This window comes from Promicromonospora soli (genome assembly GCF_014653785.1).
Classification (GTDB): domain Bacteria; phylum Actinomycetota; class Actinomycetes; order Actinomycetales; family Cellulomonadaceae; genus Promicromonospora; species Promicromonospora soli.
This window is the reverse complement of sequence record NZ_BNAS01000001.1, coordinates 999,546-1,057,216: the sequence shown is the minus strand read 5'-3', so window position 1 is coordinate 1,057,216 and position 57,671 is coordinate 999,546. Positions and strand designations below refer to the sequence as shown.

The 57,671-nt window shown below is 72.5% G+C and carries 48 protein-coding genes and 1 pseudogene (2 of these 49 cut by a window edge); 28 read left to right on the top strand and 21 right to left on the bottom strand.

Annotated features, from left to right (window positions below; translation table 11 throughout):
• Positions 1–91, bottom strand: partial view of a hypothetical protein gene (locus IE250_RS04785; protein WP_189668071.1) — the start only. It extends 317 nt beyond the left edge of the window; 91 of the gene's 408 nt are visible here — the first part of the coding sequence; its start codon is at positions 89–91; its stop codon lies off the left edge, out of view.
• Between the two features lie 199 nt (positions 92–290).
• On the bottom strand, positions 291–563 hold the full coding sequence (locus tag IE250_RS04780; protein ID WP_189668070.1) for a hypothetical protein: 273 nt from the start codon (positions 561–563) through the stop codon (positions 291–293).
• Between the two features lie 304 nt (positions 564–867).
• On the opposite strand from IE250_RS04780, the gene IE250_RS04775 reads away from it, so the two are divergent.
• Genes IE250_RS04775 through IE250_RS04760 form a run of 4 tightly spaced genes read left to right on the top strand, consistent with a single transcriptional unit; the run spans position 868 to position 5,596 of the window.
• Positions 868–2,166 carry an ABC transporter substrate-binding protein gene (locus IE250_RS04775; protein WP_189668069.1) on the top strand — a complete coding sequence of 433 codons (1,299 nt, stop codon included), beginning with the start codon at positions 868–870 and terminating at the stop codon, positions 2,164–2,166.
• A gap of 5 nt (positions 2,167–2,171) precedes the next feature.
• Positions 2,172–3,116 carry a carbohydrate ABC transporter permease gene (locus IE250_RS04770; RefSeq protein WP_189668068.1) on the top strand — a complete coding sequence of 315 codons (945 nt, stop codon included), beginning with the start codon at positions 2,172–2,174 and terminating at the stop codon, positions 3,114–3,116.
• Positions 3,113–3,952 (top strand): carbohydrate ABC transporter permease, encoded by an 840-nt coding sequence (locus IE250_RS04765; protein WP_229872127.1) that lies wholly within the window; start codon positions 3,113–3,115, stop codon positions 3,950–3,952. Before IE250_RS04770 ends, IE250_RS04765 begins: the two co-directional genes overlap by 4 nt.
• A gap of 6 nt (positions 3,953–3,958) precedes the next feature.
• The gene (locus tag IE250_RS04760; RefSeq protein ID WP_189668067.1) at positions 3,959–5,596 is read left to right on the top strand and encodes a hypothetical protein; all 1,638 of its coding nucleotides are present in this window, start codon (positions 3,959–3,961) and stop codon (positions 5,594–5,596) included.
• Positions 5,597–5,599: 3 nt separating this feature from the next.
• Here IE250_RS04760 and IE250_RS04755 read toward each other — a convergent pair whose 3' ends face one another.
• The gene (locus tag IE250_RS04755) at positions 5,600–6,367 is read right to left on the bottom strand and encodes an IclR family transcriptional regulator (protein ID WP_189668066.1); all 768 of its coding nucleotides are present in this window, start codon (positions 6,365–6,367) and stop codon (positions 5,600–5,602) included.
• Positions 6,368–6,456: 89 nt separating this feature from the next.
• Here IE250_RS04755 and hutH point away from each other — a divergent pair, with 89 nt between their 5' ends.
• The 5 genes from hutH (at position 6,457) to hutI (ending at position 13,906) form a co-directional block, all read left to right on the top strand.
• Positions 6,457–8,106 (top strand): histidine ammonia-lyase, encoded by a 1,650-nt coding sequence (gene hutH / locus IE250_RS04750; protein WP_229872126.1) that lies wholly within the window; start codon positions 6,457–6,459, stop codon positions 8,104–8,106.
• Between the two features lie 46 nt (positions 8,107–8,152).
• A complete protein-coding gene (hutU, locus tag IE250_RS04745) occupies positions 8,153–9,829 on the top strand; it encodes a urocanate hydratase (protein ID WP_189668065.1) in 1,677 nt (558 codons plus the stop codon).
• 65 nt (positions 9,830–9,894) lie between these two features.
• Positions 9,895–11,226 (top strand): allantoate amidohydrolase, encoded by a 1,332-nt coding sequence (locus IE250_RS04740; RefSeq protein WP_444544350.1) that lies wholly within the window; start codon positions 9,895–9,897, stop codon positions 11,224–11,226.
• Positions 11,223–12,707, top strand: a complete 1,485-nt coding sequence (locus tag IE250_RS04735; RefSeq protein WP_189668064.1) for a formimidoylglutamate deiminase — start codon at positions 11,223–11,225, stop codon at positions 12,705–12,707. The genes IE250_RS04740 and IE250_RS04735 overlap by 4 nt, the downstream gene beginning before the upstream one ends.
• Entirely contained in the window at positions 12,704–13,906 is a 1,203-nt protein-coding gene (gene hutI, locus IE250_RS04730; RefSeq protein WP_189668063.1) for an imidazolonepropionase, read from the top strand. The genes IE250_RS04735 and hutI overlap by 4 nt, the downstream gene beginning before the upstream one ends.
• 30 nt (positions 13,907–13,936) lie before the next feature.
• On the opposite strand, the gene IE250_RS04725 is transcribed toward hutI, so the two are convergent.
• Positions 13,937–14,935, bottom strand: a complete 999-nt coding sequence (locus IE250_RS04725; protein WP_189668062.1) for a LacI family DNA-binding transcriptional regulator — start codon at positions 14,933–14,935, stop codon at positions 13,937–13,939.
• A 209-nt stretch (positions 14,936–15,144) separates the two neighbouring features.
• Between IE250_RS04725 and IE250_RS04720 the strand changes: the two genes are divergently transcribed.
• The 3 genes from IE250_RS04720 to IE250_RS04710 all read left to right on the top strand — a co-directional run bounded on the left by IE250_RS04720 (position 15,145) and on the right by IE250_RS04710 (position 18,782).
• On the top strand, positions 15,145–16,776 hold the full coding sequence (locus tag IE250_RS04720; RefSeq protein ID WP_229872125.1) for an ABC transporter substrate-binding protein: 1,632 nt from the start codon (positions 15,145–15,147) through the stop codon (positions 16,774–16,776).
• A gap of 72 nt (positions 16,777–16,848) precedes the next feature.
• On the top strand, positions 16,849–17,850 hold the full coding sequence (locus tag IE250_RS04715) for an ABC transporter permease (RefSeq protein ID WP_189668060.1): 1,002 nt from the start codon (positions 16,849–16,851) through the stop codon (positions 17,848–17,850).
• An 11-nt stretch (positions 17,851–17,861) separates the two neighbouring features.
• On the top strand, positions 17,862–18,782 hold the full coding sequence (locus tag IE250_RS04710; RefSeq protein WP_189668337.1) for a carbohydrate ABC transporter permease: 921 nt from the start codon (positions 17,862–17,864) through the stop codon (positions 18,780–18,782).
• A 371-nt stretch (positions 18,783–19,153) separates the two neighbouring features.
• Here the strand turns inward: IE250_RS04710 and IE250_RS04705 are convergent, their stop codons facing one another.
• Both IE250_RS04705 and IE250_RS04700 read right to left on the bottom strand, forming a co-directional pair.
• Positions 19,154–20,977, bottom strand: a complete 1,824-nt coding sequence (locus IE250_RS04705) for a glycoside hydrolase family 35 protein (protein ID WP_189668059.1) — start codon at positions 20,975–20,977, stop codon at positions 19,154–19,156.
• A 129-nt stretch (positions 20,978–21,106) separates the two neighbouring features.
• Complete coding sequence (locus IE250_RS04700; RefSeq protein WP_189668058.1) at positions 21,107–21,253, bottom strand: hypothetical protein; 147 nt, start codon at positions 21,251–21,253, stop codon at positions 21,107–21,109.
• A gap of 228 nt (positions 21,254–21,481) precedes the next feature.
• On the opposite strand from IE250_RS04700, the gene IE250_RS04695 reads away from it, so the two are divergent.
• The 3 genes and pseudogenes from IE250_RS04695 to IE250_RS24920 form a co-directional block, all read left to right on the top strand.
• On the top strand, positions 21,482–22,555 hold the full coding sequence (locus tag IE250_RS04695) for a LacI family DNA-binding transcriptional regulator (protein WP_189668057.1): 1,074 nt from the start codon (positions 21,482–21,484) through the stop codon (positions 22,553–22,555).
• A 59-nt stretch (positions 22,556–22,614) separates the two neighbouring features.
• Positions 22,615–25,023 (top strand): glycosyl hydrolase family 95 catalytic domain-containing protein, encoded by a 2,409-nt coding sequence (locus IE250_RS04690; protein ID WP_189668056.1) that lies wholly within the window; start codon positions 22,615–22,617, stop codon positions 25,021–25,023.
• Between the two features lie 83 nt (positions 25,024–25,106).
• Positions 25,107–25,820: pseudogene (locus IE250_RS24920) on the top strand (phosphatase PAP2 family protein); the annotation flags it as partial.
• Between the two features lie 21 nt (positions 25,821–25,841).
• Here IE250_RS24920 and IE250_RS04685 read toward each other — a convergent pair.
• The 6 genes from IE250_RS04685 to IE250_RS04660 form a co-directional block, all read right to left on the bottom strand.
• Entirely contained in the window at positions 25,842–26,792 is a 951-nt protein-coding gene (locus IE250_RS04685; protein WP_189668055.1) for a sulfate/molybdate ABC transporter ATP-binding protein, read from the bottom strand.
• The gene (locus IE250_RS04680; protein WP_189668054.1) at positions 26,789–27,637 is read right to left on the bottom strand and encodes a sulfate ABC transporter permease subunit; all 849 of its coding nucleotides are present in this window, start codon (positions 27,635–27,637) and stop codon (positions 26,789–26,791) included. Before IE250_RS04680 ends, IE250_RS04685 begins: the two co-directional genes overlap by 4 nt.
• Positions 27,630–28,469: a sulfate ABC transporter permease subunit CysT gene (gene cysT / locus IE250_RS04675; protein ID WP_229872124.1), complete on the bottom strand. Its 840-nt coding sequence runs from the start codon at positions 28,467–28,469 to the stop codon at positions 27,630–27,632. Before cysT ends, IE250_RS04680 begins: the two co-directional genes overlap by 8 nt.
• A 2-nt stretch (positions 28,470–28,471) precedes the next feature.
• Positions 28,472–29,497 (bottom strand): extracellular solute-binding protein, encoded by a 1,026-nt coding sequence (locus IE250_RS04670; RefSeq protein WP_189668052.1) that lies wholly within the window; start codon positions 29,495–29,497, stop codon positions 28,472–28,474.
• A 91-nt stretch (positions 29,498–29,588) separates the two neighbouring features.
• On the bottom strand, positions 29,589–31,169 hold the full coding sequence (locus IE250_RS04665; protein ID WP_189668051.1) for a glycerol-3-phosphate dehydrogenase/oxidase: 1,581 nt from the start codon (positions 31,167–31,169) through the stop codon (positions 29,589–29,591).
• Between the two features lie 44 nt (positions 31,170–31,213).
• Positions 31,214–31,834, bottom strand: coding sequence for a TetR/AcrR family transcriptional regulator (locus IE250_RS04660; RefSeq protein ID WP_189668050.1), 621 nt, complete (start codon positions 31,832–31,834; stop codon positions 31,214–31,216).
• Positions 31,835–31,922: 88 nt separating this feature from the next.
• Here IE250_RS04660 and IE250_RS04655 point away from each other — a divergent pair, with 88 nt between their 5' ends.
• Positions 31,923–33,542 carry an FAD-binding oxidoreductase gene (locus IE250_RS04655; protein ID WP_229872123.1) on the top strand — a complete coding sequence of 540 codons (1,620 nt, stop codon included), beginning with the start codon at positions 31,923–31,925 and terminating at the stop codon, positions 33,540–33,542.
• Positions 33,543–33,551: 9 nt separating this feature from the next.
• Positions 33,552–34,469 carry a diacylglycerol kinase family protein gene (locus IE250_RS04650; protein ID WP_189668049.1) on the top strand — a complete coding sequence of 306 codons (918 nt, stop codon included), beginning with the start codon at positions 33,552–33,554 and terminating at the stop codon, positions 34,467–34,469.
• Positions 34,470–34,477: 8 nt separating this feature from the next.
• Here IE250_RS04650 and IE250_RS04645 read toward each other — a convergent pair whose 3' ends face one another.
• On the bottom strand, positions 34,478–35,239 hold the full coding sequence (locus tag IE250_RS04645; RefSeq protein WP_189668048.1) for an IclR family transcriptional regulator: 762 nt from the start codon (positions 35,237–35,239) through the stop codon (positions 34,478–34,480).
• Positions 35,240–35,538: 299 nt separating this feature from the next.
• Here IE250_RS04645 and IE250_RS04640 point away from each other — a divergent pair, with 299 nt between their 5' ends.
• The 5 genes from IE250_RS04640 to IE250_RS04620 all read left to right on the top strand — a co-directional run bounded on the left by IE250_RS04640 (position 35,539) and on the right by IE250_RS04620 (position 41,464).
• On the top strand, positions 35,539–36,816 hold the full coding sequence (locus IE250_RS04640; protein ID WP_189668047.1) for a cytochrome P450 family protein: 1,278 nt from the start codon (positions 35,539–35,541) through the stop codon (positions 36,814–36,816).
• A 65-nt stretch (positions 36,817–36,881) separates the two neighbouring features.
• On the top strand, positions 36,882–38,561 hold the full coding sequence (locus IE250_RS04635) for a Re/Si-specific NAD(P)(+) transhydrogenase subunit alpha (RefSeq protein WP_189668046.1): 1,680 nt from the start codon (positions 36,882–36,884) through the stop codon (positions 38,559–38,561).
• Positions 38,558–39,955 (top strand): Re/Si-specific NAD(P)(+) transhydrogenase subunit beta, encoded by a 1,398-nt coding sequence (gene pntB / locus IE250_RS04630; RefSeq protein WP_189668045.1) that lies wholly within the window; start codon positions 38,558–38,560, stop codon positions 39,953–39,955. The genes IE250_RS04635 and pntB overlap by 4 nt, the downstream gene beginning before the upstream one ends.
• Positions 39,956–40,116: 161 nt before the next feature.
• Positions 40,117–40,527: a hypothetical protein gene (locus IE250_RS04625; RefSeq protein WP_189668044.1), complete on the top strand. Its 411-nt coding sequence runs from the start codon at positions 40,117–40,119 to the stop codon at positions 40,525–40,527.
• Between the two features lie 43 nt (positions 40,528–40,570).
• A complete protein-coding gene (locus IE250_RS04620) occupies positions 40,571–41,464 on the top strand; it encodes a ketopantoate reductase family protein (protein ID WP_189668043.1) in 894 nt (297 codons plus the stop codon).
• Between the two features lie 12 nt (positions 41,465–41,476).
• Here IE250_RS04620 and IE250_RS04615 read toward each other — a convergent pair whose 3' ends face one another.
• Positions 41,477–42,907, bottom strand: coding sequence for a hypothetical protein (locus IE250_RS04615; RefSeq protein WP_189668042.1), 1,431 nt, complete (start codon positions 42,905–42,907; stop codon positions 41,477–41,479).
• A gap of 68 nt (positions 42,908–42,975) precedes the next feature.
• Between IE250_RS04615 and IE250_RS04610 the strand changes: the two genes are divergently transcribed.
• Complete coding sequence (locus IE250_RS04610) at positions 42,976–44,280, top strand: glycosyltransferase (protein WP_189668041.1); 1,305 nt, start codon at positions 42,976–42,978, stop codon at positions 44,278–44,280.
• 158 nt (positions 44,281–44,438) lie between these two features.
• On the opposite strand, the gene IE250_RS04605 is transcribed toward IE250_RS04610, so the two are convergent.
• The gene (locus IE250_RS04605) at positions 44,439–45,968 is read right to left on the bottom strand and encodes a hypothetical protein (protein WP_189668040.1); all 1,530 of its coding nucleotides are present in this window, start codon (positions 45,966–45,968) and stop codon (positions 44,439–44,441) included.
• A 187-nt stretch (positions 45,969–46,155) separates the two neighbouring features.
• Here IE250_RS04605 and IE250_RS04600 point away from each other — a divergent pair, with 187 nt between their 5' ends.
• Genes IE250_RS04600 through IE250_RS04590 form a run of 3 tightly spaced genes read left to right on the top strand, consistent with a single transcriptional unit; the run spans position 46,156 to position 50,529 of the window.
• Positions 46,156–47,601: a condensation domain-containing protein gene (locus IE250_RS04600; RefSeq protein WP_189668039.1), complete on the top strand. Its 1,446-nt coding sequence runs from the start codon at positions 46,156–46,158 to the stop codon at positions 47,599–47,601.
• Positions 47,598–49,133, top strand: coding sequence for a hypothetical protein (locus IE250_RS04595; protein ID WP_189668038.1), 1,536 nt, complete (start codon positions 47,598–47,600; stop codon positions 49,131–49,133). The genes IE250_RS04600 and IE250_RS04595 overlap by 4 nt, the downstream gene beginning before the upstream one ends.
• Positions 49,114–50,529: a peptide synthase gene (locus IE250_RS04590; RefSeq protein ID WP_189668037.1), complete on the top strand. Its 1,416-nt coding sequence runs from the start codon at positions 49,114–49,116 to the stop codon at positions 50,527–50,529. Before IE250_RS04595 ends, IE250_RS04590 begins: the two co-directional genes overlap by 20 nt.
• Before the next feature lie 99 nt (positions 50,530–50,628).
• Here IE250_RS04590 and mqo read toward each other — a convergent pair whose 3' ends face one another.
• The 6 genes from mqo to IE250_RS04560 all read right to left on the bottom strand — a co-directional run bounded on the left by mqo (position 50,629) and on the right by IE250_RS04560 (position 55,743).
• Positions 50,629–52,122, bottom strand: coding sequence for a malate dehydrogenase (quinone) (mqo, locus tag IE250_RS04585; protein ID WP_189668036.1), 1,494 nt, complete (start codon positions 52,120–52,122; stop codon positions 50,629–50,631).
• A 103-nt stretch (positions 52,123–52,225) separates the two neighbouring features.
• Positions 52,226–52,897 (bottom strand): maleylpyruvate isomerase N-terminal domain-containing protein, encoded by a 672-nt coding sequence (locus IE250_RS04580; protein ID WP_229872122.1) that lies wholly within the window; start codon positions 52,895–52,897, stop codon positions 52,226–52,228.
• Positions 52,898–52,914: 17 nt separating this feature from the next.
• Complete coding sequence (locus IE250_RS04575; protein WP_189668034.1) at positions 52,915–53,568, bottom strand: pyridoxine/pyridoxamine 5'-phosphate oxidase; 654 nt, start codon at positions 53,566–53,568, stop codon at positions 52,915–52,917.
• The gene (locus IE250_RS04570) at positions 53,565–54,125 is read right to left on the bottom strand and encodes a TetR/AcrR family transcriptional regulator (protein WP_189668033.1); all 561 of its coding nucleotides are present in this window, start codon (positions 54,123–54,125) and stop codon (positions 53,565–53,567) included. Before IE250_RS04570 ends, IE250_RS04575 begins: the two co-directional genes overlap by 4 nt.
• Positions 54,126–54,193: 68 nt before the next feature.
• The gene (locus IE250_RS04565; protein WP_189668032.1) at positions 54,194–54,412 is read right to left on the bottom strand and encodes an SCO4848 family membrane protein; all 219 of its coding nucleotides are present in this window, start codon (positions 54,410–54,412) and stop codon (positions 54,194–54,196) included.
• A gap of 107 nt (positions 54,413–54,519) precedes the next feature.
• A complete protein-coding gene (locus IE250_RS04560) occupies positions 54,520–55,743 on the bottom strand; it encodes a GNAT family N-acetyltransferase (protein ID WP_189668031.1) in 1,224 nt (407 codons plus the stop codon).
• Positions 55,744–55,899: 156 nt separating this feature from the next.
• Here IE250_RS04560 and IE250_RS04555 point away from each other — a divergent pair, with 156 nt between their 5' ends.
• Positions 55,900–57,288 (top strand): MFS transporter, encoded by a 1,389-nt coding sequence (locus IE250_RS04555; RefSeq protein ID WP_189668030.1) that lies wholly within the window; start codon positions 55,900–55,902, stop codon positions 57,286–57,288.
• A gap of 268 nt (positions 57,289–57,556) precedes the next feature.
• A protein-coding gene (locus IE250_RS04550) for a type IV toxin-antitoxin system AbiEi family antitoxin (protein ID WP_189668029.1) crosses the window boundary here: on the top strand, positions 57,557–57,671 show its 5' end (the start). It continues 857 nt past the right edge of the window; 115 of the gene's 972 nt are visible here — the first part of the coding sequence; it begins with the start codon at positions 57,557–57,559; its stop codon lies off the right edge, out of view.

Here is a 57,671-nt window from a genome sequence, read left to right as displayed (position 1 = left end):
CCCCGCCCAGCGTGATCACGGGTAGGCCGTCGATGAGGATGGCGCGGCGAGCCGCGCGGGTCACTTGGTCTGGCTGAGCCTGATTCGTCATGGAACGAATGTAAGGTGTGCCTGACACATGGTCAAGGGTTCTTGACTCAATGGAGGTACGCCCTCTCTTGCTGCGAGGGTCGGGGTACCGGTGTGCCAAACTTCGGACGGTTGTTTCCGATGATCCTCACCCCGCGACCATCGCGGCATTGAGGATCATCGGAAACAACCGTCCGAAGTTCTTGGGCCCTCACCTCTCCCTACGGTCCGCAAACACCGTTGAGCTTGTGACCGAAGGCGGCGGGCGTGTCGATTGCTTCCTGGACCGCGCGCAGCGTGCTGCTCTCCGAGTGGTTCAGTCCGGGGGTCTGACCCGGAGGGTCGGCCACGTCGCCCAGCGGGTGTACTGCATCGGCCGTCGAGCTGGCACAGTCTGCTGATTCGACGATCGGATGAATCGTCGCTGATGCGCTCGGAGCGACGAGGAACGTTGCCGCTGCTGCCAGTGCGCCGATCGCTAGCACTCTCTTCATGGGTAGGCCTCCTTGCCTCAGCGCGAGGTGCAAGCCATGGAGCGGCGTTGATCAACAATCCTCGCGCCCCCTCAACCCATTGAACGGCCTTCCGCCCTTGGCTGCATCGCCAGTATGGGGTGATCTACGGGTCGCGATGCCGCCCGGTCGCCTGCTCCGCAAGACGTAGGACCGCACATCCGGATGTCCGGACAAAGTATTGACCGGTGATCCGGCCCGATGTTAACGTTCCCGCGGTAATCGCATTCCGGGCTTTGCGCGTGCCGACCGGGTTCGGCCACGTCTCAAGGAAGAGGCACCCCCCATGAGCTCAACTTTCACCCGCCGTCAGATTCTCATCGGCGGGCTCTCCGGCGCTGCGGTGATCGGTCTCACCGCCGCCTGCGGTAGCGACTCCGGCGGCTCCGGCGGTTCCGCCGACCCCTCCGAAGTCGGCACCCTGCAGTTCTTCCTCTCCGGCGACGCCAACCAGGGTGGCGGCTTCGCGGCGATGGCCGCGAAGTACGAGAAGGAGACCGGCTTCAAGGTCGAGATCGTCGACATCGCCAACGACGACCTCGGGACGCGGCTGACGAATGCCGCCCAGGCCGACGACCTGCCCGCGCTCGCGCGCGTCGGCTCCGTCGACCCGGTCTGGAAGAACGCGACGAAGGACCTCGCCGAGATCATGACGGCAGCCGGCGTCATGGCGGACCTGTCCACGCAGGACGAGGACGGGCGGGTCTTCTCGCTCCCGACCGACGTCACCGGCGTCGGCCTGTTCATCAACAAGTCGCTGTTCGACGAGGCGGGCGTGGAGTTCCCGGCCAACCTCGACGGCGACGTGTGGTCCTGGGACGACTTCGTGTCCGCAGTCAAGGAGGTGCAGGAAGCCACCGGCGCCTCCTACGGCATGGCGATGGACGCCAGCTCGCACCGGCTCAAGTCGTTCCTGTACGAGTTCGGCTCGACGCTGTGGCAGCCGGACGGCAGCGGCACCTACACCACCAACGACGCGACCAAGACCGCGCTCGAGTACTTCTACGAGATCAACGACGACAGCTTCATGCCGCGCTCGGTCTGGCTGAGCGAGGCCGACGGCAACGCGCTCTTCAAGTCCGGCGACGTCGTGGCCTACTACTCCGGCTCGTGGCAGATCGCAGACTTCGCCGTCAACATCGCCGACTTCGAGTGGGCTTCGGTGCCGACGCCGCGCCAGCCGGTGCAGGCCGTGAACTTCGGCAACGCGGCCTCCATCGTCGTGTTCGACGGAACGGGCCAGGAGCAGGCCGCTCTCGACTTCGTCAACTGGCTGTACACCAAGGAGAACTACACCGAGCTCGCCACCACCTCGGGCTTCCTGCCCGCGGTCAACGGCATCACGGTCGAGTACGCGGACAACGCCGAGGCGTTCGACCTCTACAACGCCGAGATCGCGGCCTCCGACCCGATCGTCACCACGATCAAGCAGATGGAGCTCGGCTTCGAGGTCGCGGGCCTGACCACCGAGGGCGACCCGCTGCGCGACCAGGTGGTCCGCTACCTCAACGACGAGATCGGCGTCGACGAGTGCATCACCACCATCGGTGAGCAGATGACCGAGGCGTTCGGCTCAGCGAGCTGAGACCGATGGCCCAGGAAACGCCTGTCGCTGCGGCGCCCGCACCGGCGCCTGCACCAACAACACAGCGACGACGCCGGCTGCGGCGGCCAGGTCAGACCGCCGCGCCGGTACTGTTCATCTCGGTAGCCGTCGTGCTGTTCGTCGTGTTCTTCCTCGGCCCGGGGTTGCTCGGGCTGTACTACTCGTTCACCGACTACACCGGTGTCGGGGACCCGACGTTCACGGGGCTGACGAACTACGAGAAGCTGTTCGGCGACGAGCAGTTCTACTCCTCGATCGGCCGCACGGTGCTCTACACGGTGTTCGCGGTCCCGGCGCACTACGTGGTGGCGCTCGGCATCTCGTTGTTGCTGGTCTCGGCCGCCACCAGGTTCCGTACGGCCGCCCGGGTCCTCTTCTTCCTGCCCTGGCTCATCTCGCCGATCGTCACCGGTGTCATCTGGCGCTGGATCTTCGGCGAGAACTTCGGGCTGGTCAACTACGTGATCACGGTGCTCAACCTGCCGCGGCAGCAGTGGGAGACCAACGGCGACCTCGCGCTCGCCGTCGTCATCCTGGCCAGCACCTGGTCGGGAACCGCGTTCACGATGCTGCTGTTCATCGCGGCCCTGCGGAACATCCCCAAGTCCTACCTGGAGGCCGCTCAGATCGACGGAGCCTCCGCCGCGCAACGCTTCTTCAGGATCACCCTGCCGCTGCTGCGCCCGACGTCCTTCATGGTGATCCTGCTCGGCACCCTCGGCGCGATGAAGGAGTTCGCCATGGTGCAGGCGCTCAACGGCGGAGGGCCCGGCACCGAGAACATGCTGATCGTCCAGTACATCTACCAGACCGGCTTCGAACGGGCCCAGATCGGCTACGCCAGCGCCGTGTCGATGGTGCTCATGGTGATCCTCATCGTGATCGCCGTCGTCCAGATGCGCTTCGACCGGAGGGAGGATCTGTCGTGACCACAACGCCACGCCCGGCCTTCCGGGGCGTCAACCCCTGGCTGACCCTGCTGCTCGTCGTGATCGCGGCCCTGTTCGCGTTCCCGATGCTGTGGTTCCTGCTCAGCTCGTTCAAGCCGGGCAGCGAGCTGTTCAGCCTGCCGCTGACGCTGTTCCCGGAGAACTGGACGACCTCGGGCTACGTCACGGCCTGGACCCGGTTCGACTTCTGGCGCTACTTCGCCAACACCGGCATCGTCGCGCTCATCACGACGACGCTGACCGTGCTGGTCTCCGCGATGACCGGGTACGCCTTCGCCAAGTACAAGGCGTGGTGGCTACAGGTGTTCTTCGTCTGCATCCTCGTCACGACGATGCTGCCGACCGAGGTCATCATGCCCTCGACGTTCGCGGTGATCCGCGACCTGGGCCTCTACAACACCCTGGCCGGCATCATCGTGCCGTCGATCCTCACCGCGACCGGCGTCTTCATGTTCCGGCAGTACTTCCGCACCGTGCCGGACGAGCTGTTGGAGGCGGCGCGCATCGACGGCGTCGGCGAGATCCGGGCGTTCTTCGAGATCATGCTCCCGATCGCCCGGCCGATCGCGATCGTGCTGGGGATCTTCTCCTTCCAGTGGCGCTGGAACGACTACATCTGGCCGCTGATCGTGCTCAACGACCCCAACAAGTACACGCTGCAGATCGCGCTCAGGTCGATCGTGGGTGCGGACAACATCGACTGGTCCGTGCTGCTGTCGGCGTCGGTGATCTCCTTGATCCCGATGGTGATCCTGTTCATCGTGTTCCAGCGCCAGATCATGAGCGCCGACATGAACTCCGGTCTGAAGGACTGATCTCCCGTGACCTTCGCAGGCCGGATGGCCGATCTTGTCGAGCCCTGGTGGGATCGCGAGCTCGATCCGCTCACGCTCGGCCACCGTGAGCTCATGAGGATGGTCGCGACCGCCGTCGCGCTGAGGATCCTGCGGCCAGGGGCGGTCGCGTCCCGCCGGGTCGACACCGCGCTCACCTTGGCCGAGCGGCTCGCCTCGCTGCAGGAGCCCGGCGGGCTGTTCTCCTCCGACGGGAACCTGCAGTCACCGCCGGACAGTGCCTTCACCCTCAACGACGTCGGCATCACGCTGACGGCGCTGGAGCGTGCCGCCGACCCGGCGCTCGCTCCGCTGGAGCAGCAGCTGCGGGGCATTGCACAGCGAGCCGTCCCCGCGCTGGTCACCGGTGGTGTGCACACGCCCAACCACCGGTGGGAGGTGGGCGCCGCGCTGGTTCGCCTGCGCGCCTTCGACGAGCGGGCGATCGCGCGTGCGCAGCAGTGGCTCGCGGAGGGGGTCGACGCCGATCGCGACGGTCTCTACTCCGAACGCAGCGCCAACTATGCGGCCTTCGTGAGCAACCCGTCGCTGCACGTGCTGGCGGAGGGCCTGCAGCGGCCTGACCTTCTTGAGATCGTGCACGACAACCTGCACAGCCAGCTCGCCCTGACCGACGCCGACGGCGTCGTCGAGACGGTCTTCTCGCGCCGCCAGGACCAGGGCGGGCAGATCCCGCTGGAGGTCTTCCACACCCAGCTGCGGCGCTTCGCCCTGGGTGGCTGCGCCACCTGCACGGCCGGCGCCGCGCGGTCGGAGCCGCGCGACGGAGCGGTGGCGGCGATCGCGCTGCTCGAGGTGCTGACCGAACCGCAGCTCGATGCTCCGCTCCCGGCCCCGCCGATGCCGTCGGCCTCGGAACGGGTCCGTCACTTCGCCGACGTCGGGCTGCTGGTGGCCGAGCGCGGACCGGAGCGCTGGGTCGTCTACGGCGGTTCCGATGTACCGCACGCCGGTCGGGTCGGTTCGGGACTGGCGGGTGACCCGACGTTCCTGAGGTTCCGCTCCGGCGCCGCCGTGGTGCGCTCGCTGCGGCTGTCCCGCGTGTTCTTCGGGCTCGGCCCGTTCCGTGCCGAGGCTCTGCAGGTCGCCGACGACGGCGTCGCCCGTCTTCACGAGCGCGTCACCGCCGGCTACTACCAGCCGATGGCGGAGGGACGGCGCCGTGCGGACGGGCGCTACCGGCTCGTCTCCGATGGACGCTTCAGTGCCTCGATGGCGTTCGACGAACGGGCCCGTGACGACGTCGAGCTGGTGACCGACGTCGTCGTGCACGGGGGCTCGGCCGGCGTCGAGCTGCAGGTCACGACCAGCGGAGCGGCCACGCGGTGGTCGCTGGAGCTCGCGCTGGGGGACGGTGTGCTGGCCGGCGTCGAGCAGGTCTCCACCGACGGCTACCGGATGGCCGGCCATGCTGCTGAGCTGCGCAGCGGCGACGACGCCATCGTCATCGAGACCTCGGTCGATCCCGAGCCCGAGGTGGTCGGCACCTATGAGCCCGGTGAGGCCTACACCTTCCTCGGTGGCACCGACGCCCTGGGCGGCCCCCGCCTCTACCTCACCGGCACGAGCCCCGGCACCTGGACGCTCACCCTCCGCCCCGCCTGACCCTCAGCGCGCCCCCAGCCTCCGGCTGACCTCCCGCGCCGCCCGGGTTGCCTGGTCCGCCAGCCAGACCCGCCCGGCGTCGTCGTACGAATCCGAGCGGAACGTCACCGCTAGCCCCGCAACCGGCCTACCCGTGTGGTCCACCACCGCAGCGGCCACGGACGCGAACCCGGCGGTCACCTCGCCGTCCTCCACGGCGAAGCCCCTCGCCCGCGCCTCCCGCAGGACCGTCCGCAGCTCGCGCAGCGTGCGCGGCCCCGCCTCGGTCAGGTCGGTGAACGAACCCGGCGTCGGGTACAGGGCGCGCACCTGCGCCGGCGGCAGCAGCGCGAGCACCGCCCGCCCGCTGGCGGTGAGATGGCTCGGGAGGTGGACGTCGACGTCGGTCACCAGGGGCGGGCGCCCCGCCGCGCGCTGCTCGACCAGGTACAGGACCTCCCGGCCGTTGAGCACCGCGAGGTGCCCGTTCTCCCCGGCCGTCTCCACCAGGCGGGCGACAACCGGAGCGGCCAGGCGCGTGAGCGGCGCCTGCCGCGTGTACGCGCTGCCCAGGCCGAGGGCGGACAGGCCCAGGCCGTAGCGGCGTTCGTCGGGGAAGTGCCGCACGAACCCCTCGTCGCGCAGCACCGACAGCAGGTGATAGACGGTGGATCGCGGCACCCCGATGCCGTGCGCGATGGCGCCGGCCGGCACGGGCCCCGGCTGCGCTGCCAGAAAAGTGAGCAGACGGGCGGTCGTGCGGGCGGCGGGAACGGCGCTGCTGCCGGCCACTGTTTCCTCCCGGTGAACTGTCTCGTATCCCAGACTCTATCGTCGCTCCATCGCGCGCCACGGGGCCTCCGGCGAGGTTCTATGAGCCCATGAGCACCCTGCACGAAGCGGGAACGACGCCGCCCACCCGCGCGGCCGACGCTGACCTGCCCCAGCACGTCGTCCTCGACGGCACGCCGCTGACCGTCGACCAGGTGGTCGCGGTCGCCCGGTACGGCGCCTCGGTCGAGATCCAGGCGAAGGCCCTGACCCGGATGGCGCAGAGCCGCGCCGTCATCGACGACCTCGCGAACGACACCGTGCCGCACTACGGCGTCTCCACCGGGTTCGGAGCCCTCGCCCGCCGCCACATCCCCGCCGAGATGCGGGCCCAGCTCCAGGTCAGCCTCGTGCGCTCGCACGCCGCCGGATCCGGCCCCGAGGTCGAGACCGAGGTGGTGCGCGCGCTCCAGCTCCTGCGCCTCGCCACGCTGGTCACCGGCCATACCGGCGCCCGCCCCGTGACCGCGCAGACCTACGCGGCGATGCTCAACGCCGGCATCACGCCGGTCGTGCACGAGTACGGGTCGCTCGGGTGCTCCGGAGATCTTGCGCCGCTCGCGCACGTCGCGCTCGCCGCGATGGGGGAGGGGCGGGTGCAGGTGGTGCCCACGGCCTCGACCAGCGAGCGGGTCTCGACAGGCTCGACCAGCGGGGTCGACGCCGCCCGGGCTCTCGCCGACGCCGGGATCGAACCGCTCGTCCTCGCCGAGAAGGAGGGCCTCGCCCTCATCAACGGCACCGACGGCATGCTCGGCATGCTCTGCCTCGCCATCCACGACCTGCGGCGACTCCTCACCACGGCCGACGTCGCCGCGTCGCTCAGCGTCGAGGCCCTGCTCGGTTCGGACGCGCCGTTCGCCGAGGACCTCATCGGCATGCGCCCACACCCGGGCCAGGCCGCGTCGGCGTCGAACATGCGCAGGATCCTGGCGGGCTCGCCTCTCATGGCGAGCCACCGCGAGCTGGACGACGCCGGAAACCCCGCGTGCACCCGCGTCCAGGACGCCTACTCCCTGCGCTGTGCGCCCCAGGTGCACGGCGCCGCGCGCGACACCCTGGAGCACGCGGCGACGGTCGCGGGCCGGGAGCTGGCCTCCGCCATCGACAACCCCGTGGTCACGAGCGACGGGCGCGTGGAGTCCAACGGAAACTTCCACGGGGCGCCCGTCGGCTACGTGCTGGACTTCCTGGCCATCGCCGCCGCCGACCTGGCGAGCATGAGCGAGCGGCGCACCGACCGGTTCCTCGACGTCTCCCGTTCCGAGGGCCTGCCCGCGTTCCTCGCGGCCGACCCGGGCGTGGACTCCGGCCACATGATCGCCCAGTACACGGCCGCCGGGATCGTCTCGGAGATGAAGCGCCTGGCCGCGCCGGCCAGCGTGGACTCGATCCCGAGCTCCGCCATGCAGGAGGATCACGTGTCCATGGGCTGGGCCGGGGCGCGCAAGCTCCGCCGCTCCGTGGACGGGCTCACGCGCGTGCTCGCGATCGAGGTGCTCACCGCCACGCGTGCGCTCGACCTGCGGGAGCAGGCTCCCGCAGCGGGCACGGGCGCGGTGCACGACGCCGTCCGCGCCGTCGTGCCCGGACCCGGACCCGACCGCTACCTCGCCCCGGAGATCGAGCACGTCGTGCAGCTCGTGGCGGGCGGGCGGATCGAGGCGGCTGCCGCTGCCGCCGTCGGACACCTCGACTGAACCCCTGGCTGAACCGCCACCCCTGACCGAACTGGAGAGGCAAACCATGAACCAGCAGTACGACCGGGGTACCCCCGTCGCCGTCCGCGCCGCGCGCGGCACCACCCTGACCGCCCGCAGCTGGCAGACCGAGGCCCCGCTGCGCATGCTCATGAACAACCTCGACCCCGAGGTAGCGGAGCGGCCCGACGACCTGGTCGTCTACGGCGGTACCGGCCGCGCCGCGCGCGACTGGCCGAGCTACCACGCGATCGTGCGCTCGCTGACGGACCTGCGCGACGACGAGACGCTGATGGTGCAGTCGGGCCGCCCGGTGGGCGTGCTGCGGACGCACGAGTGGGCGCCGCGCGTGCTGATCGCCAACTCGAACCTCGTCGGCGACTGGGCCACCTGGCCGGAGTTCCGCCGGCTGGAGCAGCTCGGCCTGACCATGTACGGGCAGATGACGGCCGGGTCGTGGATCTACATCGGGTCGCAGGGGATCCTGCAGGGCACGTACGAGACGCTGGCGGCGGTGGCGGCGAAGAGGTTCGATGGCACGCTGGCGGGCACCATCACCCTGACCGGCGGCTGCGGCGGCATGGGCGGCGCCCAGCCGCTGGCCGTCACGCTCAACGGCGGCGTCTGCCTCGTGGTCGACGTCGACCCGGCCCGCCTGCACCGTCGCGTCGAGACCCGCTATCTCGATGTGGTCGCGGAGTCCCTGGACGCCGGCGTCGAGCTGGCGCTGGCGGCGAAGAAGGAGCGGCGCGCGCTGTCGGTGGGCGTGGCCGGCAACTCGGCCGACGTCGTGCCGGAGCTGCTGCGCCGGGGTGTCGAGATCGACATCGTCACGGACCAGACCTCGGCGCACGACCCGCTGTCGTACCTGCCGTCCGGCGTCGCCCTGGAGGACTGGGCCGCCGAGGCCGAGAAGGACCCGGCGGGGTTCACCGACCGGGCGCGGGAGTCGATGGCCCGGCACGTCGAGGGCATGGTCGGCTTTCTGGACGCGGGCGCCGAGGTGTTCGACTACGGCAACTCGATCCGCGACGAGGCCCGCCTGGGCGGGTACGACCGCGCGTTCGACTTCCCGGGCTTTGTGCCCGCGTACATCCGGCCCTTGTTCGCGGAGGGCAAGGGCCCGTTCCGCTGGGCGGCGCTGTCCGGCGACCCGCGCGACATCGCCGTGACGGACAAGGCAGTGCTCGACCTCTTCCCCGACAACGACCACCTGGGGCGCTGGATCCGCGCGGCCCAGGACCGGGTCGCCTTCCAGGGGCTGCCGGCCCGCATCTGCTGGCTCGGCCACGGCGAGCGCGACGTGGCGGGGCTGCGGTTCAACGAGCTCGTCGCGTCGGGCGAGATCTCCGCACCGCTCGCCATCGGGCGCGACCACCTGGACTCCGGCTCGGTGGCCTCCCCGTACCGGGAGACGGAGTCGATGGCGGACGGTTCGGACGCGATCGCCGACTGGCCGCTCCTGAACGCCCTGATGAACACCGCCTCTGGCGCGACGTGGGTCTCGATCCACCACGGCGGCGGCGTCGGCATGGGGCGGTCCCTGCACTCCGGCCAGGTCTCGGTGGCGGACGGCACGCCGCTGGCCGCCGAGAAGCTCGCGCGGGTGCTCGCCAACGACCCCGCGACGGGCGTGCTGCGGCACGTCGACGCCGGGTACGACGACGCCGTGGCGGCCGCCGAGCGCGGCGGGCTGCGCGTGCCGATGCGGGAGACGCCGTGAGCGGTTCCGGGGCCGCGTCCGTGGCGGTGGGCGCGGCACCGGCGGGCACGACGCCGGTGGGGCGGCTGCTCGGGGCGATCGCCGACGTCGGACGCGCACCGTCCGGCGGGTACGAGCGGTTCGCCTGGACCGCCCACGACCTGAGCCTGCGCGAGTGGTTCGTCGCGGAGGCGGCCGCGCGCGGGCTCTCCGTGGTGACCGACCGCGCCGGGAACCAGTGGGCCTGGTGGGGCGACCCGGACGCCGACGGGCCGGGCGTCGTGACCGGCAGCCATCTCGACTCGGTGCCCGGCGGCGGCGCGTTCGACGGTCCGCTCGGGGTGGCCAGCGCGTTCGCGGCGCTCGACGCGCTGCGGGCCGCGGGTGTGCGCCCGGAACGGCCGCTCGGGATCGTGAACTTCTCCGACGAGGAGGGCGCCCGGTTCGGGCTTGCCTGCCTCGGCTCGCGGGCGGTCACCGGCACCGTGGGCGCCGACCGGCTGCTCGCGCTGCGCGACGGCGCCGGGGACAGCCTCGCGGACGTGCTCGCGCGGGTCGGTCGCGGGATCTCGACAGGCTCGACCAGCGACGGCGCCGGGGGCGTGCGGCTCGAGCACTACGGCCGCGACCCCGAGGCCCTCGCGCGCGTCGGGGTGTTTGTCGAGCTGCACGTGGAGCAGGGCCGCTACCTCGCCGACCTGCCGTCGGACGAGGCGGCGCCGGTCGCGGTCGGCGCCGCGATCTGGCCGCACGGCCGCTGGCGCGTCGACCTCGTGGGCGAGGCCAACCACGCGGGAACGACTCCGCTGGCTCACCGTCACGACCCGATGCTCGACCTCGCGCAGCTCATCACCGACGTCCGCGCGGCCGCCGAGCACGCCGGGGCGCTCGCGACGCTCGCCAAGGTCCAGGTCGAGCCCAACGGCGTCAACGCCATCCCGTCCCGCGTGCGGGCCTGGATCGACGCCCGCGCGGAGACCGAGGCCGCGGTCCGGGCAGTGATCGGCGACTCTTCGAGCGTAGGGGTAGACGCGGGAACGGGCTCCGTGGGGCGACCGGGCCTACGTTCGACGAGCTCCGGCCTGCCCGGGGGCGGCGGAGGGCTTGGCCGGTGGGGGGCTGTCGAGGAGTCCTGGACGCCCGCCACCGTGTTCGACCCGGCACTCGCGGCGCGGCTCGCCGACATCGTCGGGCGGCCGGGCTCCGACCTGCCCGCACCGGTGATCGGGACGGGCGCGGGGCACGACGCCGGCATCTTCACCGCGGCCGGAGTGCCCACCGCGATGCTGTTCGTGCGCAACCCGACGGGGATCTCCCACTCGCCGGCAGAGCTCGCGGAGGAGGCCGACTGCGACGCCGGCGTCCGCGCCCTCACGGCTGTCCTGGCGGACCTGCTCACCGGCGGGGAGGGCCGATGAGCTTCTGGTGTCAGCGGGCTTGGCTGCCCGGTGAAGGCGGGGCGCCGGGCGGCGTCGTGGAGTCGGTACGGATCGAGACCGCCGACGGGCGGATCGTCGGCGTCGAGCCGGGCGCTCCGGCGTCGGGCGGCGACGTGGTGCTGGGCGGCGTGGTGCTGCCCGGGCTCGCCAACGCCCACTCGCACGCGTTCCACCGCGCGCTGCGCGGCCGGACACATGCGGGCGGCGGGTCGTTCTGGACCTGGCGGACAGGGATGTACGCACTGGCCGCGGCCCTGACCCCGGAGCGGTACGAGCGGCTGGCGCGCGCGGTCTTCGCGGAGATGGCGCTCGGCGGGACCACTGCCGTCGGCGAGTTCCACTACGTGCACCACCGCGCCGACGGCACGCCCTACCCGGCGTCCGAGGGCGGCCCGAACGCGATGGCCGAGGCCCTGCGCTCCGCCGCGCGCGACGCCGGGGTGCACCTCACGCTGCTCGACACCTGCTACCTGCACGGCGGCCTCGCCGAAGACACCGCCGGGCACCTGCCGCTCGCGCCGGAGCAGGCCCGCTTCGGGGACGGCACGGTCGAGGCGTGGGCGCGTCGCGTGGACGCACTCCGCGCCGCCTGGGCCGACGACGACCGCGTGCTCGTCGGCGCCGCCGCCCACTCGGTGCGGGCCCTCGCGCCGGGCGAGCTGCGCGACGTCGCCGGCTGGGCGCGGCAGGCCGGCGCGCCGCTGCACGTCCACCTGTCCGAGCAGCCGGGGGAGAACGAGGCGGCGCTCGCGGCCTTCGGCGTCACCCCGACGCGGCTCCTGCACGATGCCGGAGCCCTCGGCCCCGGCACCACCGCGGTCCACGCGGTGCACCTGACCGACGACGACGTCGCGCTGCTCGGCGGCTCGGGCACGGGCGTCTGCCTCTGCCCGACGACGGAGCGCGACCTCGCCGACGGCATCGCCCCCGGGCTCCGGCTGCTGCGGGCGGGCAGTCCGCTGTCGGTCGGTACGGACCAGCACGTGAGCGCCGACGTGCTCGCGGAGGCGCGCGGCATCGAGGAGCACGAGCGGCTCGCCACCGGACGCCGCGGCGCCTTCGATCCCGCGACTCTGGTCCAGATCGCGACGTCGGCCGGGCACACCGCGCTCGGCCGGCCCGACGCCGGCCGGATCGCGGTAGGCGCGCCCGCGGACCTGGTGGCGGTGCGGACGGACACGGCGCGGACGGCCGGGATCGATGTGGGGCAGGCAGTCCTGGTAGCCGGCGCGGCGGACGTGTCCGACGTCGTAGCGGGCGGCGAGGTAGTGGTGCGGGGCGGTGAGCACCGGGCCGGGAACGTTGCGCGGATGCTCACGGAGGCGATCGACGAGCTCTGGTCTGCTGCCACCCCCGGGAGCAAGCCCTTGGTTGTGGGCGCGACCGTTGCGCCTAAAACGGGCATGAAGTCGCAACGATCGCGCCCACAACCACATAACCGTTCAGGGAGCGAAGCATGAGCGTGCTGCTGACGAACATCGGGGAGCTCGTCACGAACGACCCGGAGCACGGCGCCGGGTCAGGGTCGGGCGGGCTCGGCGTCGTGCCGGACGCCGCGATCGTCGTCGAGGCCGGCCGGATCGCCTGGACAGGGCCGGCGTCGTCGGCGCCCGCGGCCGACACCGCGGTCGACCTCGGGGGGCGGTGCGCGCTGCCGGGATTCGTGGACTCGCACTCGCACACCGTGTTCGCGGGCGACCGCGCCGCAGAGTTCGCCGCCCGCATGACCGGTGAGCCGTACACCGGGGGCGGCATCGCGAACACGGTCACCGCCACGCGCGCGGCGTCCGACGAGGCCCTGCGGGCGCGCGGCCAGGCCCTGGTGCGCGAGATGCTCGCGCAGGGCACCACCACCGTCGAGATCAAGAGCGGCTACGGGCAGGACGTCGCCACCGAGGCCCGCACGCTGCGGATCGCGCGGGAGCTGACGCCGGAGACGACGTTCCTCGGCGCCCACACGGTCCCGGCGGAGTACGCCGGCGACCGCGCCGGTTACGTCGACCTCGTGACCGGGCCGATGCTCGCCGCCTGCGCGCCGCACGCCCGCTGGATCGACGTCTTCTGCGAGCCCGCGGCACCCACCGCCTTCGACGAGGACGAGGCCCGGACCGTGCTCGCGGCCGGTGCCCGGGCCGGGCTCGGCGTGCGGGTGCACGGCAACCAGCTCTCGGCGGGCCCCGGCGTGCGGCTCGCGGTCGAGGTCGGGGCGGCGAGCGTGGACCACTGCACCCACCTGTCCGACGCCGACGTGGACGCGCTGGCCGGGTCGTGGGCCGGCGCCGGGCTCGGCACCGTCGCGACGCTGCTTCCCGCCGTCGAGTTCTCCACCCGGTCGCCCTACCCCGACGCGCGACGTCTGCTGGCCGCGGGCGTGCCGGTCGCGCTGGCCACGGACTGCAACCCCGGCTCGGGCTACAGCTCGTCCATGCCGTTCGTGGTGGCGCTCGCGGTACGCGAGATGCGGATGAGTCCGGCCGAGGCCCTCTGGTCGGCGACGGCGGGCGGGGCCGCAGCGCTCCGGCGGGACGACGTCGGCCACCTGCGGGTCGGCGCCCGTGCCGACCTCACCGTGCTCGACGCCCCCAGCCACACCTACCTGGCCTACCGCCCGGGCGTGCCGCTGGTGGCGCAGGTGTGGAAGGACGGCGCGCGGGTCTGAGCCGACCGCCCTGCCCGACGGGGGCGCGGCTCAGGCCCGCGTCGAGCCTCGAACCACGAGACGGACGGGGACCACGACGTGCTCGGGCGGGTCGTCGCCGCCAGCCATCCGCCGGTCGAGCAGGCGGACCGCGCTCCGCGCGACCTCGTCGTGGTTCGGGTCGATCGTGGTGAGGCCGGGGGACAGGTACTTCCCGACGTCCAGGTCGTCGAACCCCACGACCTGGACGTCGTCCGGGACGCCGATCCCACGGTCGGCCAGCGCCGCCAGCGCCCCGAGCGCCACGGTGTCGGTTACCGCGAAGATGCCGTCGACGTGCACGCCCGCATCGAGGAGGCCGCCGAGCACCTCGCGCGACTCGTGTGCCGAGTACGTCGTCAGCGGAACGACGAGCGCGCTGTCTGCGGGCACTCCTGCCTCGCGGTGCGCCGTCTCCCAACCGGCACGTCGCAACGAGGCCATCCCCGAGGTCTCGCCCGGTGCGCCTCCGAGCACGAGAACCCGGCGCGAGCCCCGGGCGAGCATGTGCGCGGTGGCGAGCCGGGCACCCTCCTCGTTCGCGAGCTGGACGTGATCGAAGCGCTGGGGAACCTCCCGCTCACCGAGCAGGACGATCGGGGCCTTGGTCCTGACGCTCTCCAGGCGCTCGCGGTCCAGCCCGGCCACCGAGAGGAGCACGCCGTCGTACATCTGCAGGCGTGCGACGCTCAGCGACTCGATCTCGCTCCGGGGACTCGCGCCGGTGCGCTCGAGGACGAGGCGGCGCCCGCCTTCCTCCACCAGGGGCGCGATCCGGTCCGCGACGTCGCCGTAGTAGTCGTGGAAGCCCGGAACGATCAGGGCGACCGTGTCGGTACGGCCCGACCGCAGGTGTCTCGCGGTGAGGTTGACCTCGTAGCCGAGCTTCTCGATCGCGGTCAGAACCCGGTCCCGCGTGGGCGGGACGACGCGGCGGTGACCGTTGAGCACGTTGGACACGGTCATCATCGAGACACCGGCTTCGCGGGCGACGTCGCTCATCGTGACCATCTGCTGCCGCCTCCCGGGCTGGACGAGGGGGTTGACGAGCGCCCGGCCCTGGCCTAGTTTAACGCTAAAATCGATGTCGAAAACGGTTTCGGTCGAAGACGAACCGTCGTAGGTGACGCCCGAGCACTGACGCTCGGGACCAGTTCTCAATGAGGAGAGACATGACTCGTGAGGTGACATCCCGACGAGGGCGTCGCGCAGGCCGGCGCATGACGGCGGTCGTGGGCGCGGCGGCTCTGCTCGCCCTGGCGGCGTGCAGCCCGGACAGCGGCGGCGGCGAAGAGGTCGACGGCCTCGACCAGACCGCCGGCTCCATGGCGAGCTTCGCGGCCGACGAGCAGTTCAAGGCCACCGAGCCGATGAGCTTCTCCATGCTCTGGACCGACTGGCCGGAGCTCCCGGTCAAGGACTCCTGGCAGCTGTTCGACGAGATCGAGGAGCGGACGAACGTCTCGCTCGAGCTGACCAACATCCCGTTCAGCGATGCGGTGGAGAAGCGCAGCCTCCTCCTCAGCGCCGGTGACGCGCCGTACATCATCCCGCTCGTCTACACGGGCGAGGAGAAGAGCTTCGCGGCGTCGGGCGCCGTGCTGCCGCTCAGCGACTACGAGGAGTACATGCCCAACTTCCAGAAGTACGTGGAGGAGTGGGACCTGCGCCCGATGATCGACAACCTGCGCCAGGCGGACGGTAAGTACTACATGATGCCCGGCCTGCAAGAGGTCTCGGTCCCGGTCTTCACGCTCCTGGTGCGCAAGGACGTGTTCGACGAGGTCGGCGCGCCCCTCCCGGAGACCTGGGACGAGCTGCGCGTGGGGCTCGAGAAGATCAAGGCGAAGTACCCCGACAGCTACCCCCTGGCCGACGGCTTCGAGGGCGCGTCGATGCTCAACTACGCCTCGCACGCCTTCGGGACCAGGGCCGGCTGGGGCTTCGGCGACGGCACGTTCTTCGACGAGGAGTCCGGCGAGTTCGTCTACGCCGGCACGTCCGACGGCTACCGGGACATGGTCGAGTACTTCCACGGGCTCGTGGAGGACGGGCTGCTCGACCCCGAGTCTTTCACCGCCACCAACGACGGCAGCGGGACGGTCACCGAGAAGTTCGCCGCCGGCAACGTCTTCGCCGCCTCCGGCTCGAACGGCACGGTGCAGGAGTTCTCGACGGCGCTCGACGAGACCGAGGGCAAGGGCAACCACGAGGTCGTCCAGATCGCGCCGCCGGGCGGCGAGGCCGGCCAGGTCGTCGAGCCGCGCAACTTCTGGAACGGCTTCATGGTGAACTCCGAGGCCAAGGACGACCCGCACTTCATCGCCATGCTGCAGTTCCTGGACTGGCTGTACTACAGCCCCGACGCCCGCGAGATGCTGCGCTGGGGCGTCGAGGGCGAGACGTACACGAAGTCCGACGACGGGAAGTTCACCCTCGAGCCCGACTACTCGCTCGACGGGTTCAACATCAACCCTGACGCGCCCACGGACATCGAGAAGGACCTGGGCTTCTCTTCGCAGGTCCTCGCGGGCTCCACCGAGTCCAGGGCCCTCAAGGAGTCCTACAACTCGCCCCAGTTCGTGGAGTACATCGACTCGGTGCTCTCGACGAGGACGCCGCGCGACCCGTTCCCGCCCGCGCCGCTGAACGAGGCGGAGCTCGAGCAGGCCTCGCTCCTGACGACGACGCTCACGGACACCGTCAACACCAACACGCTCAAGTTCATCCTCGGCGAGCGTGACCTCAGCGAGTGGGACGCGTACGTCGCCGAGCTCGAGGGCCAGAACCTCCAGGGGTACCTGGACCTCGTCAACGGCGCCCACCAGCGCTTCGCCGAGAGCAACAGCTAGTCCGGTCGGACATCTGACTGGTGGGCCGGCGGCCAGGCCGCCGGCCCACCAGGCCTCACGAAGGGGTGAGACATGAGCGTCACACGTGAGCGTGAACCCGCGGGGCTGGTCGCGGAACCGGCCGTCGGCCGACGGCGGTGGAACACCGGTGCACGGGGCAGCCACGGGTACAAGGTGCCGTGGCGGGATGTGTGGCGGCGCGACGGCGCCCTCTACCTGATGGCCGTGCTGCCGGTCGTGTTCCTCCTGATCTTCCGCTACGGCCCGATGGTGGGGAACATCATCGCGTTCCGCCGGTTCCGGCCGGGCGGCAGCATCTTCGGCGAGGAATGGGTCGGGACGCTCTACATCGACATGTTCATCAACGACCCGATGTTCTGGCATGTGTTCGGCAATACCGCCATCATCGGGTTGCTCACGCTGATCGTCGGCTTCCCGCTGCCCATCGTCCTGGCGCTCCTGCTCAACGAGGTACGCAAGAAGGCGTTCAAGAGGGTGGTCCAGTCGATCTCGTACCTGCCGCACTTCCTCTCCGTCGTGATCGTCGCCGGCATGGTCATGCAGCTCCTGTCGCTGCAGGGCACCGTCAACCAGATCGCCGAGGCCCTGGGCGGGGAAGCCGTTCCGTTCCTGCAGCGGCCGGAGTGGTTCCGCGCGATCTACGTCGGGTCCGAGGTGTGGCAGACCCTCGGGTGGGGAACCATCCTGTACCTCGCCGCGCTGACGACCGTCGATGCCTCGCTCTACGAGGCCGCCCGGATCGACGGCGCCAACCGGTGGCGGCAGACGTGGCATGTCACCCTGCCCGGCATCCGGCCCACCATGATCACGCTGCTGATCCTCAACATCGGGACCTTCCTCAACGTCGGGTTCGAGAAGGTCCTCCTCCTCTACAGCCCGCTGACCTACGCCACGGGCGACGTCATCTCGACGTACCTGTACCGCGTCGGCCTGGTGTCCAACAACCTCAGCTATGCGGCGGCGATCGGGCTGTTCCAGGCCTGCATCGGGCTCGTCATGGTGCTGTCGGCCAACTTCATCTCGCGACGAATGACGGGAGCAAGCCTGTGGTGACCCAGAACGCCATGACCGTCCCGGCCGTCTCGGTCGGCTCGGGCACATCGGTCGGCCCGCGCGACACCAGGGGCTACCGGGCCTTCACGGCCGTCAACACGGTCGTGCTCCTGCTGGTGTGCGCGGTGATGCTCTATCCGTTCGTGACCGTGATCGCCCAGTCGTTCTCCAGCCCCGGCGCGATCAAGGCCGGCCTGGTCAACGTGTGGCCGGTCGGGTTCAACCTCGACACCTACGGGGCTGTAGCGCAGAACGGGACGTTCTGGAGCGCGTACGGCAACACGGTGCTGTACACCTTCCTCGGAACCACCATCGCGATGGTCCTCACGACGACGTTCGCCTACGCGATCTCCAAGCCGCACCTGCGGGGCCGTGGGTTCCTCATCGGGATCGCCGTCTTCACGATGTTCTTCAACGGCGGCATCGTCCCCAACTACGTGCTGATCTCGGCCCTCGGCATGAAGAACACCATGTGGGCCGTGATCCTGCCGGGAGCGATCTCGGTGTTCAACCTGCTGGTGATGAAGGCCTTCTTCGAGAGCCTGCCCCGGGAGCTCGAGGAGGCCGCGCAGATCGACGGGCTGGGCTGGTTCGGCATCTTCTGCAGGATCGTGCTGCCGCTGTCGAAGCCCGTCATCGCCACGATGGTCCTGTTCTACTCGGTCGCGTACTGGAACGACTGGTTCGCAGCGTTCCTGTACCTCGACAAGCAGGAGCTCTTCCCCGTCACGCTCTTCCTGCGCAACCTCATCGCGGGCGCATCGACCACCGCGTCAGAGGGGGCCGCGGCCGCGGGGACGACGACAGCGGCGATCTCCGCGAACATCCAGGCCGTGACGATGATCCTCACGATCGTCCCGATCCTGTGCGTATACCCCTTCGTACAGCGGTACTTCGTCTCGGGCGTGATGCTCGGCTCGGTCAAGGGCTGAGGGGCGAGCAGGTCAAGTGCTGAGCCGCGAGCAGGTCGGCGGGTGAGCCGCGGGCAGGTCCGGCGGCTCTCATGATGTACCGGTACCAGGTGCCGGGTGCGCTGAACTGGGTTCGGCTGTGCCTGGCGCCTGCGGGCTGTCCCGAACAGTTCAGCCAGGGTGAATCAGACGGGGCCAGGGTGGACGTTCTTCAGCAGACCTGGCACCTGCGCCAGGGGGCATGTCCCCCGGGGAGACGGGCGTGGTCGCCTTCGGTGACGGCTACCTGCCGAGGTCGAACGTAGGCCTTGTCGCTCCATGACGCCGAACGTAGGGTCGGTCGTTCCAAAGCCCGTTGTGGAGCGACCGAGCCTACGTTCGACGGCGCCGCCTTACTGTTCCGTGACGCCCAGGGCCGGGGCGGCCACGAACGACGCGCGCGCGCTCGCCGCGCCGTGGAGCTCCAGCAGGACCAGCTCGTTGCCCGCCTCGCGCATCAGCGGGCCCGGGACGTACAGCGTGTGCGTGGGGCCCAGGCTCCAGTAGCGGCCGAGCAGCTCACCGTTGACCCAGGCCAGGCCCTTGGTCCAGCCGTCGAGGCGGAGGAAGTGGTCCGCCCCGGCGACCGAGTCGAACGTGCCCCGGTGCAGACCCGCCGCGGCCGCGCCCCCGACCGCCGGTTCGACGTCGGACGCCGCCGCGCCCCCGGCGTCGGCCATATCCAGCGCGGAACGAAGCAGCGCCGGCGCGTCCTCCATCCGGAGCGCGCCCGCCTGCCACTCGTCCAGCGTCCGCACGGCGGTGCGCACCGGCCCGATCAGGCCCTTGGGCTCGCCGATCCGCGGCCCGTAGTTGACCCGCCCCTGGTCCTCGACCAGGAGGGTGAGCTCGCCCGCGCGCGCCGGGAGCGCGACGGCGAACGTGTGCGAGGCGCGGTCGAGCACGCCGACCTGTTCGCCGTCGACCAGCACGACCGCGCGGTCGCGCACCTCGCCGACGCTCAGCACGGCGTCGTCGGCCCGGAGACTGGTGCGGTAGACCGCGAAGCCCGACCACAGCTGCAGGTCGTCGGTGGTGGGCACCGACGCGAACGAGCGCAGCCCGTCGCGGAGCAGCCCCGCCAGGGCGTCGGGCAGCGGCACCCGCGCGGAGAGTTCGACGTCGACCACCGGCGCGGGCCCCGCGCCGCTACCAGCAGCCTCGACCTCGGCGCCAGGCACCGGTAGGTGCCGCGCGATCACCTCGCGCATCGCGTAGTACTTGGCGGTCGGCGTTCCGTCCTCGGCGAGCGGCGCGTCGTAGTCGTACGACGTCGTGATGGGCCGGTAGATGCCCTTGTCGTTCGCGCCGCTGGTCAACCCGAAGTTGGTGCCGCCGTGGAACATGTACAGGTTGACGGAACCGCCGGCCGCGAGCAGGTCGTCCAGGTCGGCTGCGTTCGCCTCGGCGGGCGCCACGTGGTGCTCCAGCCCCCACGAGTCGAACCAGCCGTTCCAGAACTCCATGCACATCAGCGGCCCGGTCGGCTGGTGCCGCCGCAGCACCTCGAGCCGCTCGGCCGTGCGCGACCCGAACGTCGCGGTCTTGTGCAGCTCCGGCAGGCCGCCGCGGGCCAGCATCTCGTCGTTGGCCTGGTCGCAGGTGAACAGCGGGACGTCGATGCCCTGGTCGCGCACCAGGTCCACGAGCGCGCGCAGGTACCTGTGCCGCTCCGGCACCGGGTCATCCCCGTATGCGCCGTACTCGTTCTCGACCTGCACCATGAGCACCGGGCCGCCGCGCGTCACCTGACGCTCGGCCACCAGCGGCAGCAGGTTCGCGTAGTACTTTCCGATGGCGGCGAGGAACAGCGGCTCGTGGCGGCGCACGCCGACGGCGTCGTCGGCCAGCAGCCAGGCGGGAAGGCCCCCGCCGTCCCACTCCGCGCAGATGTAGGGGCCCGGCCGCACGATGGCGTGCAGGCCCTCGGCGGCCACCAGGTCGAGGAACCGGCCCAGGTCGCGCCTTCCGTCGAGATCGAAGACCCCGGGCTCCGGCGCGTGGAAGTTCCACGGCACGTATGTCTCGATGGTGTTCAGGCCCATCAGCCGGGCCTTGCGGATGCGGTCGGCCCACTGGTCTGGGTGCACGCGGAAGTAGTGCAGCGCGCCACTGACTACCTGCATCCGCTCGCCGTCGAGCAAGAAGTCCTCGGGTCCGATGTCGAACTTCGGCATATGTGGTTCCTCGGGGTGCGATGGGGATCCGCAGTGCGGCATTGCGCTGCGGGGAGATGGTGACGACGGCGGGGGAGGTCCCCCGCAGTCATCACCGGTCGTTCGGCCGGCGGCTCGCGAGGCCGTCGGTCAGCGGCGTCGAGCCCGTGCAGCCTGGCCCATCGCGTAGTTGTCGAACCCCACGAAGGATGTGCCGCCCACGAGCTGGGCCTGGAACAGGCTCAGGTAGCGCCAATACACGTTCGGCGCACGCCGGACCAAGGCGAGCACGGTCATGAACGGGCTGACGAATCCCCGTCCGGTCCAGCGGGATCGGCCTCGCAGCCGGCCAAATGTGTGATGCCAAGCCGGCGGCGATGCGAGCGTGGTCAAGGGGAATTGCTCCTTCACGGGGTAGTGTCATCATGTAGTTGTGTTGACGTAAACATGGTGACTCGGACTAGGGTGCTCGTGGAGTGACCGGGGTGTCAAGCGCATACCGGTGTGACGCAGCATCACGAGGAGGTGGATGCAGTGGAGGGCAGAGGTCCGTCGCTGGCCGACGTCGCCGCGCTCGCGGGCGTGTCTACGCAGACGGTGTCGCGGGTGTCGATGGGCCTGGACAACGTGCGGCCGACGACCCGCGACCGGGTGCTGGCAGCGATGGCGGAGCTCGGCTATGCGCCCAACACCGCAGCGCGGGCGCTGCGGTACGGCAGCTTCCGGACCATCGGCATGATCGCCCACCGGCTCGCCCGCACCGGCGAGTCCCGGACGGTCGAGGCGGTCGTCGAGGCCGCGCGCGACGAGGGCTACACGGTCACGCTGATCGACGTCGACAGCCCGACCTCCGACGTCGTCTCCGCCGCAGCTACCCGGCTCTCCCACCAGGCCATCGACGGCCTCGTGATCATCCGTGCCGAGACCGCGACGCCGCACACGCTGGTGCTGCCGCCGCGGCTGCCGGTCGTGGTGTCCGACTCGCGGTTCGTGGGGCACCACCCCGCGGTCGGCGCGGACCAGGCGGGCGGCGCGCGCAGCGCCACGCAGCACCTCCTGGACCTGGGGCACCGCACGGTGCACCACGTCGCGGGGCCGGCGGACTCGGCGCCCGCGCAGATGCGGGCGGAGGCCTGGCGCGCCACCCTCGGCGCGGCGGGCAGCCCCGTGCCCGAGGTCGTGGAGGGCGACTGGTCGGCAGGCTCCGGCTACGACGCCGGACGCCGGCTCGCCGCGGACCCGGACGTCACGGCGGTGTTCTGCGCCAACGACGAGATGGCGGCCGGCCTGCTTCGGGCCCTGCACGAGGCTGGGCGCGCTGTGCCGGAGGACGTCTCAGTGGTGGGCTTCGACGACATCCTGCTGGCGGAGTACCTCTGGCCGCCGCTGACGACCGTGGTGCAGGACTTCGACGAGATCGGCCGACGGCTCGTGCACCGGCTCCTCCAGCAGGTCGAGGCGGGGCGCGGCGCGAGTGCCGGCGAGGTGAGCCTGGCGGAGACGAGCCCGGCCGAGGCGACGGGCGACGAGGACGACCTGCACGAGGTGGTCCCGGTGGAGCTCAAGATCCGCCAGAGCACGGCGCCGCCGCGAGCGTGAGCCGGGCAGGCGCCGGACCGAGCTGGGCCTGGGGCGGCGGACCTGGCAGGATCTCCCGCATGAGCAGCAACGACGCACTCACGCGGCATCGAGTCGAGCTGGCGGAACCCTCCGGCACATTCATCAACAGCTTCGTCGTGGGCAACGGCACGCTCGGGGCCGCACTGCGCGGAGGCGTCGGGACCGAGGTGATGGACCTCAACCTCGACACCCTGTGGTCCGGCGGGCCGGACAGCGCCCTCGTCGATCCGCCCGACCCGGACACCGTGGTGCTGCTGCGGAAGGCGATCGCCGCCGGCGACCACGCCGAGGCCGACCGACTCGCCCGCGCGAACCTCTCGGACCGCGGGGTCCAGTCGTACCAGCCGCTCGCCAGTCTGACCTGGGCATACGGCCCGACGCCGGAGCGCGTCACCGGCTACCGGCGCACCCTGGACCTGCGCCGCGCGGTCGCGTCGGTGCGGTACGGCGCGGACGGCCCGGACAACGCGGACGGCCCGAACGAGGGCGCCGAGGCCGGGCTCGACGTGTTCGTCTCGGCCCCAGCCGGTGTCCTGGTCGCCACGTCCACGCACGCTGAAGCGCATGGCGCCGGGTTCGAGCTCCACCACCCGGCAACCGTCACCGAGGAGGAGCAGGACGGCGTCCGCTGGACCGTCGTGACCGGCCGCGTCCCCGCGCTCGTCAGCCCAGGTCCCGACGACAGGGTGCGCTACGCCGACGACATCCCGGACGCCACCGGCGCGGTGCCCGCCGGGATGGGGTTCGCCGTGGTGGCCTGCGTCGAGCGGACCGGTGACAGCGCACGCCTGCTCGTCGCCGCGGAGTGCGGATTCCGGGGGCCGGGGGAGCGCCCGAGTGCCGACGTCGCCTCCCTGACCGCCCTCGCCCGCGCCCGCGTAGAGGCCGCCCGTGCCCGCACCACGGCAGACCTGCGCGACGAGCACGAGCGCGACCACCGGTCCTTCTACGACCGGGCCGACCTGGACCTCTCGGCGTCCGGCGACCCGGCCGCCGCGGCGGCCGAGCGGTACTTCCACCTGGGGCGCTACCTGATGATCGCGGGGTCCCGGCCGGGCACGCAGCCCCTGAACCTGCAGGGCATCTGGAACGCGGACCCGCTGCCGCCCTGGAACTCCAACTGGACCACGAACATCAACGTGCCCATGGCCTACTGGCCCGCCGAGCCCACGGGCCTCGCCGACCTCGCCGAGCCCCTGTTCGACCTGGTCACCGACCTGGCCGACGCCGGACGGCCCACCGCTCGCGACTTCTACGGCACGCGCGGCTCGGCAGTGCACCACAACACCGACCTGTGGCGGTTCACCGCGCCCGTCGGGGGCGAGCCGAAGTGGTCGAGCTGGCCGTCGGCGCTGCCCTGGCTCGCCGCGCACCTCGGAGACCACCTCGACTTCGGCCCCGAAGCCGGCACCGGGCCGGGCAAGGCCGCGCGCCACGTCCACCGGGCGGCCGTCGAGCACACGCTCGACATGCTGGTCGATCCTTCGACCGGATCAGGGCAGCGCGACGGCGCGGGCGTCCTGGTCGTGAGCCCGTCGTCGTCCCCCGAGCACTCGTTCGTGATCGACGGGCACGAGTACGCCGTCGACGCCGGTTGCGCCATGGACCAGGAGCTCGCCGCCGAGGTGCTGAGCCGGTTCCTCGCGCTGCCGGCCGAGGACGGCGCTCCGACGTCGGACTCTCTGCTCGCCGACCGGGCGCGCGACGCCCTGGGGCGCCTGCGCCCGGTCCAGGTGGGCCCGGGCGGGGACCTGCTCGAGTACGCGACGGAGCGGACGCCCGGCGAACCGGGCCACCGGCACCTCTCGCACCTGTACGGCTTGTACCCGGGCACGCGCATCACCGAGACCCGCACGCCCGAGGACTTCGAGGCCGCGCGCAAGGCTCTGACGCTGCGCCTCGAGCAAGGGTCTGGCTACACGGGCTGGAGCCAGGCCTGGATCCTGTGCCTGGCCGCGCGGCTGCGCGACCCGGCGCTCGCTGAGCGCTCGCTGCGCATCCTGATCGAGGACCTCAGCTCCGCCTCGCTCCTCGACCTGCACCCGGCCGACTGGCTGCCCGAGGGCTGGGTGTTCCAGATCGACGGCAACCTGGGCGCGACGGCGGGGGTCGCGGAGCTGCTGGTGCAGAGCCACGACGACGCCGTCAGCCTGCTGCCCACGCTGCCGCCGTCCTGGTCCGCGGGTCACGCGCGAGGGCTGCGCTGCCGCGGCGGGCACGTGGTCGACGTCGTCTGGCGCGACGGCCGGCTGACCGAAGCCACGCTCACGGCCGGTGGCCGACGGGTGATCGTGGAGGTGACGCTGGGCACGTCTCCCGTCGTCCGGGACGCGGCCGGGCGGGCTGTCGCGACCGTCCTGGTTCAGCCGGCGGCGTCCGGCCGCGTGCGCCTGGCCTGGGACACTGCTGTGGGCGAGAGGTATACGGTCGTCCCAGGGCCGGTGTGAACGTGCCGAGATCGTTACTCACAGCGCCTGCTGGATACATTTCTGGTACCGAGTATTCACCCTGAAACCGTAGGATCGGCTCGATGGCGCAATCAGAAGGCAGGGATGTAACGCGCGTGGAGTCACCTTCGACGGGGACTCCGCTCGACCCGTCGACCCGTCCGACCTGGCGCAGCTCCGTGGTCGCCGCCGTCATCGCGGCAGCGGTGTTCGCCTTCCTCATCTGGCAGGTGGTCGTCCGCGGCCCGTTCATCGCCTGGGACTGGCAGTTCCACTACTACGTGGACGCGAACCACCCCGTGGGCTGGGAGAAGACCTTCCTCGACGTCGTCGCGAGCATCACGGGCGAGCGCATGTTCACCATCCCGGCGGTGGGCGGCGCGGCGCTCTACGTGGCACGGAAGCAGGGCGGCCCCGGCTCGCTCCGGAACCTCTTGACCCGTCGGCCGGTGCTGGCCGTGCTCGCGGGCCTCGCGACCATCGCGTCGATCGGTTACGCCACCAAGTTCGGCCTCGGCCGCACCGGCCCGCACCACAACATGGACGTGCTGAACGCGGGCGGCCAGGCGTTTCCCTCGGGCCACGCGGCGAACACGTTCTTCACGGGCTTCTTCATCCTCTGCCTGCTGTTCGCCCACGGCGGGCTCAACCCGAGCATCAGCCGGCTGCGGAAGCTGATCCCCGTGGTCGCCGTGATCGTGATGATCGCGGGCGCGCTCATGTCGTGGCTGGACTACCACTGGCTGAGCGACATCCCCGGCGGCTGGCTGCTCGGGTTCATCGCCTGCATGGTGGCGCTGTCGGTGCTGCGGGGCCGTTCACCCGCGGTCGGCGGGCGTCAGCCAGACCTTGGTCCCGGCAGTGAGGTCCCGGGCGTGCGCGCGGGTCAGGGTGACCTGGACCGCGCGGGAGGCGGGCGCGCCGCCGTCGGGCAGGACGCTGAGCCGAACCTCGAACCCGACGCGTAGGACGCGGGCGACGCTGCCGACGACGGCGCCGGGGACGGCCTCCCGGTGCACGTCGATGTCGTGCGGGCGGACGGTCCGCCCGTCGAGCTCGGTGACCGGCCCGAGGAATCCGGCGACGAACTCATTGGCGGGCTCGTCGTACAGCTCGTCGGGCGTGCCGATCTGCTCGATCCGGCCCTGGTTGATCACCACGATCTTGTCGGCGACCTCGAGGGCCTCCTCCTGGTCGTGGGTGACGAATACCGTGGTCACGTGCACGTCGTCGTGCAGCCGGCGCAGCCAGTCGCGCAGCTCCTTGCGGACCTTCGCGTCCAGGGCGCCGAACGGCTCGTCGAGCAGCAGCACCGTCGGTTCGACGGCCAGGGCGCGGGCGAGCGCCATGCGCTGGCGCTGGCCGCCGGACAGCTGCGCGGGCAGCCGCTCGGCGAACTGCGACAGGTGCACCAGCTCGAGCAGCTCGGCGACCCGCTCCTTGATCTCCGCCTTGGGCCGCTTGCGGATCTCCAGGCCGAAGGCGACGTTGCGCGCCACCGTGAGGTGCTTGAAGACCGCGTAGTGCTGGAACACGAAGCCGACGTTGCGCTTCTGCGGGGGCAGGTGCGTCGCTTCCGTGCCCTCGATCTCGACGGTGCCGGAGTCGGTGGTCTCCAGCCCGGCGATGATGCGCAGCAGCGTGGACTTCCCGCCGCCGCTGGGGCCGAGCAGCGCGGTCAGCTGACCGGTCGGGATGCTCAGGTCGATGTTTTCGAGCGCGGTGAAGTCGCCGTACCGCTTGGCGACGCCGCGGATCTCGATGCTCATGTGCTTCCTTCGGGCTTGCGGATCAGGTTCACGACGACGATCGCGAGGACGGCGGCCACCACGAGCACGAAGGCCGCGGCGTACGCCGTGGACTCGTCGAAGTTCCCGTAGCGGTTCTGGATGAGCAGGGTCGCCGTCTCGCCGTTGAAGGCCGCGCCCTGGCTGACGATCTTGACCGCGCCGAACTCGCCCAGGGCGCGGGCGATGCTCAGTACGACGCCGTAGAGCACGGCCGACCTGATGCTCGGCAGGGTGATGCGCCAGAAGGTCTGCCACCCCGAGGCGCCGAGGCTGAGAGCTGCCTGCTCGGACTCCGTGCCGATCTCCTCGAGCACCGGCACCACCTCGCGGATCACGAACGGCAGGCTGATGAACGCCGTCGCCATGATGAGGCCCGGCGTGGAGAAGATGACGTTGATGCCGATCGAGGCCAGGGACTCGCCGAACCAGCCCGACCCGGTGCTGTAGGCCAGCACGAGCGCGAGGCCGACCACTACCGGCGAGACCGACATCGGCAGGTCGACCAGCACCGACAGGACGCGCCGTCCCGGGAACCGGTAGCGCACCAGCAGCAGGGAGACCCCGACGCCGAACACCGTGTTGATCAGTACCGCCCAGAAGGTGATGGTCCCGGTGAGGCTGAAGGCGTACACCACGGCAGGGTCCGAGAGCCGGGCGACGAAGGCACCGAAGCCGCCCTCCTGGCCGTTCAACGGCGCGAACGTGCGTTGGACGACCACGGAGACCGGCCAGATCACGAGCACGAACACGTAGGCGATCACGACGAAGCGCAGCACCAGGGTGACCGGTCCGCGCTGCGTCCGGGTGCGGTTCTGGTCAGCCACGGCGTGCCACCCTCCGGGAGATCAGGTCGAGCGCCACGATGACGACGACGGCCACCAGCAGGAGCAGGGTCGCCACGGCCGCCGCCTGCGCCTGGTTGTCGCCCTCGATGAACTTGAGGATCTTGAGCGAGGCGACCTCGGTCTCGTACGGCGTGTTGCCGGAGATCAGCACGAGGGAGCCGAACTCGCTGATCGCACGGGCGAACGCGAGCGAGGCGCCCGCGGTGATCGCGGGCAGGAGGCTCGGCAGGATGATCCGGCGGAAGGTCGTCAGCCGTCCGGCGCCCAGCGACGCGGCGGCCTCCTCCGCGTCGACGTCGAGCTCGAGCAGCACGGGCTGCACGGTACGGACCACGAAGGGCAGGGTCACGAACGCCAGTGCCAGGAAGATGCCCTGCTGGGTGTTGACGAGGTTGATCCCGACCGGGCTGGCGGGTCCGTACAGGCTGAGCAGCACCAGGCCGGCCACGATCGTCGGCAGCGCGAACGGGATGTCGATCACGACGTCGAGGACCCGCTTGCCCGGGAACTCGTCGCGGACGAGCACCCAGGCGATGAGCGTGCCGACGACGACGTTGAGCGCCGTGACGCCGAGCGCCTCGAGGACGGTCAGCCGCAGCGCGGCGAATGTCTGCGGGTCGGTGAGGGCCGCCCAGAACGTGCCGACGCCGCCCTCCAGGGCGGCGACGACCACGGCGATCAGCGGGATCAGCACGAGGATGCTGAGCCAGAGCACCGCGACGCCGAGGCCAAGGCCCGACGCCGCGGTGAGGTTGCTGGCCGGACGGGACCGGCGCGTACGCGCCGGTCCCGTCACGGTAGCGGTGGCCACGGTCACTTTTGCGTGGCCTCGTCGTACAGCTGGGAGAACAGGGCGCCGTCGTCGAACCACTTCGCGTTGATCTCGGACCAGCCGCCCAGATCCGCGACGGTGCCGAGGTTCGCCGGGGTGGGGAACGGGTCGGCCGGGTCGTTCGCACCCTCGACCTCGACGTCGCTCAGACCGTCGATGACGGGCCGGAAGCCCTTCTTCACGAACTCCGTCTGGCCCTCCTCGCTCAGGACGAAGTCCAGCCACGGCTTCGCGGCGGGGGTGGCATCCTCCAGGATGGTGCCCGGGTTCTCGATCAGAAACGTGTTGTCCGGCACGATGTAGTCGTACGCCTTGCCGCTCTGGCGCGCCAGGATCGCCTCGTTCTCGTAGGTGATCAGCACGTCGCCGACGCCCTTGTCGAACGCCTCGGTCGCCTCGCGGCCGCTGCCGGCCCACTGCGAGACGTTCGCGAAGAGCTGGGTCAGGTACTCGTGCGCCTCCTCCTCGGACTGGCCCGCGGCGATCGCCTGGCTGTAGGCCGCCAGGACGTTCCACTTCGCGGCACCGGAGCTGGCCGGGTCGGCGGTTATCACCTTGACGTCGTCGCCGACCAGGTCGTCCCAGTCCTCGATGCCCTTGGGGTTGCCCTCGGGGACCACCAGCACCACGACGGAGTCCGAGACGATGCCGTTGGTCGGGCCAGCGTTCCAGTCCTCTGCGACGAGGCCGGCGTCCACCAGACGGGTGACGTCCGGCTCGATCGAGAAGTGCACGTAGTCGGCGTCGGCACCGGCCTCGACCTTGCGGCTCTGGTCGCCCGAGGCGCCGTACGAGCCGGAGAACGTCACGCCCTGCCCGGCCTCGGTCTCCTGGAACTTGGCGGCGATGGCCTGGTTGGCGGCCTCGGGGACGGCGAACCCGACGATGTTGATGACCTCGCCGTCCCCGCCGGCCCCGCCGGCCGAAGCGCTGGTGCAGGCGGTGGTGAGCATCAGGAGTGCCGCGGTGCCCGCAGCGAGATAAGCCGTCGGCTTGAGCTTCTTCATGGTTGATGCCTCTCTACGCCCCGCGGTGCCGCGGGTAGCTTGCCTGCAGTGGGAGGAATCTAAAGCACACTGTTCCGATCGGAAAAGGTGATCAGTATGTGGACGTTCTTCCGGTTTCTCCGAGGACTTCGCCGACCAGCTCCTCCACGACGGCGCCCACCGCCGCCCGGTCCGCCGGGACCAGGCCGATGCGGGTGCGCCGGTCCAGCACGTCGTCCGCGTCGAGCGCGCCCTCGTGCGTCACCGCCCACTCGATCTCGGCTCGCGTGATGTCCAGGTGCCCCGTGTTCTCGATGCCCTGTCCGACGGCGGACGCTGCGCCGGGCAGGGTGGCCGCCGCCAGCACCTGAGCGGCCTCGGTGCCGTACCGCGCGGCGAGCGGTCCCCCGCTGGTCGAAGGCGCACCGAGGAGCGGCGGCGCCCCCACCAAAGGCAGGTCGGCCGTCCAGCACGGACCCGCGGTGAGCCCCGCGTGCTTGACCGCCAGGTCCACGGCGTCCTCGGCCATGGCCCGGTAGGTCGTCAGCTTGCCGCCCAGCACGTTCACCGCGCCCGTCGACGTCGACACGTTCACGAGGTGCCTGCGCGAGACGTCGGACGTCACGCCCCGCGCGCCCGCCCCCACCGAGTCCACCAGAGGCCGCAGCCCCGCGAAGGCGCCCACGACGTCTTCGGGCAGCAGGGGGCGGTCCAGCACGAGGGAGACGGTGCGGAGCAGGAAGTCGATCTCGGGCTGTGTGGGCACCGGCACGTCCGGGACGGGGCCGGGCGCCTCCTCGTCGGTGAGGCCGATGACCACGCGGCCAAGCTGGGCCGGCAGCGCGAAGACATACCGCGAGCCGGCGCCGGGCACCGGCACCATGAGCGCGCCGGCCGGGTCGCCCAGCCGGGCGGCGGGCACCACCACGTGCGTGCCGCGGCTGGGCCGCAGCCGTACGGACGGGTCCACCGTCCCGGCCCACACGCCCGTCGCGTTCACAACCACGCGGGCGCGCACGGTCAGGCCGGCGCCGGTGAGCGCGTCCTCGAGGGTGGCGCCGTCCGCCCGCAGCTCCGTGGCCCGGACGCGCGTCAGGATCTTCGCCCCGCGCCCGGCGGCGGTGCGGGCCAGCGCGACGACGAGCCGGGCGTCGTCGACCAGCTGGCCGTCGTGGGCGATCCACGCCCCGTGCAGGTGCTCGCGGGAGACCGCGGGCGCGAGCCGCGCCGCCTCGCCCGCCCGGGCGAGGCGCGGTGCGGGCAGCACCAGGGACGACGTCCCGGCGTCGCGCCGCAGCAGGTCGCCGAGGCCGAGTCCGATGCTCACCGTGATGCTCTTCCGCCGCCCCACGCCGGGCGTGAGCGGCAGCACCTGCGGCAGCGCCCGCACCAGGTGCGGCGCGGTGCGCGTCATCAGGACGTGCCGTTCGCGCGCGCTCTCGCGGGCCACGCCGACGTCGCCCGTGGCCAGGTACCGCAGGCCGCCGTGCGCCAGCTTGGAGCTCCACCGGGAGGTGCCCCACGCCAGGTCGCGCGCCTCGACGAGGGCCACGGACAGGCCGCGTGCGGCGGCGTCGAGCGCCACGCCGGTGCCGGTCACCCCGCCGCCTACCACGAGCAGGTCGACCGTCTCGGAGGCGAGCTCGTCGAGCTCGCGCTCGCGGCGTCGGGCGGTGAGGGCGGTGCTCTGCATCGGTCCTGCTTCCGGTGGGGGACACCGCGGGTGGGACGTCCGGGTCAGGGACGGAGGTAACCGTCGAGGGCGTGCGCGAGCTCGGTGCGCAGGGCGCCGGGGTCGATCACCGTGGTGACCGTCTTGTGGGAGAGCACCGCCGACTGGGAGATGAGCAGGACCATCACCGCCAGGTCCGTGGCGGACCCGGCCCGGACGGTGCCGCCCCGCTGGGCGGCCGTGATGTTGGCGGCGAGCCACTCGAGGATGACGCGCTGCGACCGCCCGATCCGCTGGAACGCGTACCGGGTGAAGACCTCGGGCTCGGCGTCCAGGAGGCGCCCGAACACCGGGTCGGCGTGGAACAGCTCGCCGAACCGGACCACCTTGTCGACGATGGCGGCCCGGTCGGCGGCCTGGGGGCCGATGGCGGTGATCACCTGCTGTGCGCGGTGCCCGATGAGGGCGCGGAGCACGTCGTCGGCGGACTCCCAGCGGCGATAGACCGTGGGGCGGGAGACGCCGGCGACCCGGGCGAGCTCGGCGATGGACAGGCCGCGCGTGCCGCGGGTGGCGACGAGCTCCGAGGCGGCCTCCAGCAGTCGCGCCTCGGTGCGGTCAGGGGTGCTGTCCGGGCCGCCCGACGTCGGCGAGAGCGCCTCGGGGGGTGCGTTACGAATTGTCATCTTGTGTAAGACTGTAACGCGAGCCACGCGGGCGGCCAAGAACCCGGTCCCGCCCGATCACTGCACGACACGGAGACGGGGGACGCGCGTGAGCACGCTGCCGGAGGACGAGCGCATCGACATGCGCTGGGACGGCTGGGGCGACCCGGCCATGGCGCACGGGCTCCCGGGCGGCGTGAAGCTGCTGCTCACGGCCGTGCTCGGCCGGAGCCCGAAGCCGCCGCCCGCGCCGCGCCTCGCCGAGGTCACCATCAGCACCCCGCCCCTGCCCGACGCCGACCTGGCGGCGCTGGCCGACGCGGTCGGCGAGGCCCACGTCGACGCCGGCCATGACGTCCGCCTGCTGCACGCCGGCGGCAAGTCCACGCCGGACCTGCTGCGGCGTCGGCAGGCGGAGCAGGTGGCGCCGGGTGCCGTCGTGCTGCCGGGGTCCGAGGACGAGGTCGCAGCGGTGCTGGCGATCGCGGGCGAGCGTGGCCTCGCGGTCGTTCCGTTCGGCGGCGGCACCGCCGTGACGGGCGGCCTGGAGCCCGACGCCGGTCCGCACCGCGGCGTCGTGAGCCTCGACCTGCGGCGGCTGTCCGGGCTGATCGCGTTCGACGACGTCGCCCAGGAGGCGGCCTTCCACGCCGGGACGACGGCGCCGGCCGCCGAGACCGCCCTGGCGGAGCTGGGCTTCGAGCTGGGGCACTTTCCGCAGAGCTTCGAGTTCGCGACGCTCGGCGGGTTCGCGGCGATGCGGTCCTCCGGCCAGAACTCCGCCGGGTACGGGCGGTTCGACGCCATGGTCACGGGCCTGCGGGTCGTGACGCCCACGGGCACGCTCGACCTGGGCCGGGCGCCCGGCTCCGCGGCCGGGCCCGACCTGGTGCGCTGGTTCCTCGGCTCGGAGGGCACGTTCGGCGTGATCACGCAGGTGCGGGTGCGCGTGCACCCTGTCCCGGAGGCGCGGCTCTTCGAGGCTTGGATCTTCAGCGGCTTCGTCTCCGGCGCGGACGCGCTGCGCCGCGTGGCCCAGCTCGGCACCGGTCCCACGGTGATCCGCCTGTCCGACGAGGACGAGACCGCCGTGTCCCTGGCCCAGGTCGGCAACATCGGCAAGGCGCTGACGAAGGGCTGCTCCGCCGTCGTGCTGCACGAGGGGCCCGCCGAGCTGGCGAAGGCACGCCGCGAGGCCACCGGCCGCGTGCTGCGCGGGGCGGGCGGCAAGCCCGCCGCCGCGAGGCTGGCCGAGTCCTGGGACCACGGCAGGTTCCGGGCGCCGTACCTCCGGGACGCGCTGCTCGCGGCCGGCGTGTTCTGCGAGACGCTGGAGACCGCCACGACCTGGTCGAACCTGCACGCGCTCAAGGCAGCGGTGACGGGGGCGCTCGCCGAAGGGCTCGCGGAGGAGCGCGCGAAGAACCGCATCCTGTGCCACATCTCCCACGTGTACCCGACGGGCGCCTCGCTGTACTTCACGGTGATCGCGGGCCTCGTCGCCGAGCCGCTGGAGGCGTGGCGCCGGGTGAAGTCCCGGGTGAACGACGCGATCATGGCGGCCGGCGGAACCATCAGCCACCACCACGGCGTCGGCGCCGACCACGCGCCCTGGCTCGAGCAGGAGATCGGCTCGGCAGGCATCCGCATGCTCCGGGCGGTGCAGGCCGAGCTGGATCCCGCCGGGATCATGAACCCGGGCGCTCTCGTCCCGCGGTCGGTCCGGTAGGTTTCGGACATGACTGAGCGGGCCGGCGGGGCCGGTCACGTCGCGGTGCTGGTGAACCCCGCGTCGGGGCGCGGGGCGGGTGCGGACGGCGGGCGCATCGCGATCGAGAGGCTACGGGCCCGGGGCGCCGACGTCAGGGTCTACCGGGGCGCCAGCGAGGACGAGACCGTCGCGCTCTGCAGGCGAGCCGTCGACGAGGGCCCTGACGTGCTCGTGGTGGCCGGGGGCGACGGGACCATCTCGTCGGTGCTGCCGCCGCTGCTGGAGTCCGGCATCCCGCTCGCCCTGGTCCCCGGCGGCACGGGCAACGACCTCGCCCGCGAGCACGGCATCCCGCTGGACGACGCCGCGGCCGCTGCCGACATCGCGCTCGACGGCGCCCGCCGCCGCGTCGACACGGGCACCATCACCGCCGACGACGGCACGGTGCGTCACTTCGTCACCGTGCTGTGCGCGGGGCTGGACTCGCTGACCAACGAACGCACCAACCGCATGACGTGGCCCACGGGCCCGTCCCGGTATCTCGTCGCCGCCTACCTCGAGTGGCTACGGCTGCGGACGTTCCGGTACCGGCTGCACCCGGCGGGTGCGCCGTCGCTGGAGCAGGACGGCTACATGCTCGCGATCGGCCTCACCAAGACCTACGGCGGGGGCGTGCCGATCTGCCCGAACGCCGACCCGACGGACGGGCTCCTCGACGTGACCCTGGTGCAGGCCGTCGGCCGGTTCAAGCTGCTCACGTTCGACTCGCTCATCAAGGCGGGCACGCACGTCGAGCGGCCGGAGGTCACCACGTTGCGGGCGTCGGCGATCCGGCTGGAGGCCCCGGCGGGGCTCGTCACGTGTGCCGACGGCGAGCACGTGGGACCCGTCCCGGTGACCGTCGAGGCCCACCGGGAGGCGCTGACCCTCTGCGTCCCGGCGTGAGACCCGGGTCAGACCAGCGCGAGGTCTCGCACGCCCAGGCTCAGCTCCCGGCGGGTGTGCTGCGGCACCACGTCACCCGGGATGCTCAGCCCGACGGCCCACATGGTGTCGTCGCCGGAGCGGCGGGGGACGAGGTGGGCGGCGCAGGTGATGTCGTCGCGGAACTCGCCGTGCTCCTCCACGACCGAGTCGGCCCGCAGGCGGGCGAGCTGTGCGTCGAGCAGCGGAAGGTCGAGGGGGGTTCGGGCGGTGAACTTGCGCATCCCGGCGTCGATCACCAGCTCGTGGCGCTCCCGGCGGGACATGCCCAGCAGCAGGGCCTTGCCGAGCGCGGTGGCGTGTGCGGAGACGTCGAGCCCGCGCTCCAGGTCCTCGAGGTACGGCGAACCGGGGGCCTCTGCGTAGTCGACCACGACGACCCGGCCGGCGCTGATGCGGCCCAGGTACGCGCTGTAGCCGGTGGTCTGGGAGAGGTGGCGCAGCACCTCGCGGGTGTTGGGACCGCGGCCGAGCGAGCCGAGCTGCTCGTAGAACCGGTGGGTCACCTGCTCGCCGACGTCGTACGTACCGTCCTTGAGCCGGGTCACGTAGCCCTCGTAGGCGAGCGTGCGCACGAGGTGGTACGTGGTCGAGAGGTTGAGGCCGCTGCGGCGGGCGATCGCCTTCACCGGCAGACCCGGTGTCCGGGTGACGACCTCCAGGACGCGGAAGGCGCGAGCGACACTCTGCACCAGGTCGTCCGGGCGTTCCCGCTCGATGTCGAGTGTCATGTGCCCCCCTTGCTCGCCGGCATGGCCGACGATGTCTTTCTCGACTGTTGTCTCGTCCCGATGGGTCTCGACAGGGTGGATCGAGGGTGCAACAGTTTGTGCCCTCGCAAGCCATGCTAACCACGGGTATGGCCATGAACAGCAAAACGTGTGGTTTTCACCCTCTGCCATCGAAGAGGGCTAGCACAGATACGGCGAATCAATGAATTTACCTGAACAGGCTAATATCCGGCAAGTGCTATCCGCGCTTTCGGCCTGTCGGTGCGGGCCGGTTTCCCCCTCCGAGAGGGTCGGCCACAGTGCTCGATGACCTGCAGAACGCCCAGGAGCGTCCCTGGCGTGGCACCAGGCCGCTGCGGCTCAGCGGCCTTTCCAACCTGAAGCCGCTGGTGCGGGCGTCGGCACTGCCCGAACCGCGCGAGTTCTACGACGAGCTCGAGCAGGAGTGGGGCGAGGTTGCCCCCGTCGAGCTGGAGCCCGGTGTGCCGGCCTGGCTGGTCATGGGGCAGCGGCTCGTCTACGACGTCATGCGCAACGAGCACATCTTCTCCACCAACCCACAGACGTGGAACGGGCACGCGCGCGGCGGCCTGCCGACGACGTCGGGCCTGCGCCCGGCCTTCACCTCGCACCAGCGCCTGTCCGCCAACCACACCGACGGCGCGCTGCGGCAGCGCCTGCGCGAGCCGCTCGACGACGCGTTCGAGCAGCTCTCCGAAGGCATCACCGCGGGCAAGGCGCGGTCCCTCTGCAACTTGCTCATCGACCGGTTCGAGGACCGCGGCCGCGCGGACCTGATGCTCGAGTACGCGTCGGTGATCCCCTTCCTCGTCGTCGCCGACATGATCGGGTTCGGCCCGGAGGACGGCCAGCGCCTGTTCGACCTGACCCGCCGGATGGCCGCGGGCGGGACCGACGCGGCTCCCGCCGTGGCGGAGGCCGACCGGTTGCTCGGCGACCTCGTGGCGAACCGCCGCGCGCTCCCGAAGCGGGACCTCGCGAGCTCGCTGGTCGCGCACCCGAACATGCGCGAGGACATCGAGGTGACCCACACCCTGCTCACGGTGGCCTACGCGGGCAACCTCACGCTGACGGCGTGGGTGGCGCAGACCCTGCTGCTGACCCTCACTGACTCGCGGTTCTCGGGGCGGCTGCACGGCGGCCGCATCGACCTGGACAACGCGATGGACGAGGTGCTGTGGCGCTCCACCCCGACGATCCACACCATGCCCCGCTTCGCTCGCCAGGACATCGTGCTGGACGACAAGCTCATCGCGGCCGGCGACCCGCTCATCCTGGCCGTCCACGCCGCGAACACCGACCCGCGGATGGACACCGGTGACCCCTGGGACCACCTCGGCAGCCGCGCCCACGTGTCGTTCGGCACCGGACCGCACGCCTGCCCGGCGCCCCGCACGGCGCGCGTGATCGCCCGGATCGCCGTCGAGACCATCCTGCGCCGGCTCGACGTCGTCCTGCGGATCCCCGCCACCGACGTCGCCTGGGAACAGACGCTGTGGATCCGCCAGCCGGTGAGCCTCCCGGTCACCTTCCCGGTGCCGGTGGACTCGGCATAGGCAACGGGTTGCGCCCGGACAGGCGGCCTGAGCGGTAGGTTGCGCACGTGAGCAAGGAGGGTCACATGCGCATCGGCATACCGGACGACGGCGGGCCGCTCGTGCCTGCCACCCCCGCGACCACCACGCGGCTGGTCGGTCTCGGCTACGACGTCGCGATCGGGGCGGGCGCCGGGGCTGCGGCGGGCTTCCCCGACGCGGCGTACGAGGCCGCGGGCGCCGCCGTCGTGCCCGACGGCGAGGCGTGGGCCGCCGACATCGTCGCCGTCACCCGGGCGCCCGACGTGCTGGCCGCGCCCGGGCCGGCGGGGCTGCGAGCGGGCGCACGGGGCCCGGACCGGCTGCGGATCGGGGCCGTGCTGATCGCCCAGATCGCCCCCGCTGCGCGCCCCGACCTGGTGCGGGCGCTCGCCAACCGCCGGGTCACCGCCCTCGCCCTGGACGCCGTGCCGCGCATCTCCCGGGCGCAGTCGCTCGACGTGCTGAGCGCGCTGTCGAACGTCGCGGGGTACCGGGCGGTGGTCGAGGCCGCCGCCGAGTTCGGTGGCATGTTCTCCGGCCAGGTCACCGCGGCGGGCACCACCCCGCCCGCCAACGTCTTCGTGATCGGCGCCGGCGTGGCCGGGCTCGCGGCCATCGGCGCGGCAGGCAGCCTCGGCGCGCAGGTGCGTGCCTTCGACGTCCGCCCGGAGGTCGCGGAGCAGATCGAGTCCATGGGCGCCACGGTGGTCCGGGCCGACGACGCCGCGCAGCAGGTCAGCGCCGACGGTTACGCCTCGGCGCTCACCGCCGACCAGGAGGCGGCGGCGCTGCGGGCGTACGGCGTCGAGACGGCCACCGCCGACATAGTCGTCACGACGGCGCTCGTCCGCGGCACCGCGCCCATCACGATCACCGCCGAGATGGTTGCCAACATGCGGCCCGGCAGCGTGATAGTCGACCTCGCGGCGCCCGGCGGCGGCAACTGCGAGCTGACGGTGCCGGGGGAGCGGGTGGTCACCGCCAACGGCGTGGTGATCCTCGGCTACACCGACCTGCCCGACCGCATGCCCCGGCACACCTCGGAGCTGCTCGGCACGGCCGTGGCCAACCTCGTCCAGCTCGGCACGCCGGAGCGTGACGGTCGCCTCGCGCTCGATCCGGACGACGTCGTCGTGCGCGGCATGACCGTGGCCCGGGACGGCGAGGTGCTGTGGCCTCCGCCCCCGGTGGCGGTGTCGGCGCCCGCGCTGGTCCAGCCTCTCGAGACCTCGTCCGGGCCTCGACCGGCTCGACCAGCGGGGGCGGGGTCGCAGGTTCGACATGCGGGGGCCGGGTCTCGGCAGGCTCGACCCGCTAAGGCTCGACCAGTGATGAACGCCGTGCTGATCGGCCTCGGCGCCGTGCTGGCCGCGCTGGCCATCGCGTCGTCGCCCGCCGACGAGGCAGCGCACTTCACCGTGCTGGCGCTCGCCGTCGTGGTTGGGTTCTACGTGATCTCGCACGTCAGCCACGCCCTGCACACCCCGCTCATGTCCCAGACCAACGCGATCTCCGGGATCATCCTGGTCGGGGCGATGCTGCAGATCGGGTCGTCGGACCCGGTGGTCACCACGCTGGCCGTGCTGGCGTCGGCGGTGGCGAGCATCAACATCTTCGGCGGGTTCCTCGTGACCCACCGCATGCTCGCGATGTTCCACCGGGGCGGCCCGGTCCCGACGGCCTCGACCACCCGGGGCGGCGCCTCCGGCGGGAGGGCCCGATGACCGTCGAGTCCCTGGTCCAGGCCGTGTACCTGGTGGCGGCGGTGCTCTTCGTGCTGTCCCTGGCCGGGCTGTCGAAGCAGGAGACCGCGCGGCGCGGCGTGCTGCTCGGCATGACCGGCATGGGGCTCGCGCTGGTGGCCACGGTAGCGCTCGCGCTGGACCGGTCCGAGCGGCCCGTCGGCGTGACGGCCGGCCTGATCCTGCTGGTCCTCCTGGTGGGCGCGGCGGTCGGCACGTGGCGGGCCCGGACCGTCGAGATGACGCAGATGCCCGAGCTGATCGCCCTGCTGCACTCGTTCGTCGGCGCGGCGGCGGTGCTGGTCGGCTTCGGGTCCTACCTGACCGACCCGGGCGGCACGGTGCACCTCGTCGAGGTGTTCCTCGGCGTGCTGATCGGTGCCGTGACGTTCACCGGGTCCGTGGTGGCGTTCGGGAAGCTGTCGGGCCGGCTCCGGTCGTTCCCGCTGCTGCTGCCCGGCCGCAACTGGCTCAACCTGGCCGCGCTCGTGGCGTGCGCGGGACTGCTGTGGTGGTTCCTCGCGGCCGGCGAGTCGGGCCTGGTCCCGCTGCTGCTCATGACCGCGGTCGCGCTGGCCCTGGGCTGGCACCTGGTGGCGGCGATCGGCGGGGGCGACATGCCCGTCGTCGTCTCGATGCTGAACTCCTACTCGGGGTGGGCGGCGGCGGCGGCCGGGTTCATGCTCGGCAACGACCTGCTCATCATCACTGGCGCGCTCGTCGGGTCGTCGGGTGCGATCCTCAGCTACCTCATGTGCCGGGCGATGAACCGTTCGTTCGTGAGCGTGATACTGGGCGGGTTCGGCACCGGGGACGCGGCGGCCCTGCCGCAGGGCGGCGCGGCCGAGCCGGGCTCGTACCGGGAGACGACGGCGCTCGAGGTGGCCGACCGGCTGATCGCCGCCCGTTCGGTGATCGTGGTGCCGGGCTACGGCATGGCGGTGGCGAAGGCCCAGTACCCCGTAGCGGACCTCGTCGCGAAGCTGACGGCACGCGGGACCACGGTGCGGTTCGGCATCCACCCGGTGGCCGGCCGGCTGCCGGGCCACATGAACGTGCTGCTGGCCGAGGCGAAGGTGCCCTACGACCAGGTGCTCGGCATGGACGAGATCAACGACGACTTTCCCAGCACCGACGTCGTGCTGGTGATCGGCGCCAACGACACGGTGAACCCGGCCGCGCAGGACGACCCCACCTCGCCCATCGCCGGCATGCCGGTGCTCGAGGTGTGGCAGGCCCGAGAGGTGGTCGTCTTCAAGCGGTCCATGGCCACCGGGTATGCGGGCGTGCAGAACCCATTGTTCTTCCGCGAGAACACGGCGATGCTGTTCGGGGACGCGAAGGACCAGGTCGAGCTGATAGTTCAGGCGCTCTGAGCGATCCCCGACACCGTACCTTTTGCATTCAGGTGGTCATGTGTGGGTGAATTGAGAGTGACGCGCTGACATCGCGTGGTAACGATTTGGTATAAAGGTGCGCGCCTGGAAAGTCCGGCGTAGTCCCTCAGTGCGGAGGCGGAGTGTTGAGACGCTCTCTCGTGACCCCAGTGGTCGCGATCGTGGGGTTCCTGGTGCTTGTGGCGACCACTGACCTCTTCTACTTCGGGCCCCCGACGGGCGCGCACAACGCCGGTGAGCTCTTCGCCTCCTTCGGTGGTGCGGCGATCGCGCTGCTCACCTGGGCCCTCGTCGGCTGGGCCGTGGCGCGGACGGTGCGCGGCCTCGGTCTGCCTCGCGTGTCGGTCCTCGTCGGGATGGTGCCGCCGGTCGCGGCGATCGTCGTCTTCGCCCTGACGGTCGACCTGGACGGCTGGTCCACCGGGTTCGGGGCCCTGTCGTTCGCGGCGGCGTCGGTCGGAGTTCTCGTGACGACCCGACGTCGCAAGCCGGGCACACCCAGCGTCGTACCCCAGCCGAAAGGGCACCCTCCCGTGCGGATGGCCGCATGAGCCGGATGCGGAACCACGGGACCGTGCGACAGCCAGGCAGAGCATGACCGGTGCGCCGATCGCCGTGATCGGCCCGGGCGCGATCGGCGGCCTCATGGCCGCCCTGATGCAGCGCGCGGGGCATGACGTCACGGTGGTCGCGCGCGAGCCGACCGCCTCCCACATCAACGAGCACGGGCTCGACGTCGTGACCGACCTCTTCGGCGCCTGGCACGCGCCCCTGCCCGCCTCCACGACGGTGCCGCGGGGCGCACGGGTCCTGGTGGCGGTCAAGGCGGACGGCGTCGCCGCGGCGGCGGGCCTGCTGCGCGACGCGGCGCCGACCGAGGTGATAGCCCTGCTCAACGGCGTGGAGCACATGGACCGGCTCCGTGCGGCGGCGCCGGAGGCGCGTGTCTACGGGGCGACGGTTGCCGGCCAGACACGCCGCACTCCGGTGGGCGGCCCGCGCCCCGCGACGGTCACCCACTCGTTCAACCTGCTCACGATCGTGGTGCCGGACGCGGCGGAGGACCTCGGCCTGACCGCCGCCCTGCGCGACACGGGCGCCCAGCTGACCACCGGCGGGACGGAGGCAGAGGTGCTCTGGAAGAAGCTGCGGTTCCTCGCCGGCCTGTCACTGCTGACCTCGATCTGGAAGGTCGGTATCGGGGAGGCGCTGGACCGCGATCCAGAGCTCACCGCCGGGCTGCTGCGCGAGATCGCCGCTGTCGCGTCGGCCGAGGGCGTGCCGTCGACGGGCGACGAGCTGCGCGAGCTGCTCGCGGCCCTGCCGCCCCAGACCGTCGGCTCCCTGGAGGCCGACCTGTCGGCGGGGCGGCCGGGCGAGCTCGACGCGATCGGCGGCGCGATCCTGCGGGCAGGTCAGCGGCACGGGGTAGTGATGCCCGTGCTGACGTCGACGGTGGACCGCCTGGCGGCGTCGGTCAAAGCCTGACCGGGCGCCGGGTTACCAGAAGCGGACCGGCAGGCCGTGCCGGGCGAACACGCTCTCGATCGCCGCGCGCACCTGAGCGGGCTCGCCGAGCCGCTCGTCGTCCAGCCCGAGCACCGCGAGGGTGGCGACGCCGTCGTGCTCGGACCACCAGGAGTCCAGGCCGCCCCGCATCTGGCGCAGCCGCCCGCGGGTGAGTCCCTGGGTGATGCCGCGCATGAGCACGCTGGCGGCCGGAGTGCCGAGCGGCGCAGCGAACGCCGCGGGCAGCCGGCCCAGGTTGGAGGCCAGGCACAGCGGTGCGGTGGCGTCGCGCGCGGCGCGCTTGGCGACGGCATCGGGCACCATCTGCATGAGCGGCTTCAGCGGGCCCAGGGTGTCCACCCGGGTGCCGGAGGTCAGGCCCCTGAACTCGGCTGCGGCGCTTGCCCGGATCTGGGCCATGTCGGCCACCACGCCTGCGCGCTCGGGCGCGGGCGTCACGGTGGTGTCGACGGCGATGGAGACCCCCGACGTGGCGTTCGACCGCAGGTCGCCCTTGCCCCGCAGGCTGACTGGCACCGACACGCGCACCGGCATGCCGGCGGTCGCCGCGCCGGCGGCGAGCAGGATCTCCGTGCACACCGCGATGAGCAGGGAGTTCGCCGTGCCGCCGGCGGCGTGGGCCGCGCGGTGCCAGGTGTTGGCATCCGTGTCCACCACGACGATCGGCGGGTCGGCGAGCTCGGCGTCGTCGGGGCGTGGTTCGGGCCTGGGCCGGTCCGCCGACTGCTGCGCCATGAGCGGCGGCACCGGACCCTGCCGGACCGCCTGACGCACGCCGCCGACCGCCGCCCACGCCTGGCCTGTGGCGTCACGCAGGTCCGCGACCAGGCCGGTGCGGATGCGCTCGCCCTCCTTGGGCAGGCGCTGGACCTCGGACGGCGGGCCGCCCGCGTCGGCCGCGGTGGCCCCGTCGGCAGAGGTCCCGGAGGCCGCGGCGGAGACGGCGGCCTGGAGCGCGCCCATGTGCATCCCGCCGTCGGCCACGACGTGCGACGTCACGTAGCTGAGCAGGCTCCCGCCGGCCGCCGTCGGCGCCGCCGCGAGGGCCCAGGTGGGGCCGTTCTCGGGATCCAGGCGCACCTGGGCCTGCCGGTTCGCCCAGGCGAGGACGGCGTCGTCGGGCACCGGTGCGGTCTCGACCACCGGGTCGAGCGACACGGTGGAGGCCGACCACCGGGCGCGGGCGCCGGGGAGGCGGCTGGGCCGCACCACCCGCTGGAGGGGGCCGTTCGCGAGGCCGCGGTGCAGGGCGTGCACGGCGTCGCCGTCGAGCGGAGCGGGCAGGCGCCAGACGGTCTGGTTGACGACGGCGACGCCGAGCACGCGGCGGGTGCGCAGGAAGAGGTCGTCGTCGTAGGTGAGGCGGTTGGTCGCCGCGGGGTTGGTCGCTGGGCTGGTCACGGGGCCTCCGGTGCGGGGCAGGCGGGTGGGTGGCCTGGGGGTGGGTGGCGGGTAAGTAGAGTGCGCGCGTGCGTCATGTTCTGGCCCTGGTGGGCAGTCGAGGAGATGTCCAGCCGGCCCTCGCGGTGGGGCTGGAGCTGCGCCGGCGCGGGCACGAGGTGGTGACCGGCGTCGCGCCGAACCTGGTGCCGCTGGCCGAGCGGCTGGGCCTGGACCCGGTGCCGCTCGGCATCGACTCCGCGGCCCTGCTCGGCTCCGACCTGGTGCGGCGCGATATGCGATCGGCCCATCCGGTGCGCCGGGTGCGCGCGCTGCGCGCCGTCGCGGCGGCCGGCTGGGACGAGCTGCGTACCGGCCTGCTGGCGCTGCTGGACGACGTCGGCGGCGCCGACACCGTGGTGACCGGCCTGCTCGGGCAGGAGGTGGCCGCCGCGGTGGCCGAGCGGCGCGGTCTCCGGATGGCCGCGCTGCACTACTGCCCGGTGCGGGCCAACCGTACGGTGTCGCCCGTGAGCGGCGTGCGCGGGCCCGGCGCCACGCGGGCGGTCTGGGCGCTGGGGGAGCGCGTGCGCTGGGGCCTGACCCGCCGGGCGGAGAACGTCCAGCGCGGCGAGCTCGGCCTGGGCGCCACCCGCGTGCACCTGCCCACGCGGCTGCGCGACGCCGGGGCGGTCGAGATCCAGGCCTACGACCCCGCGCTCGTACCGGGCCTCGCTGACGAATGGGGCCCGCGCCGCCCGCTGACCGGGTTCCTCGCGCTGGACGACGACGCCCGGGCTCGCCTCGGGGAGGCCGGCTCGGGTACCGGCGCCGGGCTCGAAGCGTGGCTGGACGCCGGCGACCCACCCGTCTACGTCGGGTTCGGCTCGATGCCCGTGGCGGACCCGCCCGCGCTGCTCGCCGCCGTCGACGCCGCCTGCGCCGACCTCGGGGTGCGGGCTCTGGTCAGCGCCGGGTGGAACGACTTCTCGGCGGCCGGCGGCGCGGGGGGCGCGGACGCCGGACCGGACGAGAAGCGGGTGCGCGTCGTGGGCGCCGTCGACCACGCTGCCGTGCTGCCCCGCTGCCGCGCCGCCGTCCACCACGGAGGGGCCGGGACCACGGGGGCGGTGCTGCGGGCGGGCCTGCCCGCCGTCGTCGGCTGGTACTCCGCCGACCAGCCCATGTGGGGCGAGCTGCTGCGCGGCGCCGGGGTCGGGGTCGCGCGCCGCGCGAGCACGCTCACGCGGCCGGGTGTGCTCGCCGGGGCGCTGGCCGAGGTGCTCGACGACGCCACCGCGGCCCGCGCCGCCGAGCTCGGCTCGCGCCTGGTGCCCGCCGACCGGGCGGTCGCGGCGGCGGCCGACGCGATCGAGGGGACCGGCGGCGGCTGAGCCGGAGGTGTAGCGCAGGGTGAGGGCCGAGGAACGAGGCACTCGCCCGAAGCGGAACCGCAGGCTCTGGCGACAACAAGCGGAGCCTGAGCCGGAGGTGCAGCGCAGGCTCGGCCGCCAAAGAACGGAGCCTGAGCCGAAGGCGCCCGAGCCGCCTGTCACCACGGCACCGCGGGGAGGTACCAGGCGGCCGTCTCGGCAAGCACGAGGGCGCGCAGCGTCTCGGCGTCGGCCACCCGGTCGGGGTCGAGGGCGGCGACGCTGAGCATCGTCGTCGGGCCCACGGTGGTGCAGAACGCGACGAGCCCGCCGCCGGCGGCGCGCAGCTCGGCGGCGGTGGCTCCCTGGTAGTGCGACAAGGTGGCGACCGCGCGCACCGAGCCGCCCGGCGCCTGCGTGTACCCCTCGGGCGGCTTGCCCAGGTTGGACGCCAGGGCGGCCGCGACGGGCGGCTGCGGCAGCCGGCTCACGACAGTGTCGGGCAGCATCTGCACCAGTTCGAGCGGCACCGGGGCAACGCCCTGCGCGGCCTCCCCGACGGCGGCGTATGCCTCCTTGGCGGCTGCCCGGACCCAGCCGAGGTCGCGCTTGGCGAGCACGTCGGCCGGGATCGTGACCCGGGCGATCTTGGTCGAGTTCGCGCGCGGGTCGTCGGGGCCGCGCGTGGACACGGGCAGCGCGACGGGGACGGGCTCGCCCGGGAACCGGCCGGTGGCGTGCACCAGGCGGGCGAGGAACGCCACGAACCAGGTGTTCTGTGTTCCGCCGTGCTCGGCCGCGGCTCTGGCCACCTGGTCGGACGGGAGCTCGACGTGCAGCACGGGGGCGCGCCAGCCGGCGTCGTCCGTGGCTGAGTCCGCCTCGCCGGTTGAGCCTGTCGAAACCTGGGTCTCGACAGGCTCGACCACCGGAGAGGGCTCGACCACCGGAGAGGGCTCGACCACCGGAGAGGGCTCGACCACCGGAGAGGGCTCGACCACTGGAGCGTGTTCGACCGCCGGTGCAGGTTCGACCGCCGGTGCAGGTTCGACCGCCGGTGCAGGTTCGACCGCAGGAGCGCGCTCGGCCGACAGCCGCTCGCGGGCGGTCTCCCGCGCCTTGGCCTGCGCCCAGCGCGCGACGGCGGCGGCCTGGCCCGCGGCGTCGGCGGCGTCCGCGAGCAGCGCCCTCGGCCCGCGCTCGGGCGCCGGCACGACTATCGGGTCGGCATGCGTCGAGGCGCGCACGACGGCGTCGATCAGCGCGGCGCCGTCGGCCACCGCATGCGCGCAGGTGAGCGAGACGATGCCGCCGACCACCGCGCCCGCGCCGTCAGCGCCCCCCGCGATGTCCGCCGCGGCGAGCCGCCAGGAGCGGCCGCGGGCGGGATCGAGCGGCACGTCGGCCTGTGCCTGCGCCCACGTCCCGATCCGGTCTACGGCCACGGCCGCCGTCTGGAGGTCCAGGACCGGCAGGGTCCCCGCGGGCGCCCACCGGTGCCGCGCCCCGGGCACGCGCGTCCGCACCACCCGCCGGTGCAGCGATCCGTCGGCGATGCGTTCGGCCAGGTCGCGCAGGCGGTCGGCGTCGTACGGCCCGTCGAGGCGCCACAGCACCTGGTTCACCGCCGGGCTCGCGTCGCCGTCGTGCCGGCGCAGGAACATGTCGTCTGCGAACTGCAGGCGCAGTGCGGCTGGCGGGTTCGGCACGCTCGTCTCCCCGTTCGGTTCCGGTCCCTTGCGGGGACCGTCGTCTTCAAGTGCCAGACCATACCGGGCATCCGCGGGGGACTGACTTTCACCCGGTGAATCCGGTATAAATGTCGGCAAGGGGAACGCGGAACTCGTCCGACGTCGTGCTGGCCGTGCCCACACAACGAGCTAGGGACCCGCCCGCATGGAATACACCGAGCTCTCGGCCTACGACCTGCCCGCCGGAACCGTGACGTCCTGGACGCCGCGGGCCGACGCCGGACGCTGGCAGCAGGACCCGCGAGACCTGTCTCCTGGGCACGAGGCCCACCTGCGCGACTCCGAGCCGGGGTCCTGGATCGGTTCCGTGCTGCGCGTGCCCGGCCCGTACGAGCCGGAGCCGCTGCGCCGCGCGATCCACGCGTGGGTGAGCCGCCACGAGGTGCTGCGCACCACCGTCACGCGCGACGCAGGGGCGGGCTGGCGGCGGGTGACGGCCCCGGCCGAGGCCGTCGCCGTCCGGGACCTGGTGGTCGGCGACCTCACCGCCGGCCAGGTCGCCGCCCTGCTGCCCAGCCTGCTCGCCGACGTCTCGCCCACCGCCTGGCCACACTGCGTGATGGCGAGCGTCGTGCCGGCGCCAGGCCCGGACGCCGACTGGTTCGTGCTCGCGTTCGGCGCCGACCACTCGGTCATGGACGCCTACTCCCAGCTCCTGTGGTTCGAGGAGATCGTCTCGCTGTACGACGCCGCCCGCCGGGGAGCGCCCGACGCCGAGCTGCGCGAGCTGGAGGTCGGCTCACACGTGGACTTCTCCGCCGAGGACCGCAAGCTCGCCATGACGCTCGCCGCCGACGGCGAGCCCGTGCGCCGCTGGCTCGACTTCCTCGGGCCCGGCGCCACCTTCCCTCGCTACGGCACCGTCACGCACCCCGCCGCCGACGCCGCCGAGGCGGCCCGCCCGCAGGCCTCCCGGTCGTCGTGGCTCGCCACCGTCGACCAGACCGACGACCTGAGCGCCCGCAGCCGGGCCCGCGGCGCATCCGCCCAGTCCGGGGTGCTGGCCGCGTTCGCGCACGCCGCGCGCCGGGTGCAAGGGCTCGACCGGCTGCGGTTCGTGCTGCCGATGCACACCAGGTACGCGCCGCAGCACGCCGCCGCCGTCGGCTGGTACGTGGGCCTGTGCCCGGTGGACCTCGACCTCGACGGCGTGGACCCGGTGCTGCGCGAGGTGGAGGCCGGGCAGGACGGGCCGGCCCAGGTGATCGACTCTCACGCCCTGACCGCCGCCGTCGAACGCGTGCACGCGGCGGTCTCCGCCGGCAAGAACCTGGTGCGGTACTCGTTCGCGCGCATCGCGGAGCTGGGCGGCATCACCGACAGCCCGCACTTCGCCGTGTCCTACGTCGACACCCGATTCGTACCGGGCGCCGAGCGCTGGTCCTCCTGGGCGGCCCGGACCCTGCGCAGCCCGGCGTATGGCACCGACGAGCTCTACCTCTGGTTCCTGCGCACGCACGAGGGCCTCAATGTCTCCGCCCGCTACCCGGACACACCCGAGGCGCACGCCGCGATGGACGCGCTGGTCGACGAGCTGCGCGGCTACTTCCGAGCCTTCGGGTCCGCAGAAATGAGAGAGGCTGTCGCATGATTCTCGGCGCCATGGGCACCTGGGCCCCGCGGCCCGGACAGGTGCTGCACGTACGGCCCACGACGGAGGCGCTCGCCGCTGCGGCGTCGGCCCCGGTGGACCCGGGACCGCCGTCGTTCCTGCAGGGCGACCACCTGCGCGCCTATGCGGCGCGCCGCGCGTCCGGCGGCCGGCACAGGGCCTGGACCGGCACCGCGACCCACCTCGACGGGGCGTTCGACGGGGCGGCCCTTGCACGGGCGTTGACCCGGCTGGTGCGCCGGCACGAGGGCCTGCGCACGTGGTTCGACGTCGATGCCTGCACCGACGGCGGCGAGCCCGTGCGGCACCTGGTGGCCGCGGACGCCGTCGGCTTCGCGGCCGTGGAGGTTCCCGCGCTCTCGCCGGGGCCGGGCCTCCCGTGGGGCGAGTGGGTGACCACGCACCTCAACGCGACCTTCGACGCCGCGTGCCGCCCCGACACGTGGGCGCCGTTCGCGCTCGGGGCCGTCGTCCACGACGAGGGGTTCAGCCTGTTCTGGGGCTGCGACCACGCGTTCACCGACGGGGCGTCGCAGCTGATGGTGCTCAGCGAGATCGAGGAGCTGTACGCGGAGGAGCTCGACGTCCGCGGGGCGGGCGAGCCTCGTTGGTCGAGCCTGTCGGGACCCGAGCCCGCCCCGGAGACCGCCGGGTCGTTCCTCGTCCACGCGCGGGCTGAGCACGCGCTCGCCGCCGCGACCCCGCCGGACGCCCCCGAGATCCAGGCCTGGTCCGAAGCCGTGACCGCGCACGACGGCCGGCTGCCCAGCTTCGCGCTGGACCTCGGCCTGGCGCCCGGCGAGACCGCACCCGTGCGGATCCGCTCCGCGACCCTGCTCGACGCCGCCGGCCTCGCCCGCCTGGACGAGCTGGCCGCCGCCCGCGGCGTACGCTTCACGGGCGCGGTGTTCGCCGGGATCGCGCTCACGGACGCCCGGCTGACGGGAGCCGCCGACTGGTTCGGCGTCACCGTGGTCGGCTCGCGGGGACCGGGGTTCGAGACCTCGCAGGGCTGGCTGTGCAACTTCGCGCCGGTGACGTTCCCCGTGGCCGACGGCGGTGTCCCGGCGTCGTTCACCGATGTCTTGCCGGCCGCGGACGCGGCGTTCCGGCAGGCCCGGAAGGTGGCAAGGGTTCCGGTGCACGCCGCGCTCGGCGTCATGCTGGCGGGCGGCGTCCTCGACCCGGCCTCCCTCGGCAGCCCGCAGCTGATCAGCTACCTGGACCTGCGGCGGTTCCCCGGCGTCGGACGCCCGGCCTACGACCGCGGCCTGCACTTCACGGGAGAGGGCCGCACCGCGAACGCCTCGCTCTGGGTGAACCGCGACCACGAGCGGCTGTACGTCGTCACGCAGACCCCGGACGCTCCGGCGGCGCAGGCCGCCGTGGACCGCTACATCGCCGAGCTGACGGCGACGTTCGAGGCGGCGGTCGCCGTGCCCGTGACGGTCGGCACGGAGGCGGCGCCGGACGAGCGCCTGGAGGCGACCGGTGCGGGTCGTCTCGGCTGACCTCTGGGAACCGGCGCCCGGCCGAGTGGTCACCTGGGACGTCATGCCGGGCGCGGGGCGGGTGCCGACCCCGGCACCGCTGACGTACAACCAGCGCAACCACCTGCTCGGGGCGGACGCGGGCGAGCCGAGCGTGTGGATCACCGCCGCGTTCGACGTCGACGGCCCCGTCGACCTCGGCGCGCTGGAGTCCGCCTTCCGGGATCTGGTTGCCCGGCACGCCGGGCTGTCGGTCGAGGCGGTCCGCCTGCCCGGCGGGTCGTCCGGCGTCGACGGCGGTGCAGCCGGTGGCGTCGGCCTGGTGCGGCACGAGCCCGGCACCCTCGTGTGGCAGCGCAACGACGGCCCCGTCACCAGCACGGTCGAGGCCACCCGCGCGCACCTGGTGGCCGAGCTCAGCCGGCGGTGCGCGCCCTTCGGTTACCCGGCGTTCCTGCCCGCCGCGATCAGCCGCCCGGACCGGTCGACGATCGTGTTCGGCATGGATCACCTGCACACCGACGCCTGGTCCACCACCGTCGTCGTCGACGAGCTGGCCGCGCTCTACGGCGCGCGGGCCGGGGCGGGCGTGCCCGCCGTCTCGCCGGATGGGCCCGCGGACGCTCTGGTGGTGGAGGCCCTGAACCCGGCCGCGGCCGCGCGGCCGGAGCTGGTCGGCGCCAACGACCCTCGGCTCGCGACCTGGCACGGCTTTCTCCGCGACCGGGGGTGGGCGCTGCCCACCTTCCCGCTGCCGCTCGGCGTGCCCGACGGCGAGCGGGTGCCGCAGCGCACGGTGCTGCGCTCCCTGGCCGACGCCCCCACCGCCGACGCCGTCGCCGCGCGCGCGGGTGCGGCCGGCGCGTCGACGTCGGCCGCCGTGCTGGCCAGTCTCGCGGGCGCCGTCGCCGACCTCGGCGGACCCGCCGTCCTGGACACGCTCCTGCCGGTGCACACCCGCGCCGACGCCACCGCCCGCCGGACGATCGGCTGGCACACCACCACGGTGCCGCTGCGGATCGAGGTGGGCGCCCCTGTCGGCGTCGGCGTCGGAGCCGCCACGGACACGACGCTCGCCGCCGCGGGCAAGGCCCTCCGGGCCGCGCGGGAGCTGGCGGCAGTGCCGCTCGAACAGGTGGTGGAGTCGCTGCCGCGGCCGCTGCGGTTCCCGCGGGTGGACATCTTCCAGGTCTCGTACCTGGACTACCGGCGGCTCCCTGGCCACTTGGCGGCGGCCGGACGGCGGGCGCACCACGTGTCGGCCGCCACTCGGGCCGACGACCTGCAGCTCTGGGTGTCGCGCACCAACGAGGGTGTCGCGGTGCGGGCGCGCATGCCCCGCACCGACGTCGCGGTGGAGACGGTCGACGCACTGCTCGACCGCTGGGCCGAGCGCCTGACGGTGCTCGGCGGCTGACCGGGGCAGGCCGTTACGGAAGGTCCGCTTCCAGAACGCCATTGCGCTTGGTTCCACGGCCGGAACCAAGCGCAATCGCGTTCTCGGAACGGACCTTCGTCAGGCTCCCGCAGTCACCCGGTCGGCGTCCTTCGCGAGCTCCGCGGTGTCGTAGTCCACGCCGCCGAGGCTCGGCATCATCGAGGTGAGCTGCGGCTTCCACTCGTCGTACTTGGCGGGGAAGCAGCGCTCCAGCAGGCCGGTCATGGCCGCGACGGCGGTCGAGGCACCCGGGGACGCGCCCAGCAGGCCGGCGATGGTGCCGTCCTTGGCCGCTACGACCTCGGTGCCGAACTCCAGCACGCCACCCTTGCCCTTGACCCACTTGATCACCTGGACACGCTGGCCGGCGGTGATCCTCTCCCAGTCCCCGGGCTGGGCGGTCGGCATGAACCGCTGCAGCTCGTGGAACTTGGTCTCCGGGGCGGCCGCGACCTGGCCCACCAGGTAGCTGGTGAGGTCGAGGTTCTTCACGCCCGCACCCAGCATCGAGAACACGTTGTGCAGGCGCAGCGACGTGATCAGACCCAGGTACTTGCCCTTCTTGAGGTACTTGGGGCTGAACCCGGCGTACGGGCCGAACATCAGGTAGCGCTTGCCGTCGACGATGCGCGTGTCCAGGTGGGGCACGGACATCGGCGGGGCGCCGACGTCGGCCTTGCCGTACACCTTGGCGTGGTGCTGTGCGACGACGGCCGGCTCCGACGTGCGCAGGAACTCGCCCGAGATCGGGAAGCCGCCGTAACCGCGCGCCTCCTTGATGCCCGAAGCCTGCAGCAGGGGCAGCGCTCCGCCACCCGCGCCGACGAAGACGAACTTCGCGGTGACGGCGCGGCGGCGGGTCCCGGCGTTCCAGGAGCGGTCGTGCAGCGTGAGGCGCCACCGGCCGTCACGCAGCTTCTTGAGGCCGCGGACCTCGTGGTTCACGTGCAGCTCGGTGTTGTGAGCGGTGGCGAAGTCGACCAGCTTCTTGGTGAGCGAGCCGAAGTCGACGTCGGTGCCCGCGGCGGCGCGCGTGGCGGCGATCGGCTCGTCGGCGTCGCGGTCCAGGGTCATCAGCGGGGCCCACTGCCCGATGACCGCGGGGTCGGAGCTGAACTCCATGTCGCTGAACAGCGGGTGCACGCGCAGCGCCTCGTAGCGGCGCTGCAGGAAGTCCACGTTGTCCGCGCCGCGCACGAACGTCATGTGCGGCGTGACGTTGATGAAGTCGGTGCCCTCCATCAGGCCGGCGGTGAGCAGGTGGCTCCAGAACTCGCGGGAGGTGTGGAACTGCTCGTTGATCGTCACCGCCTTGGAGATGTCCACGGAGCCGTCCTTGCGCTCCGGCGTGTAGTTCAGCTCGCAGAGCGCGGCGTGGCCGGTACCCGCGTTGTTCCACGGGTTCGACGACTCGAGCGCCACCTCGTCCAGGCGCTCGTAGATTCCGATACGCCAGGTCGGCTCGAGGATCGTGAGCAGCGCGCCGAGCGTGGCGCTCATGATCCCTCCGCCGATCAGCGCGACGTCGACCTCTTCGGAGGGACGCGGGGCTGTCTGGAGGTAAGAAGTCACGTCAGAAACCTTAGCGGGCTTGTGAAAAGTGGCACGAGCGTTGTGGCGCGAATCACGTGCCGCGTGCCGTGACCTCCCTCACTCCGCTGGTCGCGCCCGCTTTTCACCTCGCTGGGACGGCGGACGGCCACGGCCCGAGCTCGGGCAGGTCGCCCGCCAGCGGCGTCGCCGGGACCCGCCCTGCGAGCCATGCGGTGACGTCGCGCGGGTCGCCCTCGACGTCGTCCACGGCCACGCCGGCGGGGAGCCGGATCGCGAGGAACTCGCGCAGGTGGGCACCGAGGGCGTCGTCCCACGTCTCGTAGCCGACCTCCTGGAGCGTGCCGGCGAGCGCATCGACCGAGTGGATCCGCAGCTCGCGCCACCAGCCCAGCAGGCAGCCAGACAGCGGCCCGCCGCGGTAGCCGCTCGGTGCGTCCCAGAGCGGCGAACCGGGCTCGGGCCAGGCCTGCGCCATCTCGTCGCGAAGGCCCTCCAGGACCGCTAGGTGCTCGACGGCCGTGCGGCCGGAACCGGCCTCGATCTCGGCGTTGCGGGTGTCCTGGCTCCCGTAGACGGGCACCACCTCGCCGCGCGCGGCGGCCTGCGCCTGCCGGAGCATCGCGCCGCCCACCCCCGCGATGTGGGACAGCACATGCCCGCGGGTCCAGCCCTCCAGGGCCGACGGCCCGGCGAGGGCCTCGTCGGTCAGCTGCCCGACGGCGGCCAGCAGCGCGTCCAGCCCCGCCGTCGAGTCGGCGAGGGCATGGGGGATCTGGTCGGTGCTCGTGCTCATGGATGTCCCTTCGTTTGTCATGGCCACATCAGGCCGGTGGCCCAGCCGTCGGCCTCCGCCCGGTACCGCAGGCGCGTGTGCGGGCCGTCGTCCGGCGCCTGCCAGAACTCGACCTCGGTGGGGGTCAGGATGTAGGCGGTCCAGTCCGGAGCGGCGAGCTCCGGGTCGGCGGTGACGGCGCGCAGCGCCTCGGCGAACGCGCGCTCGTACTCCGCCAGGGAGGCGAGCGGCTCGCTCTGGTGGTTCACCAGGCCTGCGGCGCGCGAGACGTCGGACCGCGCGAGGAAGTCCGCCCGGCTCGCTTCCGGCCCGGCCGACGCCGCGCTGCCTGTGACCTTGACCTGGCGGCCCAGCTCAGGCCAGAAGAACGTCATCGCGGCGTGCGGGTTGGCCGCCAGGTCGCGGCCCTTCGGACCCGTCGACTGCGAAGCGAACCACCAGCCGTCCGCGGTCACGTCCTTGAGCAGCAGGGTGCGCGCGTGGACGTGCCCGGCGGCGTCGGCGGTCGAGAGGATCGCCGCTTGCGGGGCGAGCACACCGGCGTCGATGGCCTCGCTGATCCAGGTCACGAAGAGCTCGTGCGGGGTGGGCGGCACCGCCTCCGTGTCGAGGACCGGGAGCCCGGGGCGGGCGAAGGCGGGCAGCGCGCGCAAGCGCTCGCGGAAGGTCACGTGTTCTCCTTCGGGGCCAGCAGGCCGACGAAGCCGCGCACCGCAGCGGCCAGCGCATCCGGGTCCTGCGTGGCGCGGGCGAGTACGTACCCGCCCTGGATGATCGCGATGGCGGCGTGCGCGCGGTCGCGGGCGACGTCGTCGGGCAGGCCGGTCTCACGGAAGACGTCGGTGGTGACGCCGAGCAGCCGCACGAAGTAGGCGGTGAGCACGTCGTGCAGGCCGTCGTCGTCCATCACCGCCTGGTCGGAGGTTAGGCGCCCGACCTTGCAGCCGGCCAGGGCGTCGCGCGGCCGCTCGAGGTAAGCGACGAGGCGCGTGATCGCTGGGGAGTCGCTGCGCAGCGTGCGCATCGCCCGGGCGAGCGCGTCGTCCACGGTGGCGCCGATCGCGGCGACTGCGAGGTCGTGCTTGGTCGGGAAGTGGTGGTACAGGCTGCCCTGTCCGACGCCGGATGCGGCCAGCACCGCGCGCGGGCTCGTTGCCCCGACGCCCTGGGCAGCGAAGAGGTCCTGTGCGGCGCCCACGAGGCGGTCGCGGGCGGTAGTCGTGCTCATGCCCGCACCATACCTACCTCCAGGTATGGCGGCAACCGATTTTTGCCGGGAAGCGTCGGATGGGTAGTTCAGACGAGCGTGAGCACGCCCAGCACGCCAACCGCGAGGCCGAGGGCGAGCGAGACCGCGATCAGGACGGCGTGCACCGTGAGGAACTTCGTGGCCCGGCCGTCGGCGTCGCGCGACCGGGGATCCGCGACGATGCGCTGCCAGAACCGCGGCCAGATCAGCAGGTTCCACGCGGCGGTGACGATGAGCACGACGGACCAGGCGACAGGAATATCCACGCGCCCAAGTATGGGCTCTCCTTGTGGGCGCGATCGTTGCGCCTAAAGCGGGCAGATAGTCGCAACGGTCACGCCCACAACAAAGGCTGGTGCGCCCAGGTGCGGGGTCAGAAGTAGTCGCGGACGTGGACCTGGCAGCCCGCGAAGAGCGCCGTCAGGACGGCGTCGTGGCCGGGCGCGCCCGTCAGGTGGCCCGCGATGCGCAGGTTCGACGCCGACTGCGCTCCCGCGTACAGCAGCGCGAGCCCGTTCGGGCTCAGCACCGGCCGCTCGTGGTGTGCGTCCTCGAGCGCGACGACGTCCCGCTCGAGGTGCGTGACGCCGTCGGACACCGTGAGCGTCCAGGCGCCGGTGAGATCCTGCCCGCCGCGGACGGCGAACGGGACGCGCTCTCCCTCGAGCGGCGACCCCAGGTCGTCGAGCGCGCCGGCCACGTCCAGGATCCGCAGCATGTAGGGGTGGGCGGCGTGCACCGTCGAGGTGAGATCGGGCAGCACGAGCCACGCGGGATCCAGGCCCGACGTCGACACCCGCGCCGTGCCGACCACCGTCGAGAAGCTGCCGATGGTGCGCCAGAGGGCGCGGGCGGCGCCGGGCGTCAGGGCGATGAGGTCATCGACCTCCATGACCGTCGTGGCGGGCGTGTATCCCTCGCCGCGGATCCAGCTCACGAAGCCGACCACGTCGCCTGCTGGCCCCGCCGAGCCGCCCGCGTCGATGGCGAGCGTGACGCCCGAGTAGTCGGCGAAGAACTTCTCCGGCGGCGTCCAGAACGGCTTCTCGGCGCGCGAGATCGGCCCGTTCTGCGCGGCGGCCCACGTGCGGTGGACGGCGACTATCGCGTCATGGTCGGCGACGGTCGCCCGGCGGGTCATGACGCCGGCGGGCGCGGCGACTCGGCTCAGGTTCTGCAGCGGGACGTCGACGTCGTCGAACGAGCCGACCACCTCGTAGCCCAGGCCGCGGTAGATGCCCGGCGCGCTCGGGTAGAGCGTGGAGATCTTCTCGCCGCGCTCGCGCGCCTCGTCGAAGGCGGCGGCGAAGAGGCGCGCGAGGTGGCCGGACCCGCGCCGCTCCGGCTCGACCGCGACGCCCGCGACGCCCGCCGTCGGAACCTGCGCGCCGTGGAACCACGACGTGAACCCGTAGACCCGCAGGCGCGCGGCGAGACCGTCGCCGTCGAACGCGCCCCACTCGCGGAAGCCGGCCGCATCCCACTCCTCGCGGGTCGGGACGGGGTTGCCCGCCGCGGGCGCGCCGAACGCCTCGCGGCCCAGGCGGGTGTAGTCCGGCTGGTCGGCGTACTCGATGCGGCGCACGGTGGGGCTCATGCAAGCGACCCTAGGCAACGGTCAGTGACGCTCGCGAGCGATTTGGCGAACGGGTTCAGGCTCTGTTCATGGCGCCTGAGCCCGCTGCTCCGCTCCGCGTCCGGATCGTCGGCAACCGCGCGACGACTGTCGGTGGCTGGGCATAACGTGTGGCCAGTGACCACGCTTCAGGGACGGGTGCTGCTCGTCGCGATCCTCGGATCCTTCGTGTCGTTCCTCGACGGCACGGTGGTGAGCGTCGCCCTGCCCGCGATCGCTCGGGACCTCGGGGGTCCGGGCGTGGACGGGCTGGCACTGCAGCAGTGGGTGGTGGACGCGTACCTGGTGACCCTCGGTGCGCTGATGCTCGTGGCCGGCTCGGTGTCGGACGTCTACGGGCGCCGCCGGGTGCTGGCGGTAGGGCTAGCGGGGTTCGCGGTCGCCTCCGTGCTGTGCGCGGTAGCGCCGACCGGCCCCGTCCTCGTCATCGCCCGCGCCCTGCAGGGGGTGGCGGGCGCCCTGCTGGTGCCGAGCTCCCTGGCCCTGATCGTCGCGACGTTCGACGGCGAGGCGCAGGCCCGTGCGATCGGCCGGTGGACCTCGTGGACGACCGCCGCGCTGATCGTCGGCCCGTTCGTCGGCGGCATGCTGGTCGACTTCGCGTCGTGGCGCTGGGTGTTCTGGATCAACGTGCCCGTCATCGCCGTGACCCTCTGGCTGCTGCGCGGCGTGCCCGCCGCGGAGGGCGAGCAGGGCCGGCGGATCGACATCCCGGGTGCGGCGCTGGCCGCGTTCGGCCTCGCGGGCCTGGTGTTCGGGCTCATCGAGGGGGAGCGGCTGGGGTGGACCTCGCCGGTCATCCTGGTGTCCATCCTCGCGGGCGCAACGATGCTGGTGGCGTTCGTGCTCTACGAGCGGCGGGCGGCCGACCCGATGCTGCCGCTGCGCCTGTTCGAGGCGCGCAACTTCGCATGGGGCAACCTCGCCACCTTCGCGATCTACGGGGCGCTCTCGCTGGGCGGCTTCGTGCTCACGCTGTTCCTGCAGCAGGTCGCCGGGTACTCCGCCACCGCGTCCGGGGTGGCGCAGCTGCCGACGACCTTCGCGATGATCGCGCTGTCCGCGTGGTTCGGCACGCTCTCGGGCCGGTACGGGGCCCGGCTGTTCATGACGGTGGGACCGATCGTGGCCGGCGTGGGGTTCCTCCTCATGCTCGCGATGGACGAGACCGCCCACTACCCCACACAGGTGCTGCCCGGTCAGCTCGTGTTCGGGCTCGGCCTCGCGATCACGGTGGCCCCCCTGACGGCGGCCATCCTGGGCGCCGTCCCGAGGCACGACGCCGGCATCGGCTCCGCGGTGAACAACGCCGTGGCGCGCGTAGCCGGGCTGGTGACCGTGGCGTTCGCGGGAGTCATCACCGGCGGGGTGCTCGACGTCGCGACTTTCCACCGGGCGCTGATCGTGACGGCGGTCCTGCTCTTCCTCGGCGGAGTGCTGTCCCTGGTGGGCATCCGGAACGTCCGCGGGGTCGATCCGAACGAGGCTCTGGTCAAACCGACCTAGGTGTGCGGCATGCCCAGGCCGGATGATCGGCAAAAGGTCAGGTGATCGGTACCTCGGATTGCCGAACACGTGACACTCTGCCGACCACCCGCCCTTTGCCTCCGAATCACCTGCCGGGGTCCTCGAAGGTTCGTGGACGCGTCTTCCGGACCCTCGGCAAGCATCTGAGCGGCAGAGAGCGCGACCGCAGGCGCGGACTTCCGGCGTTTGTGCACAGGCGACGTGGCGGTGCCCACATGGGCGCTCGACCATGAGCGACCGTCTCTGAATGGAAGAAACGGGGATCATTCTTGCTCGCGACCACAACCGCGAAGCGCTGCGCCGCGCGCTCCGTGACAGCAGGGTGGAGAAGCTTCGCCGCGGCGCCTACCGGAGCCGGAGGG

Bases quoted from the DNA above. Each gene is read 5' to 3' on its own strand.
- IE250_RS04685 (WP_189668055.1), bottom strand. From the start codon at position 26,792: ATGAGCATCGAGATCCGCGGCGTCGCCAAGCGGTACGGCGACTTCACC.
- IE250_RS04645 (WP_189668048.1), bottom strand. From the start codon at position 35,239: ATGACACTCGACATCGAGCGGGAACGCCCGGACGACCTGGTGCAGAGT.
- IE250_RS04580 (WP_229872122.1), bottom strand. From the start codon at position 52,897: ATGAGCACGAGCACCGACCAGATCCCCCATGCCCTCGCCGACTCGACG.
- IE250_RS04560 (WP_189668031.1), bottom strand. From the start codon at position 55,743: ATGAGCCCCACCGTGCGCCGCATCGAGTACGCCGACCAGCCGGACTAC.
- IE250_RS04705 (WP_189668059.1), bottom strand. From the start codon at position 20,977: ATGCCGAAGTTCGACATCGGACCCGAGGACTTCTTGCTCGACGGCGAG.
- IE250_RS04770 (WP_189668068.1), top strand. From the start codon at position 2,172: ATGGCCCAGGAAACGCCTGTCGCTGCGGCGCCCGCACCGGCGCCTGCA.
- IE250_RS04570 (WP_189668033.1), bottom strand. From the start codon at position 54,125: ATGAGCACGACTACCGCCCGCGACCGCCTCGTGGGCGCCGCACAGGAC.
- IE250_RS04620 (WP_189668043.1), top strand. From the start codon at position 40,571: ATGACCGGTGCGCCGATCGCCGTGATCGGCCCGGGCGCGATCGGCGGC.
- IE250_RS04595 (WP_189668038.1), top strand. From the start codon at position 47,598: ATGATTCTCGGCGCCATGGGCACCTGGGCCCCGCGGCCCGGACAGGTG.
- IE250_RS04725 (WP_189668062.1), bottom strand. From the start codon at position 14,935: ATGGTCACGATGAGCGACGTCGCCCGCGAAGCCGGTGTCTCGATGATG.
- hutI (WP_189668063.1), top strand. From the start codon at position 12,704: ATGAGCGTGCTGCTGACGAACATCGGGGAGCTCGTCACGAACGACCCG.
- hutU (WP_189668065.1), top strand. From the start codon at position 8,153: ATGAACCAGCAGTACGACCGGGGTACCCCCGTCGCCGTCCGCGCCGCG.
- IE250_RS04635 (WP_189668046.1), top strand. From the start codon at position 36,882: ATGCGCATCGGCATACCGGACGACGGCGGGCCGCTCGTGCCTGCCACC.
- IE250_RS04650 (WP_189668049.1), top strand. From the start codon at position 33,552: ATGACTGAGCGGGCCGGCGGGGCCGGTCACGTCGCGGTGCTGGTGAAC.
- IE250_RS04775 (WP_189668069.1), top strand. From the start codon at position 868: ATGAGCTCAACTTTCACCCGCCGTCAGATTCTCATCGGCGGGCTCTCC.
- IE250_RS04710 (WP_189668337.1), top strand. From the start codon at position 17,862: ATGACCGTCCCGGCCGTCTCGGTCGGCTCGGGCACATCGGTCGGCCCG.
- IE250_RS04670 (WP_189668052.1), bottom strand. From the start codon at position 29,497: ATGAAGAAGCTCAAGCCGACGGCTTATCTCGCTGCGGGCACCGCGGCA.
- IE250_RS04660 (WP_189668050.1), bottom strand. From the start codon at position 31,834: ATGACAATTCGTAACGCACCCCCCGAGGCGCTCTCGCCGACGTCGGGC.
- pntB (WP_189668045.1), top strand. From the start codon at position 38,558: ATGACCGTCGAGTCCCTGGTCCAGGCCGTGTACCTGGTGGCGGCGGTG.
- IE250_RS04690 (WP_189668056.1), top strand. From the start codon at position 22,615: ATGAGCAGCAACGACGCACTCACGCGGCATCGAGTCGAGCTGGCGGAA.
- IE250_RS04735 (WP_189668064.1), top strand. From the start codon at position 11,223: ATGAGCTTCTGGTGTCAGCGGGCTTGGCTGCCCGGTGAAGGCGGGGCG.
- IE250_RS04780 (WP_189668070.1), bottom strand. From the start codon at position 563: ATGAAGAGAGTGCTAGCGATCGGCGCACTGGCAGCAGCGGCAACGTTC.
- IE250_RS04665 (WP_189668051.1), bottom strand. From the start codon at position 31,169: ATGCAGAGCACCGCCCTCACCGCCCGACGCCGCGAGCGCGAGCTCGAC.
- hutH (WP_229872126.1), top strand. From the start codon at position 6,457: ATGAGCACCCTGCACGAAGCGGGAACGACGCCGCCCACCCGCGCGGCC.
- IE250_RS04700 (WP_189668058.1), bottom strand. From the start codon at position 21,253: ATGACCGTGCTCGCCTTGGTCCGGCGTGCGCCGAACGTGTATTGGCGC.
- IE250_RS04600 (WP_189668039.1), top strand. From the start codon at position 46,156: ATGGAATACACCGAGCTCTCGGCCTACGACCTGCCCGCCGGAACCGTG.
- IE250_RS04715 (WP_189668060.1), top strand. From the start codon at position 16,849: ATGAGCGTCACACGTGAGCGTGAACCCGCGGGGCTGGTCGCGGAACCG.
- IE250_RS04720 (WP_229872125.1), top strand. From the start codon at position 15,145: ATGACGGCGGTCGTGGGCGCGGCGGCTCTGCTCGCCCTGGCGGCGTGC.